The organism is Bacteroides sp. 41_26 (genome assembly GCF_949740115.1).
Lineage (GTDB): Bacteria > Bacteroidota > Bacteroidia > Bacteroidales > Bacteroidaceae > Bacteroides > Bacteroides nordii.
Genome location: NZ_CATJGZ010000051.1, coordinates 1 through 57671 on the forward strand (window position 1 = coordinate 1; position 57671 = coordinate 57671).

The following is a 57671-nucleotide window of genomic DNA, read 5'->3' on the forward strand; positions in this document are numbered from 1 at the left end:
AAACAAATCTTCGGTCGGGGAACGCCCAGCGGCAAGGGGCGGGACCACCCGTCCCGACGAGCGTTGGTTTTCAGTGTTTACAAACATAGTAACTATTTTTAATCTTGTTTTTATAATCCTAACCTGATAGTAAATGTGAATTGCCTGGGAACAGGAGTAGATACACCACCGGAACGGAAAAATTCAGGATCTTGCCCGTTTAGCTTTGAATCGGCATATAGCAGGAAGAGATTGGTTGCCTGTATTTTGAACTGTAATTTATTCAACCGGAAAAAGCTCAAAACCTTGACCGGGAGATCATAGGACAAAGAAATTTCCTTTAACCGGATAAAACCGCCATCAGCAATGCGTACATCCGAATAGTTGTAAGCATTATAGGCCATATTTAAATAAGCATACTGCTGGTTCATGCGGTAACTTACAATAGTAGGTACATGGGTGGTATTTTCATCACCGGCTTTCATCCAACGATTCTTAAACTCTTTGGGCATAGCATCAAGATCAGAATAGGCACTGCTGAAAACCGGATCCAAACGGATTACATTTCCAAAAGAATAGGTAAGAAATACATTCAGTTTAAAGTTTTTATAAGTAAGGATATTACCAAAACTTCCGGTAATAGTGGGATCAGTGGGACCTTCATATTTTAAGAAGCCTAACTTCTCATACTCTTGAAAATTCAGAGTGGAAATTGTTCTTTGACCATCCTGATTGATAAAAGTAGGAAGACCGTTTTCTGTCAATCCGGCAAAAGGTATGGAGAAAAGTGCCCTTACGGGATAACCTTCCCGTCCGAATCCATTTCCTGAGATCAGATCAAGTACGTTCGCATGTGATTTCAGATTCGTTATCTCATTCTTTGTCTTGGAGAAAATAAAATCGGTATTCCAACTGAAACCTTTCTTCTTTATATTCTGAGTAGAGAGAGTCAGTTCTATACCAGACGATCTCATGGAAGCTATATTTGCATATTTAGCAATTGTCCCACCAGCTCCCTGAGTATTGATTACTCCAATCAAGTCAAAATTGTTACGCCGGTAATAATCCGCTGCAAGATTGATACGATTATTAAGGAAGCCTAAATCGACGCCCACGTTGAATTCGTGCTTCTTTTCGTAGGTTAGTTCACTGTTCTCAAGTTCCGTAATGCGCATCCCCGACTCTGTGACACTGGCTGAAGGACGCCAAGGCGAGTAACTGTTAAGGATCGTTTGCGAATTAGTCACAAAAGCAGGGCCACGGTCGGCAGTCAAACTATAAGATGCTTTGAGTGTTGCATGCGACAGAACCGGATGTGAGAAATTAGAATAGAATTTTTCTTCGTGTACGTTCCACGCACCGGCAATATTCCATGTCGGCAACCAACGTGCCGAACGTGATTTACCTAAACGATTGGTACCTTCGTAACGTCCGGTTCCGGTTAATGTGTATTTACCTTTATAAGAGTAGGTACCCATAACGAAAAAAGCTACACTTCGAATATAAGTTGCCTCATTAGTATAATAATTGGTATTTTCCTCTTTACCCTGTTTGAAAACATTGTAATCATAGAAGGGAGTACCGCCTTTATCATATTGATAACCCCAGCCCCGGAACCAACTCCGGGTACGGTCAATAGAACTGTTTTCAAAGCCACCGAAAAGGTTCAGAATATGCGTGTTATTAATACTTGTATTGTAAGTAGCCGTTGCACGGATATCGATTCCTCTCATACTATAATCAGTACGAGTGTAGATGCCACCTTCCGGGAGAATAGTGATAGGCAAAGAATTTATCAGATCGGGATCAGTGTACAATAACGGGTTACTATCGCGAATAGTGGCATCCCCCATAGCACGATATGATTCTGCCTGATTGGAATGATCTTTGATATTATGCTCCTGTCCGGTAGTAGAATACTTTATAGCAGCCAATCCGCTTAATTCCAAACCTTTGACAGGTCTCCATTTGAGTTCTCCCTGAAATTTAAGATCTGCTACATTCAAATCGATATAGTTATTATCCAATTCATGGAGTATATTGAAATCGGCATAGTTACGGGTATAATACACCTCTTTTCCATTTTCATCTGTACATTGCAAGGTACGTGAAGTGTTCAGCGCATAGCTGTACGGGTTTATATCAAAGTCGCGTTTTACTTGTCCGTTTACCACATCCAGTTGTTGGCTTAACGTACCGGGGGCAACTTGCTTACGATACGAACCACTTCCTAAAATCAGAGCGCTCAATTTATCTGAAAGATTAAAAGAGGCATTCATATTGGCTGTATACCGGTTTACAGAACTGGCTTTCGTCCAACCGGGATCATTGTAAAGGCTTAATGAAGCATACATACGCGCTTTCTCCGAACCAGTCGAAATACTGACAGAATGTGTCTGGACAATATTCTGATTGAAAAGAACATTAAACCAATCTGTATTCCGCATTTCAGCTTTTTCCAGATATGCATAACGCGCTTCGAGCGTATTGTCCAGCAGATAAGAATCCGTATTGGGATTATACGTATTTATCATCTGATACATCTTACCGTAAACGCCGCTATTAGCAGCACGTGCTGTCTCTGAAAACAGTAACCAGCCTTTATCTTCCATCTCTTTGTATACATCCATTTGTTCCTGAGAATTCATGATATTGAACTCTGAATAGTGTGGAACCATGCGATATGTGAGTTCTCCGGTGTAATTAATACTACTAAGCCCTGCCTGTCCGCGTTTGGTTGTGATAACCACTACACCGGCCATTGCTCTGGCACCATATATGGAAGTTGCCGAGCCGTCTTTAAGAATTTGGAAACTCTCTATGTCGTCTGCACTCAGACCCGATATGGCCGAACTGATTAATGTCACTGCATCTCCCGATGAAAGGTCGTCAGTACTGACATCAACCGCATCCTCCATGATTACTCCGTCTACTACCCACAATGGTTTGGAATTACCATATATGGAAGTTGCACCACGCACCCGAATTTTGGGAGCCGTACCAAAAGTTCCTGAAACGTTCTGTACAGATACCCCTGCCGAGCGTCCTTCCAACGAACGGCTTATATCCGGCATACCATCTATGCGGGCTTTGGATGCATCCACCTTATCGGCAGCTCCGGTAAACAAACGTTTATCTACTTTTGACATACCGGTTACTACTACTCCTTCAAGCATTTGGGCATCCGATTCCATTGCAACTCTCAGATTGGGTTTTGCTTTCACTTCTTGGGGCTTTAACCCGACGTAGGTAATGTGAAGTTTGGCAGATAACGATATTCCTTTCAACTGGAATTTCCCGTCAATATCTGTGATAGTGCCTTGTTGAGTACCCTTTACCTGTACATTAGCTCCTATGACAGGCTCACCATCTTCTGCATAGACGACAATTCCACTCACATCAGTGTTTTGTGCCTGTATCCATTCTGTACATGCCAAAAACATACATAAACAAAACAGCAACAATGATTTTTTACTCATATAATAACTTTTTCTTTAGTGGAAATTTTAAAAAGGGATGTATTTGATGTAAACACATCCCTTTTTGTAGAAACATAACGTTAGTTATTTAACCAGGAATTTACTGGTCTTCGTAGCCAACCTGGAAGTGAGAGAGAGAATATATATACCTTTTTCATAGGAATCCAGTTCTATTTTACTTGTATTCCCTGTGTTGAGTATTAATTGCCCGTTTCCGTTATAAATACGTATAGTTTGGTAGTCTCCATTCAGATAAAGAGTACGGCCACTTATGTAATATCCGTTGTCCTCTGTCTCTACGTTTTGTACACCTACGTCCGGATCGTTTCCTGTCTTCTCAATCTTTGTAGAGTAGAGGTTGAAAGCTTGTGTACTAACGGGAGATTCAACCATATAACCGAAATAATAAAGCCCATCGGCCGGAACAGTTATACTACCGCTTGCTGTGGCTCTGTCACCGGAATTGTCATCACCGCTTGCTACTAATGTGGTGAAAGCATCCGGCATGTCTTTATCAGCCATATAAAGTCTTACATACTGTTCCGTGCTTTCAGGAGCAGTTGATTTAATGATAATGCTATAATCAAAAGTAGCTTTGACAATGTCACCTTTCTTCAGGCTTATTACCGGAGCAACATAAGCACCCGGGCATGGCTTATATATCAAACCAGTATGGGCATCATCTCTGGTGACCTGGGTTTTCATAAATGTTTCATTATTTACCTTTGCAACTGTCCATTGTTCAAAATGGCTCACTGAAGGATAGTAATGATACCATTCACTTTCCTTGTTGGCAAAATCTGCAATATACGGCTCTGTCTCTATGCTTAATCCGGTAGTAACAGGTTTTTTGATTGTAAAGTAATCCATAAAGAGAGAGCTGCTTAATGTAGCAGTGGATGTACATTTCACCCCGATATAGTAATGCCCATTGGCAGGAATAGTGATTTGCTTCACTACTTTTTGATATTCTCTTCCCTGGACTAATGCCTTTTCGGCTTTGTATATAGACATTGTCATTGCTTCTGTTGTAGGAGCTTCACCTAAAAATACTTCAAAATCTTGTCCGTTCTTTTCAGGAGTAGACGTTCCGCTAATGTTTAAGTAAGTACGATAGAAGAACCCGAAGTCATACGTTCCGGCAGGAATTTCGATACAACCGGAGAATACCCAGTCGCCATCACCGGATGCAGTACCGGCATGACGGATTCCTCCTGTTCCGGAATAGGCTGAATTGGCTGCTGTAAAGTTGTTGCCTGTTGCCCAACTGCCATTGAATATCCATTGAGAACGTTCCAGGTCTGTTTCCAAATCACCAACATAAGGGATTGTTGCTGCCTCATAATGGATTACACTGTTTGAAGAGAACATTTTGTTGTTAAAGGCATCACAATCAGATGTTTCCTTTACTTCTCCCAAGAAGAAGTAAGTACCCGGAGTCGAAATATCGGCTTTTTTCCGGAAAGTATATTCTATCGTAGCTCCCGGTTCTATGGTTCCTGTGTAGGTTTCGGAAACTGTCTGAACAGCTTTATCCGCCTCGCTTCCATCTTTATAGACAACATAACTTAAAGGAACATTCAATATTGCTTTGGTACCATGATTCATAAACGACAGCGTGATGTCAGTATTTGTCAGATAGAATCCGTCTTTCGCAGAAGAACCAACCGCGTTGATGGCCATATCGTTGTCTTGATCCAAGCGTACGTCATCCAGAATAATATCACGTCCGCTACCATCGTTATAAAATGCCAGATAATAATTACCAGCTTCCTCTATATCGAGCAACACATATCCTTGCTTATAGTATTTAACATTATCAATAGGAAGTGTAGCCAAAGGCGTTCCTTCCTTGAAGTCGCTATAAGAATCGGTCTTACCTAAGTATACTTTCAGATTGGAAACACCGCTGGCGTATAATGTAGCATAATAGAAAGAGAGGCGTACTTTACCCTTAGGTACCGTGATAGCCGGTGAAATCAACCAATCGTTATGAGTGATTCCACTGAAAGAGTTGATATATGCTGCATACTGTCCTTCTTTGGCAAAAGTAGCTCCTCCGCTGGTAACCTGTGTTACCTCCCAGTACACATTATCCTTTTCGGGATTGTAACAGATCCAGTTTTTCCAATTTTCTTCCGGTTCAAAACCCATTTTGTATGGGAACCCTGCTGCTTCATACACTTGTGCTGTGGCAGTTGTTTCGTCATTACCTTTGTCACCGTCTTCTGCCAGTGCACTCCATACTTTTAGTTCATTAGCTCCCGGTTGACTAAAGTCAGCTTTCGTTTCAAAGGTATAGTCTATTTTCTGGCCTACGGATAGTGCCGCAATCACGCCGTCTATTACCGCCCCATCATTCAACCGGTAATGAACAGGAATATTTTGCAAATCATCTTTACCGATGTTCATAAATGTAGCCGTTACGGTGACTGAATTGTTTTTCATCATGGCGTTAGCATAAGGAGAAACGACTTTCTGTATAGCCACATCATTGTATGGGTCACAGACCTCTATGTTACGCATTAGTAGTTGTGATGTACTAACGCTTGTGGTGAGTCCAAGAGAATATTTACCCAGTTCACTTACATCAATTGTAAATCCTCCTTTGACCCACTGATACGGCGAAGCCAGTAACAGGTCTGATGTACCAATCGATTTATATTTTTCGTAATCAAAATTACCAAGGGAAGCTGTCACTTTGAAACTTTCCCCACACTGGTATTCAAAATTGATACGTACCTTTCCTTGGGGTAGCGTAATACAATTACTTGCCAAGATAGCAGATTGCCCCATGTATGGAGAGTATAACCAGCAGTTTTGCACATTTTTCTCATCAGCTCCAAGCCATTTCCAATAAGCGTTCCGTCTACCTTCGGCTGCCGAACTGCGCAGACTTTCCTGTGCATTTTCTGTTGTCATCTTATATGGATACTCCATAGAAGTAGTAATAACAACAGTAGCAGATAGTGTATCATTAAATAGATTCGCATCGTTAGAAGCTTCTACCCACGTTTTAATAGTATAAACACTGTCTATATTTTGACGTGGCTCTGTGAATTTTACCTTTTCCGTGAATGAATATTGCTTTTCTTCACCACTACCCAATGCTTCATTTATATTTTGTATGACGACCGGATTCTTATCAACTTGATAGCATAGCTTATAAGCCGGTGAAGTTACTCCTGTATTTTTTACCGTCACTTTCAATGCTTGTTCCAGCGTACAGCCATTCTCGATTCCATCAATAGAAGAGAGAGCTACATCAGGAGATGGGGTTTGAGTCATCTTTATATTATCCAGATAAAGCTTGTTGGACAAGAAACTGCCTGTCGCATTTAAAGCATGTCCAAAATCCCAAAATGCAATATATACTTTCTGGCCTGCATACTTACTCATATCAATCGTATAATTTCCCCATGGCAAAACTCCCTTAGGAATAATGCTGAAAATGGTCTCTTTAAAACTGATCGAATCATTACCCGCGGTAGATAGCATTACCTTTAGTTCGTAGGGGTTAACGTCTTTAATATTATTATACGCACCGTTGGCTCCTAACATGAAACTCAAGTATTCATTGTTGCCTACTGTGATTTGCGGTGTAATTAGCCAATTACTTGTCCATGATGCAGAGAAACCTGCACCAGAACTTGTAGATTGAACAGCTTTTCCACCTTTATAACCGATCACAAAGGTATTAATGTCCTTATTATTCACCTGCTCCCATTTAGGGTAACTGAGCAGGGAATATTCAATACAACGCGTTTCCCAACCTTTCGGCGGAAATTGATCACCCTCAAAATCCTCGTTCAACGATTGTGCGTACGTCGTGGCAACAACAATCAAAAGGAGATACACAAATAGTAATAGTTTTTTCATTTGAATTGTATTTGGAGATTAATAATTGTTATTTGACACACAGGAGCGTCATCTAACTTTCACGATAACAAAAAAGAAGATTTTTGATTTATTATCATAATATAATTCCCTGCATTGACTACTTTACTATTTTAAATCAAAAATAATTTACTACTGCACACTCTATTATTTAGTTGATAAACAAGCTCTTACATTTCCTTTGCAAAACCTTCTTTTTTTGCTTTTTGTGAGAAAAAGCAACTCTAATCTTAAAAAAAACACGTCAACATTGGTTAATATATAGCATATTATTATCTTTGTAATGAATATAAAATCAATTAGCATAATGCATAAGATTCTTATAATCGCTTCATTCATACTATGTATCGTTGAAAAGGTTTTTTCACAATCACCTATTCCTGCTAAAGGAATTGAGAATATATTAAACCAATCGAGAAAGTATGTTTCACAACCTTATTTCACCGATACGATACTGGTAAAAAGAATCGATTCTTTGATGCATAGTACATACTCGGGAGAGGAGACTTTTAAAACGGTATTTCAGGTAGGATTGTCATTGTGCAATATGAACCACAAAGAAGAAGCTGTAAAGTATCTAAGCTATTGCTTATCGGTGATAAAAGACGTATTTCCTGAAATACCCCGTAATTCACTTCCTACTTACATCCATATTATGAATCAGGCAGGACTTTCTTATAATTATATGAGATTGACCGATCTGGCAATGAACTACTACACGAAAGCACTGGACATAGCCCAAAAAAATAACCTGAATGAAGAGGAGGCGATACTTTGTAATAACATTGCTTCTGTATTTCAGACTCAAAAGAAATATAACGAATCGGATTCTTTATTTAAAAGAGCTATTATTATCAACGAAGAACTTAAGGTTCCTCAAAGGCTGTTTGTTAATTACAATAACCTCTCTGTGAACTATGCCCATAAAAAAGATTATAATAAAGCACTTGAATATGCTTTCTTAGCTGTACATCAGCTGGACGCAGCCAAAGATTCTGATATGATCATACTGATGCAACGAAACATTGGCTCTATCTATTTGAAGCAGAAAGAGCCCCGGATGGCATTACAACTACTGAAGCAGGTAGAAGAATACCAGTTGAATCATCATCAGGAATACTATTTGACAGGAACTTATCTGATAATGACCAATGTATATAATTTACTGGAACAAAAAGAGATGATTGGTAACTATTTGAAGAAAGCACTTGCCCTGTCTGATAAGTATAATAATGTATATGACAAAAAGGTATTACTTGTCGAACTTTCTAATTATTATGAGGGTATAGGACAATATCGAACGGCTTTTGAGATGTTAAAACAATCAATGGCGTTAAAAGACTCTCTATATAACTCGGAAGAAGAAGAAAGAACGAGAAACTTATCGGGTGCTTATGATGAAGAACGCATGCTACAGGAGAAGCTGATCCGGATAGAGAACAAGCACGCGGTTGTGATGCAGAAGGTATATATAATGGTGATTTCCGGGGTAGTACTTTTGGTTGTTATAGCCGTATATACGATTTATTGGCTTAAGAAGCAGAAGAAAAAGACGAGAAGAGCATTGTGTGATTACGCCCGGCAGAAACGCGATCAGATGGAACGGCAAGAGGGAAAAATAATCTCTTTGCTGAATGACCAGGAACAACTGAAGCTGGAATTGGAACAAAATGAACGCAAACAGATGTCCTACTCATTACAAGACACTAAGAACAAGGAGTTTATCGCACAACTAACCGATCGCCTGAAACAACTGCTATTGGACATGAATCCTAAAGAAATACAAGTAAAAAAACAGATACGTGAGATTATTTCGCAACTGAACCAGATTGACAGTAACAATATATTGCAAGATTTCCGGGATTCATTTGAAAGTATTCATCATCATTTCTATGAGAACTTGAATGAAGAATATCCTACTATTACAATGAAAGAAATGCGCTTGTGTGCCTTGTTACGATTAGGATTGTCTACCAAGGAGATTGCTGATATTACTTTCAAAGAGGTACGGAGTGTGGAGTCTGCACGCAACCGCCTACGTAAAAAACTGCAAATCTCCCAAACGGAAGACTTGCAGAAGTTTTTGATGAGTTTTTAAGCTATACACTTATTGGAATCTGACTATTCTACGGTAGCACCACCTTCACCTTTTATCCAATTGGTGACTGTGGCACTGGAAGAAATTTCTTTCCGCATGAAAGTTAATGTAATATCATAAGATATGCCTGCCCGAAATTCATTACCGGTAGTTGAAGTTACTTTAGATACATTCAACTCTCCATGATTAGTGACAACTGTGAGGTTTAATTCTGCATCACCCGTAATAGGAGCAATCATTACAGCCCCTCCTGCCCTTACTGCTTTGTCTTTAGGGATGGGTACTCCATTCCCGGCAGTTACATTTAAAGCATAAAGATTCTGAGTTTCGCTTACTGTTAATGTTTTACTCGTCAAATCGAATCCTACAGGTAGCTGAATACCGTTCAATTGAATCATACGGACATCGTCCATATCATCTTCGGGTATGCTTTCGCCTTTTTGTATGTAAAAAGTAAGCTGCGTAAGTGCATGGCTGAATGCCAGCGAAGGAGCAGCACTACTTTTGGTACCGAAAATTTCGTTAGAAACCAGTACGTCTGTACTTCCGTCTGCCTCAATCTTACCAAAGGTATAAAGCTGTCCGGTTACTTTTCCAATGGGAGAGAATGCCTTCATAAAGGTTTTACCACCATCGGTAAGGTAATACTGTTCGTTTTTGAAAACAACAGCGGAACCTTTTGTGGGGGAAGCAATGATGGATTCCTTGGTATCGGTAGACCAGGAAGGAGAGGCATCGTTATAGGTGGTAGCATCTGAAGTAGTTTCCCAACCTAAAATAGTTGCATAAAAAGGTTCGTTCTCGCCGATTGCTGCACGTGACTGGGCTATCGTTCTTTGCACTTCTGCACTGAGACGAATTTCCTTCGGGCCAGAGGGAGACATAGCACTATCAGTCTCTGTATCTATGATTGTACAGCTTGCTAATAGTGCTATGATGGATATTAAGAAGGGGGTCTTAATCATTCGATAATTATCCAACAGTACCAGAACCAGAACCAGTAGCCCATTCAGTAACAGAAGCACTAGTAGAAATCTCATCTCTAAATGTAAGAGTTACAGTATATGCAACACCTTTACCATCAGCATGTTCCGCTACTGAAGATAGAGTTACCTCAACACTGGGATATGTTTTCTTATTTGTTACCACCTTAATATTAAATTTACCACTAATAGGTTTTACCATTACAGCAGTACTAGCTGTTTCTTCAGTAGTAGTAATAGCATCGGTGAAAATAATAGGTGCCTCCACCTCTTGTACTGACCCAAAAACAACTTCATTAGTACCTAATTTTATCGTTTCTGGAACACTCATACCCAATAAATGAATAGAGGTCAATTTTACATCATTTGCTAATCCAACTCCGGCCTTTACTTTAAAAATCAATTTCGTTAATGGATGGGCAAAGGTCAAAGCACCAGCAGGTGTCGTTTTATCACCATATACGGCAGCAGTAGTCATCAAAATATCGACTGAACCATCTTTTTTATCTAAAGCATAAGTAGAAGTTTGAGCTTCTTGAGTAGCAGTTGCTCCATCTACATAGAAAGCTTTCATATAAGTTTTATAGCCATCTTCTGTTTTATAGTACTTTCCTGGCACAGTTATAGAAGGTGTATTACCAGAAGTGTTTATATCACTGGACGTTGCATTCCATGAGGGTTCTGTTGCGAATTCAGTCATTTCAGTATTACTTTCCCAACCTAACACAGTGGCTTTAAACGTTTTGCCATCTTCTATAGCAGCCCGTGTTACCCCAGTTGTTGTTTCTACTCCTGCGCTCAATTGAATCGCTACCGGTTCCCCATTATCAACTGCATCTATACCCTCTACTTCTGTGTTTGAACAACTTGCCATCATTCCCAATGCCAATGCTGAAAAGATAAATGTCTTCATACTTCTTGTCTTTAAAAGTTTATATTATTGTTTTATTTGTTTCTTATATCACACTACTATTCCCTGTTTCTATCACCCAACTAACTACTGTAGCAGTCGTACCTATTTTCAATAAATTGAATGTCACCTCTACAGGTGCTTCGGCTTGTACCTCTTTTATAACCTGAGTGATATCTGTCGTTATTGTTTCTTTTGCTTCATCCTCATATGTAAAACTCATTTCCAAGATAGTCTTTCCCTCTACATCTGCTCTTGTAGTACTGATTTCATGCAGGAGAGGCAATAACATTTTTCCTTCAAAACAGACTCTGTCTTCCTTATATACCGATATCAAATCAAGATAACACTCGGAAGTAGAGTAAGCAGCAATTTCCATAGTGAACAATTTCAGCGAATTGATCATCCCGATAAGATGCGCCTCAGCCTGTTTCACTTTCTTACTTGTTGGCATCTCAAAACAAGCTTTCAATACCAAAGGGTGAGGTGAGAGTACTACTAACGGCCCGTTCGTCTCGGTGACATTGAATTCTGCCACAGAAGAAAACATCATTTCCGGATGCATTACATCACCGCTCACTCCCGGCTCTAATAACTCTATCGCTGCATCCTCCGCCACATCCATATTACTGAACTTCACATTGGTCTCTGCTTTGTTCATACTAAGCAACAGCAGCTTATATTTACCAGGCAACAAATCATTGATATAAACATCATCGCCAACTTCTCTTGAAAAAGGTTTCAAAGAACGACTTTCCGGATAAAACACCAACCATTCTCCTTCCGGCTTACTATATTTCCCCCAATTGACTTTAACATGAACCGTACCATCGGGTACACTCTCAACGTCATCCTCAATAGGACGAAAAGAACAAGATGAAAGCAACAGGATTATTCCTTCACACAGTACAAGACACAGCACTTTCCATGAAGAAGATTTTCTTACTTTTTCCATCTTCTATTTCTTTTGATACAACAAATATAGAAGATGAAAATAAACTAAAACAATACTTAGATAACTATTTTAGGGCACTGGAAGGGTTCGTGAAACGATTGGAAGTTTTTTGCAAGTTTGGGACTTTTCTATTCGCGAAACTTCTATCGTTTTACACTAATAAGCCACACTAAAGAGCATTTAACTTTTGTAGGTCCGATGTAAACAATACGGCGTGTGTCTTTCCAGGTTAGTTCTCCCTGGTCCGAAAGGTAGGTGTGAAAGTCAGTAGTCAGACAGCCTACCCCCAAGCTGAACTCCAACGAAAAATGGCGGCCTATGCGCCGGGTATATCCATAACTAAGACCGCCGGCAGCATAATACTTTCCCCGATAACCTGTTGTTTCGCCAAACTGAAAGTCATAATTACCGCCTTCGGCATATAATCCGAAGAAATGGCCGATCAAGGGATCACGCGTGCGGCGATTGCCCAACCAGCAACGTCCTTCAATGCCACCGGATACTAACTGATAGCAGAAATTACGCTCATTATTCAACCACCAGGGGCATTTGTATTCGGCATTCACTGACCAACGACGTCCCAAGGGTATCTCCAACTCAAGATTCGGAGCTAAAGCAATGTCATAAAGCAGATTGTTTTTTAATGCGAGAATCGTCTTTCGCCGTTTCGGAGTAATCAAAACCGATCCGGCGTCCTCCGGTTCTATAGATTCTGTCAGAAGAGCCGGAGACTGTTGTCCGACAGTCGATGCAAAGCCGGATACAGGTTCTACCCCGTTCAACGGAGCTACCAAATCGGCATAATTCCAGCTCACCTGTATCTCCGTCCGGTGTAAGCGAGGTAAAAGCGATTCCTGAATATACGTATAGGGTTTCTTGCCGTTAAGATATTGCAAAAGTTTTTCACACTTTGCCGGATCATAATGATGATAATCTATCACACGCAACACATCTTCCTGATCAGGAACTCCCGGATCGGACGCTATCAAAGTACGCCAATCCATCCAATCTGTCTCTTTACGACAGAGCACAAACTTAGCATGCAGGCGGGGATAACGTTCGTTTATATAATCTCTCACTGCCTCGGCACGCCGTGCAGCCAACCAGGCATTGAATTTCAGACTGCCTTCCGGCACTATCAATGAAGTTATTATCAAAGAATCGGGATGTGCCGTTTCCAAAGAATCGGCAAAAAGAGCATCAAGGGCAGCAATCGTTTCACTATTATCCAGATAATCCGGATCTATCTCATCCTGATTGAAAGGGAAATAAATATAACTACTTCTTACCGTATCCTTCTTTACAATAGGACGAGTGCCCTGAGCATAGTTTGCCCCGGGTATCATAAGAAGTAATCCTAAAATAGATATGATGCAGATACGACTTTTCATAACAACACATTAAACAGGTAGCAAATATAGAAAAGAGATTCCAGAATAAAGCAGAATCAATACTAAATCTGAGAAAGAATGTCTCATACAGTGAAATGATTGACAGATATTTGCAACTCCGGAGTACTTCCCACACGGGGAGATATGACAGGCGATGCTGATTATTGCAATGCAGGTTAGCACTAATTTTCACAGCAGGCAGAGGGATGGCAGCAACAATCGTCGTCCATTCTGCGAAAATCCGCATAAGCCCGTGTTTCATCTGATGATAACAGCATTTGTCATTACTGCCTCTGCCTTCCCCCGTATGGATAAAACCTTATCTCGTAGAGTAACGTATGGTTCTCCGGTATGCAACGTTGTTTTACATGTACATGTTTCACTGCTCGACATGTACATGTCGTACTGCTCCACATATGCATGTCGTACTGCTTTACATGTACATGTAAAACACAGTTGCATACTGACCAACGGCTTGTTGCTTCCTGACTCAAACAACGAGCCATACCGGGGAATAGTAACGAGGCTACTCCTAAGTACTTCCAGCGCGAAAAAGCATACCGGATCTTATATCAGAATCGTGCAGTTTTATATACCGGACGATCTCTGACACCCCCTTTTAAATAGGGTTGTGTACGATAACAGTGAAAAACCGTGAAAGAATTTAAAAGAGAACCAATATTGAAAGAAATATTTGGAGGAATAGAGTGGAAGCCTTACATTTGTACTGTGATTTTTTTCATAGTATTAGATTTAAGGTTAACAAAGGTTGGAGCAAGGCGTTGCTCCTTTTTTTATGCCTATCATTGAAGTAACTGATACATTCCGCCTGCCAGTACCCGTATCACCCCCTTCATTTCAAGTTCAAACAAAATAGCATTCATTTTATGTACAGCAATATCGGCTTCAACTACCAATGTATTGATCTGTAAAGCCCCCTGTGCTTGCAAAAGAGAGATAATCCGCTGTTCTTCTTCTGATAATTCCGGGAAGAGATTCCGCTGAACATTCTCCACTTTCCGAGACTGTGAAGAAGCATCCCAGCACATGGCTTTCACAAAATCTTCGGCAGACAAAAGAAGAGCTGCTTTATTGTCACGAATGAGTTGATTACAACCGATAGAAGAGGCATCCATCGTACGTCCGGGAAAAGCAAAACAGTCGCGATGATAACTTTCGGCAATATCGGCCGTGATCAGTGAACCGCCTTTAGCAGCAGACTCCACGACAATCGTAGCATCTGCCATACCTGCTACAATACGGTTACGGCTTATAAAGTTATGTTTATCGGGATTGGTCCCGGTGAGAAACTCGGTCAGTAAACCACCTTGCTGCAACATGTCAATAGCAGTTTTCCGATGGACGGAAGGATAAATACGATCAAGCCCATGCGCCAATACGCCAATGGTAGGAAGGCTGTTGGCAAGGGCCGCACGGTGTGCATGAATATCAATGCCATAAGCCAGACCACTTACAACAAGTACATCCGGACAGAGGATTTTCAAATCGCGAAGAAAAGAAGCACAAAGCTGCTTGCCATAATCAGTAGCGTTACGGGTACCTACCATATTAATAACGCGAAGCGCATTCAAATCGGCATTTCCTTTGAAAAAAAGAGCAATAGGGGCATCATCACATTCGCGAAGACGGGACGGATAATGTTCATCGGCCAAAGTAAGACATTGAATATGGTTCTTCTCTGCAAATTCATACTCTTCGCCGGCACGTACCAATACCTGTGAACAATCCAATGCTTCCACCACGCGGTTGTTTACTCCCGGCAAACGTTCAGGAAGTTCCTGCCGGAAACGAAAAACGTCAGCAGCACTTCCAATACCATCCACCAGCTTCTTTGCCCAAATATGCCCAATGCCCGGAACCTGTGTCAAGGCAATGCTACAAATACACTCTTCGCGGCTACTCATTGCAAGTAGGGCGCAAATACGCTGTCGAACAGTTCACTATCACTCAAACGCCCATTAACGACACATACAGTTTCAACGGTTGCCTTTACTACTACTTTGCTATCACTCTTCCGGAAGATATCCTGATAGAACACGTACTTGATACCTTCTTTTTTCATATAGAGTTTGGAGACAAATTCGTCTCCACTCTTCAATGGAGTTTTAAAGGCCATATTGATACGGGCAACAACCGGATCAACTCCCTGCTCATGCAATGCAGCAAAGCTGACACCCACAGAAGAAAGGAATTCATGACGCGTATGTTCCAGATAGTGTTGATAATTGGCATTGTTGACAATGCCTTGCAGGTCGCATTCATAATCGCGTACCTTCATCTCCAGCTCGTAAATATAATTCATGGTTGTAATGTTATAAAGTTATAGGGTAGTAAAGTTATAACTCTCCTTACAACCCGCCTTTAAACTTTTTCAGCTCATCCACAGAAACCAGTTTGTAGAGCTTATCACTCGGACGTATCTTATCGAGTTTCATGGAAAAACGTTCTCCCTTCTTTACGTTTTGTACCGGTTCAAGATCAACACGTGCCTCTTCGAGGGTAGCAAACAAAGCTCCGGTAGTCGGTCCGGTTACCAATAACTTATCGCCTACATTCAATTCGGCTGCTTCTACAAGAAACTCGGCAACACCGATATTACTAAAATAACGGATTCCTTTACCCACGTAGATCTTACGTTCTGTAGCTGCCGAACCATAGTTCTTAGTCCACTCTCCCAAACGCTGTCCCAAATAGTATCCGTCCCAGAAGCCACGATTGAATACACACTTCAGGCGTTCATCCCAGGCAGCCACTTTCTCGTCAGTGAAAGTATCGTCCAGATAAGCCTTGATAGCCTCTTTATAACACTCCACCACGGTACGCACATACTCAGGACCGCGGGCACGGCCTTCTATCTTGAACACCCGTACACCGGCATCCATCATCTTATTCATAAAATGAATCGTCTTCAGGTCTTTGGGTGACATTATATACTGATTGTCAACGTCCAGCTCCACATCCGTCTCTTTATCCCGCACTGTATAAGAACGGCGGCACACCTGCATACAGGCACCACGATTGGCAGAACTGTTCATCTCATGCAACGAAAGATAACACTTACCGGAGACAGCCATACACAAAGCACCGTGACAGAACATTTCAATACGAATCTGTTCGCCCGAAGGGCCACATATATTTTCTTCTACGATATGACGATAAATCTCCGCTACCTGCTCTAAGTTCAATTCGCGGGCAAGCACTACCACATCGGCAAACTGAGCATAGAATCTCAAAGCCTCTATGTTGGATATATTCAGTTGGGTAGAAAGATGCACCTCCTGCCCGATCCGGCGGGCGTAACTCATCACCGCCACATCGGCAGCAATCACAGCCGAAATACCGGCTTCTTTCGCCGCGTCAACGATAGTGCGCATCAGTTCCAGATCATTATCATATATGATTGTATTCACCGTCAGATAACTCTTCATCCCATGTTCATCACAGGTCCGGGCTATTTCGCGCAGATCGTCAATGGTAAACGTATTGGCCGAACGGGCACGCATATTCAAATTTGCAATGCCAAAATAAATAGAGTCGGCACCTCCCTGAATGGCTGCTGCAAGTGATTCACGGGAACCAACAGGAGCCATTATTTCAAAATCATTCAAACTAAAACTCATATACTTTATTAATAGAAAGCTTATTATCCCCCCGGTCTTCCGGGAGGTTTTTCTCATAATTCAATCAGTTAAATAAATCAAGAAGTACAAAGGTAGGCTTTTTTCCGTATTTTTGTAGCGATAACGAAAGTTACTTCAACCGTAAATCGTAAAATTAAGTAAACCGAAAATGAAAATAGGTCCTATAGATTTGGGCGAACGCCCTGTATTCCTTGCTCCGATGGAGGATGTGACAGATCCTGCCTTCCGTTTGATGTGTAAAAAGTTCGGAGCCGATATGGTGTATACGGAGTTTGTTTCGAGCGATGCACTGATACGCTCTGTCAACAAGACCACACAGAAACTTTCTATCTGCGACGAAGAGCGTCCTGTTGCCATACAGATATACGGAAAAGATACCGAAGCTATGGTAGGAGCAGCACGGATTGTAGAAGAGGCGCAGCCTGATATACTGGATATCAACTTCGGATGTCCCGTAAAAAAGGTGGCCGGTAAAGGTGCCGGAGCTGGGATGTTACAGAATATCCCAAAGATGCTGGAGATCACCCGTGCCGTAGTAGATGCCGTAAAGATACCTGTTACAGTAAAAACCCGCCTGGGTTGGGATGCCGACCACAAAATCATTGTAGATCTGGCAGAACAACTACAGGACTGCGGTATTGCCGCACTCGCCATCCATGGACGTACCCGGGCACAAATGTATACCGGAGAGGCAGACTGGACACTTATTGGTGAAGTGAAAAACAATCCCCGCATGCATATTCCGATCATCGGCAACGGAGACGTCACCTCGGCAGCAACCGCCAAAGCGTGTTTCGACCGTTACGGAGTAGACGCCATCATGATTGGCCGGGGCAGTATCGGACGCCCCTGGATCTTCCGCGAGGTGAAACACTATCTGGAAACAGGAACCGAACTTCCTCCCGAAACCTTTGAATGGTATCTGAATGTGCTTCGCGAAGAAGTGCTCAACAGCGTAGCCCGCCTGGACGAACGCCGGGGAATCATTCACATACGCCGCCATCTGGCTGCAACTCCTCTGTTCAAAGGTATTCCTAATTTCCGGGAAACCCGTATCGCCATGCTAAGAACAGAGTCGGTAGAAGAATTATTCCGAATATTCGACAAAATAAAACCGGATGGTGAATAAAAAAGAGATTGGCTTTAGTGGATTTATCATAAAAAAGTTATTACTTTTGCAGAAAATAGATTCTTTTATAAAGTAACAAACAATATGAGACAACTGCTACTCTTTTTTATTTTATCACTGTTCACCTCTCCGTTACTTCGTGCGCAATCTGTAGAAGAAATACAGAATAGCAAGGAATATATTTGGGGAACCGGCAATGCCTCTACGCTCAAAAAAGCCGATAACGAAGCGTTGGCGGCATTAATAAGCCAGATATCTACCAATGTATCCAGCCAGTTCAGCCAACTGACGGAAGGAGGTACAGACGGGGACAAAGTAACCGTAGACGAAACATTCAAATCGGTCATCAACACCTATTCACGTGCAACACTGAACAATACCCGACGTATCGTAATACAGAACGAACCGGAAGCTGCGGTAATGCGCTACATCAAAGTCAGCGAGATACAACGTATCTTCGAGGGGCGTAAAACAAAATTGCTCGACTTTACTCAAGAAGCGATAAAAGCTGAGAAAAAAGCACAGGTAGCTGATGCCTTACGCTATTATTACTGGGCACTGACCCTACTGCAAAGCTATCCTGACGGGAATTTTCTCACAATGAAAGACGAAGAAGGGAAAGATCAGCTATTATGTAATTGGATTCCCAAACAGATGAATGTTATCTTCTCTCATCTGGAGGTTTCCATAAACGACGTCCACATCGACGGTGATCTGAAAACAATCGATCTGAAAGTGCTCTACAAAGGTCAGCCTGCCCGCAACTACGATTATACCTATTTTGACGGGCGTGACTGGTCAAACATCTTCTCGGCAAAAGACGGACTGGGAATTATCGAAATGCCTGCTGTTGCCAATGCCAAAGGGATGCAGATAAAAACGGAGTATATGTTTGAAGGCGAGTCTAATATCGACAATGAACTGGCCGAAGTCATGCAGTCAGTCAATCCGATCCCTATGCGCAACTGCTATCTGAAACTAACAGGTGAGGAGCCTAAACCAGGAGAAACCCCGGCAGCAACATTGCTGACAACTTCCGGTGATAGCGCCAAACAAACAGAATCCGCCATGCATTATCTGGCTAACGAAGAAGTTACTGTCTATCAGAGCACTATGAAAGAGGTAGAAAACGCCATCCGCTCCAAAAATTACGCCAATATACAGTCTCTTTGTACACCGGAAGGATTCACCATGTTCAACCAACTGATTAAATACGGTAATGCCAAAATAGTGAAGGAACCGGAGCTAAAATATCTGGAATGCAATGGTGAGGTAACCTGTCGCAGCCTCCCCATGAGCTTCAGTTTCAATGGCAACCGCCGCACATTCGTTGAAGACATCGTATTTACCATGACCAAAGAAGGTAAGATAGACGCCATTGCCTTCGGACTGAACAAGCCGGCTGTTGACGATATTATGAATCAGACTTCCTGGGGAGACGATGTACGTAAAGTATTGATTAACTTCCTTGAAAGTTATAAAACAGCCTATGCATTAAAACGCTATGATTACATCAACAGTATATTCTCGGATGATGCTCTGATTATCACCGGTTCGGTGCTGAAACACAAAGTAGTAAACGAGGGGCAACCTATGAGCAAAGAGGCTGTGAAGTATACCCGTCAGACAAAGAGTGAATTCATGAAAAGACTGAAACACATCTTTGCCGGAAATGAATATATCAATCTTCGCTTTGCTGACAATCAGGTACGCAAGTCGGGAGTAGGAGGCGAAATCTATGGTATCCAGATCAAACAGGACTACTTCTCGTCCAGCTATGGCGATACAGGCTACCTCTTTTTAATGGTGGACCTCAATAACCCCAAAGAACCCATTATTCATGTACGTACCTGGCAGCCGGAGAAAGACCCGGATTTCGGCCTGATAGATTTAAGTCACTTCTGATTTTCACCACAGAGGACACAGAGGGCACAGAGTAATTGTCTAATTGATTTTAAAAGATTTAAAACTCTGTGCCCTCTGTGTCCTCTGTGGTGAAATACATTCAAAACCATACAGCAAGAAATCAATTTTACCGACAACCATCGCATCAGAAAAGTTTTGTCACGGAAAACCGTTACAAAACGACTACACATAAGTTAAAAATCAAACTTATCCGATCATTTTATTTGATAAAAAGGGATTCATTTACAAACATTAATTATATTTGTTCGAAAAATACATTAATCCTAAATTACAGAAACAAACATGTCAAATAGCACTACTAAACGTCTGTTGCTACTATTTATCGTTCTTCTATTTATTTGCCCTGCCATCCCTGTGCTTGCGCAACAAGGAAAAATCAACGTAGCATCTTTCCAACGTATGGAAAGCGACATCACTGCCCGTGTCACAGCTCCCAAACGAGACCAAAACGGTGAAGTCTGTGCACTTATCCGTATCGTGACCAATGTAAAAGACCTTATGTTTGAACCGGACGCCCTGGGAATCACGGCACGTGAAAACAAAACAGGAGAAATCTGGCTGTACGTCCCGCGAGGCGCCCGCCGTATCTCTATTTTACATGACCAACTCGGTATTATGCGAAACTACTTCTATCCGGACATCATCGAAAAAGCTACCGTATACGAAATGGTACTCAACACCGGTGATCAGCAGGATAAACCTGTAGTTGAAAACAACATGCAGCTCATCGTAGTACGCCCCGAACCAGCTACCTCCAATATTTATATTGACGATGAACAGGTGCCGGTTGAGAATGGTCTGTTCAACGCTACCATGCCCAAAGGCGATCATACCTATCGTGTAGAAGCTCCGATGTACCAACCCGAAGCAGGTGTTATTTCCTTAGGGAGCAGTCCGGTAACCAAAAGTGTAGTGCTGAAACCCAAGTTCGGCTATATGGAAATATTCTCCCTGCCCGAACAGGATGCCAAAGTTTACATTGACACAGTTCTCGTAGGTACAACCCCTTACCGCAGTGACCGCATGGCTATCAAAGAGTATAAAGTACGCATCGAAAAGGAAACTTATTTCCCCATAGACACTGTACTGACTGTAGCTGCGGGCGAAACGGTACGTCCCACTTTCCGGATGATATCTACTATCAAGCCAAAAATCCCAATGAATACACTTGTCTTGCTGCAGGCCGGATACAACCCGAACTCTACTACCTTTGGCGCTATGTTAGGATTTGGTAAAAACAAGAACGGCTTCTACATCGGTTTCCGTAGCGACTTTAGTTCGGCAGGGAGCGACTTGGAATGCAACGAAAATGGCACAATAGGTGACGGAAGTATACCTCCGTTCTATAAAGAAGGAGTCACCCACCAATCACGTATGTCAGTTACCGCCGGATATTTCCGTCGCCTCAACAAGACGATCTACCTTTATGCAGGAGCCGGATACGGCAGCCGTACTCTATCTTATGAACTGGATGAACGGGCTGAGGATGAAAGTGGAAAAAGCCTTGAGGGGATACAGGTAAAGGATACAAGTAAATCTCCCACCGGAGTAGCCTTCGAGTTAGGTGGTATTCTGCGCTTCAATAAGTTCCTGATCTCTGCGGGGTACCACACAGTAAATGCCAAATACCACGAAATAAGTGCCGGTATCGGTATGATATTCTAACCCCAAAACGTAAAATGAGATGAAGAAATTCCTATATATAATAATGTGTGGGGTGCTACTCTTGTCAGGCTGCGAAGAAGACAACGAGCCGTTGGCATATCCGCCTACGCTTGCCAGTGGTAGCGTGACGGAAATGACAAGGGTGCAAGCCGTTCTTTCAGGAGCAGCCATCCCCCATCCATCCAGCATCGTGAAATGTGATATCGGCTTTATGGTTGCCACCTCAGACAACATGGCCGATGCGGAATCTTTTGTTGGCACGGAAGAGTCTGACGGCAATAATCAATACCGGGCAACAGCTACAGGATTAAAACCAGGTACCCAGTATTACTTTTGTATCTATGCTAAAAGCGGCAATACACTGGTAAAAGGCCCGGTACAGTCATTCACTACAGAAGAAAGCATTGCTCCTATTGTAAGCGTACCAACCGTTATCAGTAAAGATGAAACTACCCTGACACTTAGTAGCCAGGTGACCGATGACGGTGACGATACTCCGACCATTCGTGGGTTTGCTTATAAAATATATATTGAAGGCGACCCCGACCCGACCAAGAGCGATAACGTAGTATTGGGTTCCCTCACAGCAACACGTGGAAAAGAGGATCCTTTCACTGGTACTGCTATCAATCTGCAATCCAATACAACCTATGCCATACGGGCATATGCCACCAATAAAACCGGAACCGGATATAGTCAGGTCATTACATTGAAAACGGATGAACTAATGACCCCTATTGTTACAATCACTCCACCCAATCCGGATAAACTGACTTCCTATACACTGGAGGTAACAGGAACCGTCACTGACGAACGGGGGTATCCGGTTCAAGAACGCGGCTTTTGCTGGAGTGCGGAGAATCGTCTGCCTGTAGTGATTGAAAACGGGCAAAATCAGGTAACAGCTGATGCAACCAGTACCTTTACCAAGGTAGTGACCGGATTGAATTCCAAAACGAAATACTACCTCCGCGCCTATGCTACCAATGAAAAAGGAACCGGTTACAGTTCTCCGATAGAATTTACCACTGTCGAAGAGCAGACTGCTTCACTGACGAAAATGATTGTATCGGATATTACTTCCGAATCGGCGGTACTCTCGGCTCTGGTAGCAACGGGAATAGGTGCAGAAATCAGAGAAAAAGGATTCTGCTATAGTAAGGAACATAACCCTACCAAGGCAGATAATCCGCAACCTTTCAACGGAGAAAGTAACCAAATGCAAACCAGACTTACCGCATTGGAAGAAGGCGTCACTTACTATGCCCGTGCTTATGCCACTACACGCGATGACACATTCTACAGTAATGAAGTAGAATTCACTACCAGTGCATTACTTGTGCCCGAGATTGGTAATCCTGTCTTCAAGAATGTCACGGAAACTTCGGCAACCATCACTGCCGTTATCATTTCTAATGGGGGAAGTGAAGTGCAGGAACGGGGAATCTACTATAGTCTGACCAATCAAAACCCGGAACAAGGAGGGGCAAATGTACAAACGGCTTTATCCGAGAGTGCAGATCTTGGTAAAATAACGGTTAATCTTACCGGACTGACCGGCGGGCAGAGATATTATGTGAAAGCCTTTGCGCGTAACAGTAAAGGAATCGGATATTGCAGCGCACCTGCCACTCTACTGACTGCAGCAAATACGGCACCCAAAGTGAGTAGTTTGACAGTAATGAACATTCAGGACGATAATGCCAAAGCCAAAGCATTCGTTTCCGATGCGGGAGGAAGCGGTTTAACCATTACCGAGCGAGGGTTTGTATGGAGTAATAATGGAATAACACCTACCCTGGAAAACAATACAGGTAAAGCCGTCGCATCAGGAAGTGCAGATAGTTTTGAAGCATTATTAAACGAACTGAATCCCAGCACCTCCTATATAGTACGTGCATATGCCAAAAACAATAAAGTGCAGGAAGCCGGATATAGTCAGCCCATCAACTTTATGACAGGACAAACCTATGCACCTACTTTGACAGAAGGAAAAAGAGAATTAGTCAAATTCGATCGGATCACCATTAGTGCTGTTATTGCCAATGACGGAGGAGCTACCGTTACCGATTATGGTATCTGCTGGGCACCTGCCGGTGAAACTCCGAACATTAAAGGGAATCATGTTAAAGGGATAATGACAGGAAATACCTTCACCGCAACAGTTACAGGACTTACACATAGTACCTCTTACAGCGTAGCTGCGTATGCCAAGAATAAAGACCGGAATGGAGTTAGTTATATTCCCTTTGGTGATATAACGACTGCTGCATTACCTCCCCAACCGGGCGATAACCCTACACCAGATGATCCAATTCTTGGTAAAAAACCATCAATGAACGGTGTGTATAATTCGGGAACATTCCCTACAAAATTAGTTATTACTTCCGGTATTAGTGACAAAGGGAGTGCAGCAGTTACAGCCCAAGGCTTTATTTGGAGTGCTACCGAACAAAATCCTGAAATAGGGAAAGCAGGATGTACCAATGTATCCATCACTCCAGGAGGAGAACTGAAAACTGTTCTCACCGGACTGACACCGGGCACTACTTACTATATACGCTCCTATGCCACCAACGATGTAGGTACAGGATATAGTAACACAGCCTGGCTGACTACCGAACCGGGAGACAAAGTAGAACCCGGAGAAGGAGATAATCCCACACCGGAACCAATTGATAACAAATAAAAATATCCAGATATGAAACGAATCAGTATCTATTTTATCATGCTTGTAGCTGCATTCAGCCTCAGCATAGACGTACAAGCCAAAACAATAACAGTAACAACAGCAGGAACGCTCTCATCGTATCTGTCTTCTGAAGAGACACAAACCGTTACAGAACTTATTATCAGCGGCCCACTGAACGGTACAGACATTGCATTAATACGCACTACCGCAGGAAATCTGGAAAGACTCGATCTGACCAATGCAACCATTGTAGAAGGAGGTACTCCATATACCTCATATAATGGACAGGATTATATGACTCAGAATAATATAGTTGGCAGCTATATGTTTCGGGGAATGGTCAATCTGATAGATTTGAAATTTCCTAAGAACGTTGTAGGGTTAGGAAGTTATACTAAAAACGGATCTTATTCTACATGGAGCGGATATAGCGTATCCAACTGTCCGTCATTGGAAACCGTTACACTTCCAAGTACATTACTATGGATCGGAGAATACTCATTCGATGCATGCAGTCGTTTAAAAGAAATCATTATTCCAGAAGGAGTCAAAATAATGGGGCAATATACTTTCAATGGCTGTCAATCATTAAAAAAAGCCTCCTTACCAAGTACACTAACAGATAGTTTCACCTATGATGGATGTACTTTCACCAGTCAATATAATAGTGGTAGCAACTTTGCTGACTGTACTAATCTGGAGGAAGTCATCTTGCCGGAAGGTCTTACCTTATTGTATTCATACATGTTTTCCGGTGCAACTTCTATTAAGCATATTACATTGCCCTCCACACTAAAAGTAATAAACAGCGCTTTCAATGGATGTAGTGGTCTTTTAGAATTAGAACTTCCAAGTGGATTAACTCAATTAGGAAGCATGTACGGTTGTAGTTCATTGAAATCATTAGTTATCCCCGAAAGTGTAACTGAAGTAGGTTCTTTTGGGAGGTGTACACAATTGGAATCAATTACACTCCCCTCTGGATTAACAGGATGGTTGCCCAACTTCAATGACTGTAGTAATCTAAAAAGTATTACTATACCGGATAATGTAATTGTAATTGATAGACGAAATTTCGAGGGTTGTAACTCATTAAAAACAATCAATATCTCTGCCTCATCAAAACTTGAAGAAATTAAAGAGGAAGCTTTTCAAAGGTCCTCTATTGCTGAAATTTATTTACCGGAATCAGTTAAAAAGTTAGGACGTTATGCTTTCGCATACTGTACACAACTGGTAAACGTAACTCTCCCTAAAAATAACACTGCTTTCCAAATGGAAAATTTTGTATTTACAGGTTGTTCTGCTCTGGAAAACATCAATCTGCCTACTTCTTTAACATCCATCCCTCAAGACGCCTTTAGTAATTGCATATCATTAAAAGAAGTCGTTCTTCCGGGAGCACTTACAGAACTTGGACATCAAGCTTTTAAGGGATGTACCCAACTCACAAAAATAACAATTCCCGGAACCATTACTTCATTTAACAGTTCCGTATTCGCCAATTCTGGGCTCACGGAGGTAACGATAAACAACGGTATACGAGAAATTGGGGAAAATGCTTTTGAAAATACCCCCCTCACCAGTATTACATTTCCTAAAACCATCACACGCATCAGTGGACTTGGAAACAGTAATATCACTAACATTCATTTTGCAGAAGGTGCAGAACCTACAGAAATAGCAGAGAATGCATTTAGTAAATGTAAAATTACAACTTTCAATATCCCTGCAAGCGTTACCAAAATAGGGACTGGAGCATTCCAGTATAGCAACATCCAAAAAATTACGATACCTGAAGCTGTAACCACTATAGGAGATCGTTGCTTTAGCAACTGTAAAGATCTTCTCAAAATAACTCTCCCTGATAATATGATCCAATTACCCTTTTATATCTTTGGAGAATGTACCAAATTAGAAACGATTCAATTGCCGAGCAAATTGGAAACAATCGGCAATCAATCATTTTCAAATAGTTCAATTAGTACGATTCAGCTACCGGAAAGTTTGAAAACGATAGAATATTCCGCCTTTGATGGATGTATCCAATTGAAAAGCATTATTCTTCCTCCTCACCTTGAAGAAATAGGGCAAAATGCCTTTAACCGTACCTCTATCAATAATATTGAAATACCGGCTTCCGTAAAAAATATTGGTCAAAGCGCTTTTTGGTGCCGTAATCAAGGAGGCAACGGAACGTATGGAGATCACCTAAATACCGTAGTGTGGAACCCTGATTGGGAAGTTCCTAACAATGTATTCTCTCTAGCTACCTATCTTTACCTCCCAGAGAATGGAAGCGTAGCATCCGATGCAGAATACAATTTCACCTACATTTTCCGGGGAGGTGTCACTGACCAAATGGAGATCAAAACAAATGGGAATCAGTTCAGTATTCCCAAAGAATTAAAAGCTAAAAAAGTGTATTACTACAAAAACTTCAATACAGAGAGTGGATATAACTCACCAGCTGGCTGGAAAACCATCGTATTACCGTTTGATGTTGATCAATTTACGTATACGCGGTACTCTACCGAACCCGACGCTACCGGAACCCCACTGGCACCTTTCGGCAATACCCTTTTAGAAACAGATGACACAGCCCTGCCATTCTGGTTATACGAACTTACTCCAACCGGATATGTCTCAGCCACTTCAATACAGGCCAATAAACCTTACCTCATTTGTATGCCTAACAACCGGGCTTATCCGGAAGCCAATAATATTACCGGTAATGTTCGTTTCTCTGCAGAAAATGGCGCAGGTGTTCTACTTGCTCCTACCGAAGGTGCCCTACAATCGTCAGAGGGTGCCAACTACAGTCTTGTACCAACTTATGCTACAGTTGAAAAAAGCGAACAGGTATATTCTTTAAATGAAACAAGTTCATACTTTGATGGTAACAAAGACTATCCTGCCGGTAGTGTATTTATCCGTAATTATGCCGACGTAGCCCCCTTCCAGGCCTATGTACAGACCAAAGCCGCTCCTGCATCTGCTCCACGGCTATACAGCATTGGTGGCGATGGAGGCAGTATCACCGGTATCGGAAGCATGATCCTGACTCCTGACCAGGCCACCAGAGCATACAGTGAGAACGGTATTCTCTATATCGAAAGTAATGCTGTCCGCACCATTCCTATTTATGATGCCAGCGGACGTACCATACGAGTGATCGAAGCTCAGGAAGGCCGCAACGAAGTAAACGGACTGGCAGAGGGCATCTACTTCCTTGAAGGACAAAAAGTAATGGTAAAAAAATAACGAAGTATCAACATGATTCAAAAACATCAGATACAAATAATCAGGTACCTGCTCCTTACCCTCATCCTGCTTTTACCGGCAGGATGTGATAAGGACGAGGAACCGATGATATATGCGCCTACACTGGTGACAAACAATGCTACCGGACTGACGCGATATGATGCGGTACTGACAGGTTCGGCCATTGAAAACCCAAAGAGCGTGGGAAAATGCAAGATAGGATTTCTCTATGCCGAATCGAGTTCGATGAACAATGCAAAGGAGGTAGAAGCCCAGGCCGGAGACAAAAACCAGTACACTGTAACACTGGAAGGCCTATCTATCGGAAAAACTTATTACTATTGCATTTATGCCAGTACCGGATACAGCAAAGTGAAAGGAAATGTGATAAGCTTTAGTACACTCGCCAGTGAAGCACCTACTCTCAATGTACCTGTAGCCGAAAGCAAAAGTGAAACGGGAGCTATCCTGACCAGTGGTGTAACCGATGATGGTGGTAGCGACCTGACAGACTTTGGAGTAGTTTACAAAGTAAAAACAGAAGAGGACAATGCGGATCCCACTGAATATGATATCGTAAAGAACGCGTCATCAGGCTTTACATCCGAAGCCTTCACTGTAGAACTAACCAATCTAAAGGCAAATACCACTTATCTGATACGGTCTTATGCTAAAAACAAAACGGGTAAAACCGGATACAGTGCCGAAAGTATCGAAATTACTACAGATGCATTGAAAGTACCAACAGTTACCTGCAATCCGGTTGGTGATATTTCAGCCTATACAGCACTGGCTACTGCCCGCGCTGTAACACCGGATGCAGCCTATCCGATACTGAAACGTGGCTTCTGCTGGAGTGCCGAGAATCAGGTTCCTACCATAGACAATCTGAAAGAAGAAGTTGCTTTAGGAGCAGCCGACTTTTCTAAACTACTGGAAGGTTTGAATACCGGTACGAAATATTATCTCCGGGCTTATGCAGAAAATGATAAAGGCATAGGATACAGTCCGGTGGTAGAGTTTACCACACAAAATCTGCAGGTAGTGGGTTTTGAAACAGTACCACAGATCAGTAATATCACTGTATCATCAGCTGAAGTAACCGCCGTTATTACCGTGCCCGAAGGTACGGAGATTCTGGAAAAAGGGATTTGTTATGACATCTTCTCTACCAAGCCGGGTGTAGATATGGAAGGTGGGCCTAAAAAAGATACGAGTAGCGGAAATAACATCCACATAGCCATAAACGGATTACAAGAAGGTACCAATTATTATGTAACTGCCTATGCCCGAACAGTCGACGGCTATTTTTACAGTAATCCAACATCATTCCATACCGTACAAACCCATGTTCCTGCACTCGCTGTACCGGTTATAAATAATATTGGTGAAACAGTAGCCACCGTAAAAGTAGAAGTTACTACCGACGGAGGCAGAGATATAGAGGAAATCGGCTTTTGTTGGAGCAGCGAAGTATCTGCACCTAACATAAACGATAACGATCACATCACTGAAGTTGGCAAACTAACCACCTACACCAAGCAGATCTCTAATCTGAATAAAGGTATCAAGTACTACGTACGAGCTTATGCCAAAAACGTAAACGGAGTGGCATATAGTCCCGTGACAGAGTTTACCACTCAACTAAACAGTGCACCGGAAGTGGAAGACCTGACAATGAGTATTATTAATGATGATAATGTTACTGTGGAGGCTACCATCACCAATACCGGAGGATTGAGTATCCTTAAAAAAGGTTTTGTATGGTCGGATTCCAGTAATGCTACTCCAACTCTGGAAAACTGTCTTGATAAGAAAGAATTGGGTACCGGTTCTGATGCTGGCGGGCGTTTTGAGGCTCAAATAGTAAATCTTACTATGGCTACTCCTTATTATATTTGCGCATATGCAGAGAATGAAAAAGGGATCACTTACAGTATTCCCGTCCGTTTCGTTACAATTGCGACCTATACCCCTGCCGTAGGATATCCTTCGGCAGAGAATATCACCGCAAATACAGCTGATATGTCAGCTAACATTTCAAATGACGGAGGAGCCAGTGTCACTGAAGTAGGTTTCTGCTGGAGTGAAAACAGTTCGGAACCGGTAATAGATGAAGCGAAAAAGAACTATGCAAAAGCACAGGTGGCTACTAACTTCTCTACTAAGATTTCCGGATTAAAAGCAGCAACCTATTATTATGTAAGAGCTTATGCAAAAAACAAGAATGGTATCTCATACAGTAGCGGTTACAGTAGCTTTACAACGCTGACTACTACTCCCGGTCCGGATGATAATCCATTACCCGAACCCCAATCTGCCCAAAAAGCACGAACGGTAAGAAAGTAAAACTCCTTTTTATATTCTCTCTAACATAAGGTGAGGCTCCCCCGGTATTTCTTTATAAATGTCGGGGGAGTTGTATTATAATGGTCTAATACCCATCCTATCACTCCCGTCCACATTGTAAAGATACCCTCAAAACAACCGGAAATCATAAGATAGTATAAGAGATTCAGAACAAATAGACTTTGAAATAGACTGAATACACACTATTTTTGCAAGCAGTTGCTGAAAACAGCTTTGCCTATTAATAACTAACAGAATCTAAAAATGAAAAAAAAAGAAAAGCCACTATTTATCCATTACAAATCCTGCCGGATAACTCTACTTGTTTTTGTATGGTTACTCCCACTTGTCAGCGCATATGCTACCCCTTATAATATTGCAACTCGCGCACAGGTAAAAGCCTCTTCTTTCATGCCCGGATTCGAACCGGAAAAGATTATCGACGGAGCAATCCGCCTATACGATCAGGGAGAATGGCGTTCTCAGAGCAAAGAGACGTTTTGGGGATATATTGATTACCCATGGATAGAATTAAAATGGGACGAGGCACAGCCGATAGAAAGAATTATCTTGTACGACCGCCCCAATCCCCAGAGTCAGATGGCAGGAGTTACTATCCACTTCAGCGATCATTCTAAAATCTACGTAAATTCAATTCCCAACGACGGTGCTCCAAAGGTGATTGATTTCCCTACGAAACTCAGCTCTTTTATTCGTATCGAAAGCACGGACGCAATGGGCACCAATGTAGGTCTCTCCGAAGTGGAAGTCTACCCATCCATCGAGGGATATCATGATTTTGTAGAAAAGGTAGACCCTTATATCGAGACTGCACGAGGAAGATATTTCTTCTTTGTTACAGGAAGCCTGCCCTTTGGCATGATTAGCGCAGCTCCTATGACACGAAACAAAAACCAGTACGGCGGCGGATACAATTATAATTCTAAAGAAATATTAGGGTTCCCGCAACTGCACGATTGGATGAATGGCGGCATTGTACTGATGCCTACCACAGGTGAAGTGCCCACCAAGCAGGGAGAAGAGGGATGGAAATCATCCTTCTCGCATGAAGGAGAAACAGTACGCCCGGGTTATCACAAACTATTTTTAGACAGATATAACCTATGGGTAGAGCAAACCGCCACAGACAGGGTAAGTTTTTATCGCTTTACCTATTGCAACGATGCTCCTCTTGCAGATATACTGCTCAATCTGGGAGGATATGTAGGTACAATAACCATGACCGAAGCAAATATCCAAAAGGTCAGCGATCAGGAAATAGAAGGCTCCGTCAACACCATGGGAAGACTATGGGGAGGTCCCGACAATGTAAAAGTGTATTACGTTATGCAATTTAGCAAACCAATGAAAGCCATAGATGGTTGGGATAACCAAACAGAATACCGGAACATAGAATCTCTGACAAGTCATGAAAAACCGACACGGCGCAATGCCACCGGCATGACGTATTGGGATGCACCTTCTTCGGGTATCAAAGCACGCTTTACAGCTAAAACAGGTGAACAAATCTGTGTAAAGGTGGCTATTTCCTATACCAGTATAGCCAATGCACGGCTCAATATGGAAATGGATTGTAATCATTGGGACTTTGATGCAGTGCATCAGCAATCACAAAAAGAATGGAATGATTATCTGGGAAAAATAGCAGTGAAAGGTGGTACAAGAGACCAACAAATCAAATTTTATACGGATCTTTGGCATGTGCTGCTGGGACGTCATAAAATAGACGATTACTCCGGTGACTATCCGGATTATACACAGGGAGAACGACAAGGCAAACATACAGTAAATGCCGTGTTCAAAAAAAGGACCTTACCGAAAGACGCAAATGGAAAAGTAAAATTCCATATGTATAATTCAGATGCATTTTGGCTCTCACAATGGAATTTGAATGTACTCTGGGGATTGGCATGGCCAGAAGTTTTAGATGACTTTTCCGCCTGTCTGGTGCAATATGCCGAAAATGGCGGACTGTTGCCCCGGGGACCCAACCTTGGTGGATATTCGTACATCATGTCATCTTGCCCGGCTACCAACTTACTGACCGCTGCTTATCAAAAAGACATGCTAACCAAAACAACTCCGACAGCTGCTTATAAAGCAATGGTAAACAATCATAAAGGCGGAGGAATGTTAGGCTCTAAAGAGCAAATTGACATCTATGAACAGAACGGTTATTTTCCGGATAATGCCGGATGGACGATAGAGGCTGCCTTTCAGGATTGGGCACTATCTCAAATGGCTGGAAAACTTCGGAAAAAGAAGGATGCGGCATTCTACCTGAAACGGTCCCAAGGCTGGGAAAACCTTTTCTGCGATAAAGTCAACCTGTTGATGCCCAAAAATAATAAAGGAGAATGGTTACATCAAGATCCTTTAAGCGGAGAGGGATGGATAGAAGCCAATGCCTGGCAGGCTACTTGGGGAATATCTCACGGATTAAGCAGACTGGCAGAATTAATGGGAGGAAAAGATGCTCTGTGTACCAAACTGAATGAGGCTTTCGAGCAATCTAAAGAAGATGATTTCGTATATGGGTATCGCGATGGATATGTGAGTTACGCCAATCAACCAGGGTGTTCGAATGCCCATGTATTCAACAGAACAGGCCGACCGGACCTGGCACAATACTGGGTAAGGCGTGTCAACGAACAAGCATACGGAGCAACTACCCCTGATAAAGGTTACGGTGGACACGACGAAGATCAGGGACAAATGGGAGGAGTAAGCGCCCTCATGTCAATAGGAATGTTCAGTGTAGACGGAACTTGTTCCATCCAACCCGTTTATGATATTACGTCTCCCGTATTTGATGAAATCACCATCCGGTTGGATAAAAAGTATTACCCCAATGGAGATAAGTTTATCATTAAATGCCATAACAACAGCAAAGAGAATTGCTACATTGAGAGAATAGCCCTCAATGGTAAAGAACTGCCAGAATACCTGCTTCCGCACAAAGAATACGCAAAAGGAGGAATCTTAGAACTCTGGCTAAGCAATTCCGCACCTGTAAAATAATGACATAACATTCTGTTCAAAGGGTCAGAAAAAATCTGCCTGTCGAGAGTGTGTAAAAAGTAATAAAATGCCCCGCGAAAGTTCTTTGTCCAACTTTCGCGGGGTACTTTGTTTATTCACTGATCTCTTTTTTTCGGTAAGTAGTAGGCGACACTCCCATAACTTTGGTAAAGACCCGGGAGAAATAAGCCTGTTCCTCAAATCCAAGCCGTAAAGCTATCTCATTCAATTTCATATCGGTAAGCTCAATATATTGACAAGCCTTCTGAATTTTCAGTCGAATAAAATAATTGATAGGAGAAGTACCGGTCTCTTTCAAAAACAGTGCCGAAAAATGAGACTCCGAATATTTAAAATATCCGGCCAAGTCCTGTAATGTCAAATTACGATCTATGTTTTCCTGCAGATAGTAAATCACCCGCATAGAAAATGAAAGCGGCTTATGTCTGGGAACACCGATATCCCGAAATTGCTCTTGAAAAATGAACGTAGATAAGAAAGAGTACAGGTACATCGCTGAATAAGCAAAATATTCTTTGATATATCCCATGGAAAAGCTATTATAGATTTCTTCAAACAGTTCAATACGAACTTGCTGACGCGAGTGTTCATCCGAAAGAATAATCCCCGGAGATATATGAACAGTAAAAATCGAATGCACTAATTTACCGCTAAAATGAAGCCAATAGATAGTCCACGGCTCATCTATATCAGCCTCAAACGAATAAGGGACATGGGGAGGGATAAATATATACTGCTTCTGCCGTATCTGATACGTCTTTCCATTAATATGATACTTACCTTTTCCGTCGACACAATATATCAGCATTGCATAATCTGTACCCGATTCTTTTTGCACATAATGATATTTCACCTTCGGGAAAAAACCGATTTTACGTACATAGAGATTCTCTATCAGAGGATCTTTACTATATTCTCTTAACAAATTTTCGGGCAGGGATACAAATCGCTCTCCCTTAAACCCTTCCTTTATTCTTACCATAGTACAAAATCATAAGATTGTATAAGAAGATCAGAACAAATATACCTCAAAAAAAGCAATAAGTAAAGTATATTTGCAGAAAAACAATTCGGCAAAATGAGAAAAAGTAATTATGACAAGACCCCTTCAACTCGTATAGAAGGAAAGATATGGATAGGATGGAGTGAAATCCTGAATAAATTAAAGAAAACAGGAGTAACTGGTGATTTCCGAAAGGTTTTTGTAGTAGAGTGTTATCAGGGAGTAAATAAACAAGAACTTCTTTCTTATTTTAAAGAACTATCTCCGACACTATTGATTGATACGGAAAGCTTGTTTAAGTCACCGGAAGATATTGAGCGTATGACAGCACCCTATATGACGGAAGACAGCTTATTCGGGTATACTTCACACTTTTCTTACAAAAACTTCCTGGATACGGAAAAGGTGGCAGCCTGCCGTGAACAAATAACACAGACGAACGGACTCATTGTTTTATGCGGACATGGAGCAGCAGAAGTTTATCCTCATCCGGACCTACTTATGTACGTTGATATGGCACGTTGGGAAATACAGCAACGCTTCCGGAGAAAAGAAGTGAACGGATTAGGAGTTAGAGACAAAGAGGTTGCCCCCTCCCTTCACTACAAACGAGGTTATTTTATAGATTGGATAGTATGTGATAACCTTAAAAAGAGGCTATTAAATAAAGTTGATTATTGGCTGGATACCCATATCAGTGATCTCCCTAAAATGATCGAAGGAGAGACCTGGAAAGCCGGTCTTAAAAAAACAGCTTCTTCTCCTTTTCGTGTAGTCCCGTTTTTCGACCCGGCTCCATGGGGTGGCCAATGGATGAAAGAAGTCTGCGATTTAGACAAGACACAAGCCAATTTCGGTTGGTGTTTTGACTGTGTTCCCGAAGAAAACAGCTTATATTTAAATATTTCCGGAACACTCTTTGAAATGCCATCCAATAATCTCATTTTCTATCAACCTCGTGAAGTTTTGGGAGAACCGGTAGAAGCCCGTTTCGGAGAAAACTTTCCGATTCGTTTTGATTTTCTGGATACGATGGGAGGAGGCAATCTCAGCCTGCAGGTACATCCTACAACCCAATATATCCGGGATACATTCGGCATGGCCTATACACAGGATGAAAGCTATTATCTGCTAGATGCACAAAAGGGTGCAACTGTCTTTTTAGGAATAAAGACAGGCATAGATCCCGAAGAAATGATTGCAGCCCTGCACGAATCGCAAAAGACAGGGAAGAAGTTCGATACAGAAAAGTATGTAAACCAATGGCCGGCAAAAAAACATGATCATTTCCTGATTCCGGCCGGAACAATCCATTGTTCCGGAGCGGGTGCAATGGTGCTCGAGATTAGTGCAACGCCAAGTATCTTTACATTTAAGCTTTGGGATTGGGGGCGTCTGGGGTTAGACGGCCGTCCTCGTCCCATAAACATCCGACATGGTGCTAATGTGATTCAATGGGAACGACAAACTGATTATACACGCCGGTATTTGGTTAATCACGTGGAAAAAATTGCAGAAGGAGAAGGTTGGTATGAAGAACGTACCGGATTACACGAAAATGAATTTATAGAGACACGCCGCCACTGGTTCACCGGTAAGGTTTTGCACCATACCGGGAATAGCGTTAATGTTTTAAATGTAATTGAAGGAGACGAATTAATAGTGGAAAGCCCCGACGGAGCATTCGAACCGTTTACTGTTCATTATGCAGAGACATTTATTATCCCGGCTTCAATCAACCAATATACCATATCTCCAGGTGCAGCATCAAAAGAGAAGCGATGTGGTACAATCAAAGCTTATGTTCGATTTAAACAATAATAAATTATGAATTATAAAGAAGAACAACGCATCGTAATGACTTTGGATGCGGGTGGAACCAATTTTGTATTTTCGGCAATAGCCGGAGGAAAAGAGATTGTAGAACCTTTTGTTTTACCTTCTGTTCCAACTCATATCGACCATTGTCTGAAAAATATAGTGACCGGGTTCCACCATATACTAAAATTATTACCGGAAACTCCGGTAGCAATAAGTTTTGCATTTCCGGGGCCGGCCGATTATGAGGCGGGAATTATTGGTGACTTACCCAACTTTCCGGCTTTTCGAGGCGGAGTTGCTTTAGGCCCCTATTTACAAGATCAATTCGGATTACCTGTTTTTATTAACAACGATGGTAATCTGTTCGCATACGGAGAAGCAATGACCGGCATTTTGCCGGAAATAAACAACCGGTTAAAAAAAGCCGGTAGTACCAAACGTTACCAAAATATCATTGGTATAACGTTAGGTACAGGTTTTGGAGCCGGAGTAGTAACAAATGGTCAACTCTTGTTGGGAGACAATGCTGCCGGTGGTGATTTATGGTGTCTACGTAACAAAAATCATCCGCAATTTATTGTAGAAGAAAGTGTCAGCATCCGGGCTATAAAACGTATGTACGCAGAACGTTCCGGTTGCAAAGAAGATTTAACCCCTAAAGATATCTATGAGATTGCGGAAGGTAACCTTCAAGGAGAACAGGAGGCAGCCAGGGCCTCCTTTGCCGAACTGGGTGAAGTGGCTGCAGAAGCATTATCTTGCGCCTTAACATTAGTAGACGGATTAGTAGTTATAGGCGGCGGATTAGCAGGAGCTTCTAAATACATACTACCTGCAATGATAAAAGAGCTAAACGGTACTATACGTATGATGGACGGAAGTATCTTCAACCGCTTACAAATGAAAGTATTCAATCTGGAAGATGAGACAGAATTTGCATCATTTGCCGGTTATCAGCCCAAACAGATAAAGGTTCCCGATACCACTCGCTTTATATCTTACGATTTATATAAACGGACAGGAATAGCCGTTACCCATCAAGGCACCAGCCGTTCCATTTCATTAGGTGCCTATACTTATGCCCTTAATCAATTAGACAACCAATAATCGCACCATGAATACACAATTTAAAGCCAAAACATTCTATCCGATTCTATTCGGTTTCTTCGTAATGGGATTCGTAGATATCGTAGGTATTGCAACAAACTATGTGAAAAAAGATTTTGAACTCTCCGACACATACGCAAACCTGCTCCCAATGATGGTATTTGCCTGGTTTGCAATCTTTTCCATTCCTACCGGCATTCTAATGGGAAAAATAGGGAAAAAACTGACTGTCATAATGGCTTTAGCTACTACAACAGTAGCAATGATAGTCCCCTTTATTTCCTATACTTTCGCAAGTATGTTACTCGCTTTTACAATATTAGGTATCAGCAATACTATACTGCAAGTATCATTAAACCCGATGATTGCCAATGTTGTTTCTACTGATAAAATAGCCAGTACGTTAACTCTCGGCCAATTCGTCAAAGCAATATCTTCATTTTTAGGACCTATTGTCGCAGGAGGTACTGCCATATTATGGGGAGACTGGAAAATAACATTTGGTCTATATGCGGTAATTTCATTGTTTTCCACTATTTGGATGTATCGCAGCATCCCCGATAACCAGCAAGAAGAGGATACACGTTCTAATTTATTGTCTACTCTGTTGCTACTTAAAGATAGGAAGATCTTTCTGATTTTCTTAGGAATATTATTCATTGTCGGAATCGACGTCGGTTTAAATACAACCATTCCCAATTTCTTAACGACACAAGCCAATATGCCGTTAAGTGTAAGCGGCTTGGGAAATAGCCTGTATTTCATATCTCGTATGGCGGGTACATTTTTAGGTACTTTATTATTAGCGCGTATAAAACCTCATATTTATTTGCAAAGCTGTATATTGATTGCCATTATAGCATTTATCTCTTTATTATTGGTTCGTGTACCTTGGGAAATGTTTGCATTAATCTGCATCGTAGGCTTAGGTTGCTCCTGCATTTTTTCGATTCTGTTCTCCTACGCTTTGCAACATAAACCGGACCAGAGTAACGAAGTTTCGGCATTAATGATAATAGGAGTATCGGGTGGCGCCTTAATTACTCCTCTTATCGGAATAACATCCGATTATTGGGGAGTAACTGCCGGATTGGCTTTATTATGTCCCTGTTTACTCTATTTAGGAATACTATCTACTATAATAAATAAGCCCTCCCGCTAAAAGTGCTTCCCGCACGGGGAGGTACGCCAGGCGATGGTTCATTGAAACGCAGATGAACGCAGATTTTCGCAAAAGAAAACAAATGTATGATAAAGAGCTACAGTCTTTTAATCTGCGTCCTGCGTTTCATCAAAGATTTAAAACTCTGTGAAACTCCGTGCAACTCTGTGGTGAGTTTAATTCTTTTCGGGCCAATAATACGAACTCATTTAAACATTGGTACCGCAAACCACTTCTTAAACATCTTCGTTACAAATACATACATCACAAATGCAGAGAAAAATCCTACAATGGCATCAATAAGATAATGAGCTTGAATGTAAACAGTGGCACAACAGAGTAAGATATAGAATGGCATCAAAACAGCAAACAGCCATTTGCTCCCACGCCATGCCATAATCATAAGAATCGTAGAAATACCTACATGCGAACTGGGAAAGGCTGCCGTAGGACGTTCTCCAACTTGCTGTGAGCCCTCCACAAGATTATAAAAAAAGCCATGTTCATATCCCGGACCGGGCAGCAATTCCTGATGATGATTGAAATAATCACCGACAGCATAGAATGTACCATGTTCTGCATTCTCTAATCCGATGGCCGGGAAATAATATTGCGGACCGGCAACCGGGATAAATATATAGATCAGATAATAAATAAAAAAGGAAGTAACCAGTACAAAGGAGAGTTTCTCAAACAACTCAAATCTATAGATGAAATAGTACAAAGTCACCACCAGAATCATCGGATAATAGGCAAAATAGCCCATATTAAAAGCCTCACTTATCCATTGATGCGGCAGCAAATAGCAAAAATGCAATGCAGGCTGGCAACCAAACATCCACTGTTCGGCAGAAGCAAAGATATGATCCAGGTTGGGGAAAAAACGGTTGAACTCATACGTATCCGGATACCAATAAGAAAGCAGACTCATTTGAATGGCAATCCGCACAAAAGCAGAAAACTTACAAGGTGCCAACCTGTAGAGATACATTAATAAGAATGTCATTCCGGCAATCATAGCCCTGTCCAGCAACATGTGCCAGGGATGATCCATCCGCTGAAAAAGGAACAGAATCAATATAGAAGTCAACAAGTTGTATATCAGTGTTACCTTCTCAACAGCGAACAGTCCCTTGCGGGTCTCTACACGTTTAAATAAATCTAGAGCCATCCTTCATTCTTATACCAGGCAATGGCCTCTTTCACTCCTTTTTCCAAGTCATATTCAGGAACATATCCCAGTTCTTTCATGGCCGGAGTAATATCACATTGCCAGTTTCTTTGTTTCATTATCTTATATTTATCTGAATTCAGCGTACTACTCTTTCCTGAGCGGGTAGCTATGAATTCAGCGAGCAAAGATACGACTTTAAGGAGAATTAACGGGCATTTCAATCGAATAACGAATGGATTTCCCAATTCTTTTTGTATCAGATCCGAAAAAGTACGACTTTTATAGACCTTCCCATCAGCCAGAAAATAGGCTCTCCGGGATACCTGCTTCTCAATTCCAAGGAAAACAGCCTGAACAATATCTTTTACATATACAAATGTAAGATCCTGACGTTTGAAACCAACAGAAAAGTCCATATGATTGAGTATCGACTTAGCCATAAGAAAATAGTCCATCTCACGAGGGCCATATACCCCTGTAGGACGATAAAACACATAAGGAAACCCAGGAATACTTTGTATATACAACTCCGCTTTAAGTTTACTCAGTCCATAAGCAGTGTTCGGAGCCGGCAGATCATTTTCGTGTATCGGATTGTAATCCTCTTCGTGTATCGGACCAAAAACACTCAGCGTACTGATATAAATAAACTGTTTGGGCACCATATTAAGTTGTATCAATGTATCAACAAAATATTTGGTTTGCAAATAATTGACACGGTCGAACTCCTTTTTATCTACACATTTAGTCAATCCGGCACAATGAACAATATAGTCAAACTTATTATATGTACCTTTATGACCGGATAACTGCGCTTTCAACTCATTGGGATGGGCAAAATCAAGTTCCAGAAAATGAATTTTCCGGTCAGATAAATACTTCCTGCTACTGGTAGAACGAATTCCTGCCCACACAGCAAATTTGCGTTTCAAAGCCTCCTCGACGATGAAACTGCCAATAAACCCACTCGCTCCTGTAACTAAAATACTTGCCATAATTAATAATTATTCAATGTACCAATAAATAATGTGCTAATGTGTTAATATGCCAATGTGCTGCGCTATAAAAACATGCCGAAAACCAATTGGTATATTAGTACATTCTTTTAATTGGCACATTGGCATATTAACATATTAACACATTAGCACATTATTTAATCGGTTCTACATGTATACCCACATGCGTTCCTTCTCCAAACATTTCCTTCAATTTTCGCTCAATTCCCGTAGCAGTACGATGAGCTTCTTCCAATGAGATTTTTCCATCCATACGTACATGCAACTCAATGGCGTACTGATTCCCTATTCTACGGGTTCTTAAATGATGTGGCTGACTTACTCCGGGAAATGAAAGCGCAGCCTGCTCTATTTCACGTTCTACCTCATCAGGCAATGACTTTTCCAAAAGCTCATCTACACAAGGTATCAACAACTGAATAGCTACTTTCATTATAAAAATACTGACTACTACAGCAGCTATCGGGTCAAGTACTCTCCATTTGTCACCAAGTAAAATGGCCCCGCCAATACCAACAGCCGTTCCGATAGAAGAAAGGGCATCACTCCGATGATGCCATGCATTAGCTATCACCGCCTGTGAATTCAGTTTTCGTCCTTTTATAACGGTATATTGATACAATATTTCCTTTAGTACAATCGAAACCAACGCCGCTATCAATGCCAGCATTCCCGGCTCCCCAAGCTGTTCTCCATGAAAAAAATCATAGATAGAGGAAGCACCGTTCCAAAGGATACCAAAGCCGACACACAAAAGTAATATCCCGATAATAGCTGTAGCCAGCGTTTCATATTTTCCATGTCCGTAGTCATGATCTTTATCTTCTGGCTTGTTAGAGATACGCACAAAGATAATCACAATAATATCAGTAACAAAATCGGATAAAGAATGAACCGCATCAGCCAGCATAGCAGCACTATGTCCTGCTATTCCGGCGAAGAACTTAAAGACAAGAAGTAAGAAGTTTACCACACTTCCCACAACAGTCACTTTATAAATTTCTTTTTCCCGGGAAGGAGTTTTGGATTCCATTTTGTTATAATATAAATCAACTATTGGGCAAATGTACATGAAATTCTTGAATTATTGATATTTAATCATTTACTTTGTAGTTAATAACAATAGAAATAAGTTACGTCTCATGAGTAACAGGCCTCACCTGCATTCGCTTCAAAATCCGTAACTTATTAGCTCGTAACTTATAATAATAAAAACATCATGGCGAAAAAGAAAGAAAAAAAAGCCGGTAAACGAATGAAGAAAAAAGAACTGGCAACCACATTAATGGATTTCTTCCACACCAGACAGGAAGAAGTTATCAGCCTTAAATATCTTTTCGCGGAACTACACCTCACCACACATCCCCTGAAAATGCTGTGCATGGATATTCTCGCGGATATGCTGACTGACGACTACATAACGGAAGTTGATAAGAATAAATACAAACTCAACAACCACGGCATCGAGATGACAGGAACCTTCCAGCGTAAAAGCAACGGAAAGAACTCATTCATCCCCGAAGGTGGAGGCGACCCGATATTCGTGGCCGAACGTAACTCTGCCCATGCAATGAACAATGACAAAGTAAAAATAGCATTCTTTGCCAAACGCAAGAACCATGACGCTGAAGGGGAAGTTATTGAAATACTGGAACGTGCCAACGACACATTTGTGGGTACGCTACAAGTAGAAAAATCTTATGCTTTCCTGGTAACAGAAAACCGGACGCTGGCAAATGATATCTTCATCCCAAGAGATAAACTGAAAGGTGGAAAAACCGGAGACAAGGCTGTTGTGAAAGTAATCGAATGGCCGGACAAAGCTAAAAATCCAATCGGACAGGTACTTGATATTCTGGGTAAAGCCGGAGACAATACCACTGAGATGCACGCTATTCTGGCAGAATTTGGTTTACCCTATGTCTATCCTCAGGCAGTAGAAAAGGCTGCTGATAAGATTCCGGCTGAAATCTCTGAAGAAGAGATAGCCAAACGGGAAGATTTCCGTAAGGTCACTACTTTCACCATCGACCCAAAGGATGCCAAAGACTTTGACGATGCACTCTCTATCCGTAAACTAAAAGACAATTTATGGGAAGTAGGAGTACATATAGCAGACGTAACGCACTATGTAAAAGAAGGAAGTATCATTGATAAAGAAGCCGAGAAACGTGCTACCTCTGTCTATCTGGTAGATCGTACTATCCCGATGCTGCCCGAGCGTCTGTGTAATTTCCTTTGTTCACTACGCCCTCACGAAGAAAAGCTCGCTTTCTCTGTTATTTTTGACATCACCGAGAAAGGAGAGGTAAAGAACTCACGTATCGTACATACAATCATCTATTCCGACCGCCGCTTCACTTACGAAGAAGCACAGCAAATTATCGAAACCCGGGAGGGAGATTTCAAAGAGGAGGTTTTGATGATGGATACAATTGCCAAAGCGTTACGCGAAAGACGTTTTGCTGCCGGAGCTATTAACTTTGACCGTTACGAAGTGAAATTCGAGATAGACGAGAAAGGAAAACCGGTCAGTGTTTATTTCAAAGAATCCAAAGATGCCAACAAACTCGTAGAAGAGTTTATGCTACTTGCCAACAGAACCGTAGCCGAGAAGATAGGACGCGTACCCAAAGGAAAGAAAGCCAAAGTATTGCCTTATCGTATCCATGATCTACCCGATCCGGAGAAGCTGGATAATCTTTCACAATTCATTGCCCGTTTCGGATATAAGTTGCGTACCAGTGGCACAAAGACAGACATATCAAAGTCCATCAACCACCTGTTGGACGATATTCAGGGAAAGAAAGAAGAAAATCTGATTGAAACAGTTTCTATCCGTGCCATGCAAAAAGCGCGTTATTCAACACACAACATCGGACATTATGGATTGGCGTTCGATTACTATACGCACTTCACATCCCCCATTCGTCGTTTCCCGGATATGATGGTACATCGCCTCGTGACCAAATATCTGGACGGAGGAAGAAGTGTTTCGGAAAGCAAATATGAAGATCTCTGCGATCATAGTTCTAACATGGAGCAGATTGCAGCAAATGCCGAACGTGCTTCTGTCAAGTACAAGCAAGTAGAATTTATGAGCGAACGGTTGGGACAAACATATGATGGAGTAATTTCCGGTGTCACAGAATGGGGACTTTATGTGGAGCTTAACGAAAATAAGTGTGAAGGTATGATACCTATGCGTGATTTGGACGATGACTACTATGAGTTCGACGAAAAGAACTACTGTCTGCGCGGACGACGTAAGAATAAGACATTCAGCTTGGGTGATGCAATCACCATTAAAGTAGCCCGTGCCAATCTGGAGAAAAAACAACTTGACTTTGCATTAATGTAATAAAGGAGGCGGTAAAGTGATAACTTTACCACCTTATAGCCCTATCACATTATAACTTTATACGTATGAAAACAGTCATCATAGAAGACCAACAGCGGGTAGAAGAAATTATCTCCCGCTGTGATATCTGCTTTGTCGGTATCACCGATCAGGAGGGAAATCCATATGTAATACCCATGAACTTTGGTTATCAGGAAGGGGTGATTTATCTGCATTCCGGACCAACAGGAAGCAGCATTGATATGCTGGAACGTAACAATAACGTATGCATCACTTTCAGCACAGACCATGAGCTGGTATTTCAGCATCCCAAAGTAGCCTGCAGTTACCGGATGAAAGCCAAAAGTGTGATCTGCCGTGGAAAAGTAGGCTTCATTGAAGATATGGACAGCAAACGCGAAGCACTGAATATCATCATGAAACATTATAGCAGCCGAGAATTTGTTTATTCAGACCCGGCTGTAAGAAATGTAAAAATATGGGAGATCCCTATCAGTAGTGTAACGGCAAAAGAATATGCGGCACCGCATAAGAGATAAGTTACATTCGTTTTTTCCATATCCGATCATTAATTATATCTAATATACACACACTATGGAAAACAATCAGAATCTATTAACCTTTGGCGAACTTTATCAAACTTACAAAGAACGCTTTTTAAGATTAGCAATTTCTTATGTGAAAGAGGAAAGTATCGCAGAAGATTTTGTAACTGATTCTTTTGTCTCATATTGGGAGAACCGGCACAAACTTCCAGAAGGAGCTAATATACCCGCTTATATTCTTGTTTCTCTTAAAAATGAATGCTTAACTTACCTGAACCGACTTCGCAAGGAGCAAGAAATTGTTGATCATCTAAGAAGTCAACAAGAATGGGAACTGGATTTCCAGATTAGCTCGCTGGAGGCCTGTAATCCACAAGAAATTTTCTCTGAAGAAGTACAGCAACTTGTGAATAAAGCGATCGAGTCTTTGCCGACAAAGACAAAAGAAGTTTTTCTGTTAAGCCGGATGGAATACCTGACAAACCGTGAGATCTCAGAACGTCTGGGAGTATCAATTAAAGCCGTCGAATTTCACATCACCAAAGCATTAAAAGTAATGCGTATTGCTCTAAAAGACTATTTACCTGCTTTTTTCTATCTTTTTCTAAATTAATTCAATTTTTTGTTAGGGTATCTTTACCCTTATTAGTTATATAGACGTAAAGGATAAAATTTATGGATAAAGAATCACTATATCGTTTTTTTAACGGCACTGCTTCCGAAGCGGAAAGAATTCAGATACGGAATTGGGCAGATGCTTCCCCGGAGAATATGAAAGAATTACTTAGGGAGAGAAAACTTTATACAGCTATCGTTTTAGTCGGAAAAAAGGAATCCTTCATAAATCAGAAAACAAGATACAAGAAAATAAAAATCACCCAGTTTTATCGTTATGCAGCCGTTTTTATCGGAGCCATACTGTTATCGTGGTTTATAGCAAACCTGAAAGACGAAACGCTACCTATACAACAAATCACCGTACCACTGGGACAATATATGAGTATGACATTAGCAGATGGCAGTAATGTGTACCTCAATTCAGGTACCACACTAAAGTATCCTACCAAATTTACCGATGATTATCGTACGGTAGAAATAGATGGAGAAGCATTCTTTCAGATAACTCATAAAAAAAATGATGCACCATTTATTGTCCGTACATTTAAAGGAACAGTAGAAGTCTTAGGTACAAAGTTTAATGTGGAAGCTTATAAGAACAGAAATAAATTCATAACTTCTCTATTGGAAGGAACTGTAAAAGTAAGTGCAAACAACCAGCAAATAATACTGAAACCAAACGAAAGAGCCACATTGTCGGACGGCAAACTTATAAGAAGCAAAATAGAAGATGATAGTTATTATAGCTGGACCAGTGGAATTATTAATTTCAACAATATCACTTTTGAAGCTCTGATGAAAGAGTTCGAGAAGGTATATGGAATTGAGATTGTGATTAATAATAGTGCTATCAAGAACAACTTATGTCTGGGTAAATTCCGTAGAATTGACGGACTGGAATATGCATTAAAAGTATTGCAAGTGGATATACCGTTCACTTATCAAAGAGATTTTGAGAAACATATCATTTATATTAACTAAAAAAGAAAATCAGCGTATGAGAAAGGCATAGTAATTATTAAAAGGAAAGGGAATATCGAGCCGTCGCCAAACATATCGATATCCCCTTGGAAAAATTAACACAGTATTTTGTATTAATCTTAAAACATAGCAAATATATGAAAAAGAAATTGATGTTAGAGGATAATTACGCTTCTAATTCAACAATATTATTTAGATTTATGAAAATCACACTCTTCCTGCTCATTGTGGGAATATTAAATGTTTACGCAATCAATACGCATTCTCAAAATGCACGTGTAAGCATACGTTATTCCAACGAACCTTTACAGATCATTCTAAATGATATAGAGTCACAAACTGACTATCTATTCATTGTCATTAATTCTAAAGTCGATACGAAGAAAAAGTATTCTATAAATGCCAAATCCGAACCTGTATTTACTGTATTGGACAATATGTTCAAAGGGGAAAATATCCGGTATAAAATGCGTGGAAACCATATTGTACTTTCCCAGGAAACACAAAAAACAGAACAGGAAACCAAACGGGTACTGACCGGTTATGTCAGAGATAACAATGGGGAGCCATTGATAGGTGCCAGTATCCTCGTAAAAGGAGCTTCACAAGGGACAGTAACCGATGTCAATGGTTATTTTCGTCTCCAGGGCGACTATACCGACAAAACCATACTCTCAATCACCTATATCGGCATGCAGGGCCAGGAAATCACAATCGGAAATAAAAATAAATTTGATATTACGCTGTATGATGACTCCGAACAACTGGATGAAGTGGTAGTAGTGGGTTACGGTACACAAAAAAAGATAAACCTGAGTGGCGCAGTAGAAGCTCTTGCCGGCGAAACATTGAAAAACCGTACAGCCAACAATGTAGGAACTATGCTTCAAGGACTTGTACCTAACCTGAACATCAGTACCAACGGTGGTCAGATCAGTCAAACACCAGGTTTCAATATTCGTGGTGCAACTTCCATTAACGGAGGGGGGGCACCTCTAATTCTCGTGGATGGAGTTCCGATGGAAGAAGCCGAATTTTCACGTATGAACAGCAACGACATAGAAAATATATCTATCTTGAAAGATGCCTCTTCAGCAGCCATCTACGGAGCTCGTGCTGCATTTGGAGTGATTCTGGTAACAACTAAGAAAGGAAAAAGTGAAAAGATCAATTTTACATTCAACAATACAATGAGCATCCGGACTCTGGGGCGCATACCTGAGATAGTAAAAGACCCTTATATACAGGCCTCATATAAAAAAATCATGGGAGCCCCCTGGTATGACCTTTACTCAGAAGAGGAACTGGAATATGCTAAACAACGCTCACTCGATCCGTCACTTCCGGCTGCTATGATCAATCCGAGAGACCCGAACCGCTACACTTATCTGGGGGCAACAGACTGGTTCCATGAAATCTATAACAACACAGGTACTGCACATTCACATAGTATCAGTATGTCCGGAGCAACGAAAAAGACTTCATACTATCTGGGCGGCGAATATTTCAGTGAAAAAGGTATGGTCAAGTATAATACGGATATGTACAACCGATATAATCTGAGAAGTAATGTCAGCTATCAGGTTACCGATTGGTTGAATATCTCAAATAATACTTCCATGACGTATTATACGTATACAGCACCCGCATCTCTGGATAACGGCTGGCTTTATAAACGAATTCATAATGCTAATGCCTTGGAAATTCCCAAAAATCCCGATGGGAGCTGGACAGAAGCCGGAGCCAAATATATTGCCGGAACCGAGCAAGGTGGCAATAGCGATTATACTGAATTATTGGCACAAACTCAAATCTCTTTCGATCTGCAACTTATCAAAAACATATGGTCGGTAAAAGGAGACTTTGCTGTCAAATTCTGGAATAAACATAAAAACTATTGGGAATCCGATCAGTCATTTGAATACAAGGATGGCCCTGACAGTACCCCTAAAGAATTAGGATGGCAAGACTTTGCAAAAAGTGAACATGATAACTCAAGATACTCATTATTCAATATCTATACCAATTTCAATAAGAAATTTGGCAAGCACGAAGTAGGTACTACCATTGGTTTCGAACAACAAGTGGAATCTGCCCAATACTTTATAGGCGAAAGAAACGGAATGCTCAGCGATTCTGCTCCAAGCATCCAAATAGCCACCGGTGAAAAGAGTTTATACGACGGACGTCATACCTGGGCCACCCGAAGCGGATTCTACCGGGTAAATTACATGTTCGATGATAAATATATTTTTGAGGCCAACGGACGTTATGACGGGACCTCCCGTTTTACCAAGAAGCATCGATTCGGCTTCTTTCCGTCTTTCTCCGGTGCATGGGTGATATCAAATGAGAAATTTTATCAACCCGTCAAAGAGGTCATGAACATAGCCAAATTTCGTGCTTCGTACGGATGGCTCGGTAATCAAAATGTGGGTTATTACGAGTATATTTCCAACATGTCATTCTATGAGTGTACTTACTTGTTGGAAGGTAAAAAAACTACAGGTGTAGGTTCTCCCAGTCCGATTTCAGATGACCTTACCTGGGAGAAAGTAAATACAATGAATCTGGGTCTTGACCTTGCATTCTTTAAAAACCGTTTAACAATTTCCGGAGATATTTATCGCCGAAACACCAAAGACATGTTGACAAAAGGCAAAACATTACCAGGCGTCTTCGGAGTTGATCCTCCGCGTCAGAACGCTGCCGACCTGAAAACAGAAGGCTGGGAGTTCTCTATCGGATGGCAGGATAATTTCAGTCTGGCTTCGAAGCCTTTCCGCTATTCGGTAAAATTCAATTTATCTGACTCACGCGCCGAAATCACAAAATTCGACAATAAAAAGAAACAATTAGATGACTACTATGTCGGACAACGCCTTGGTGAGATCTGGGGATTAACCACAGAAGGATTCTTCTTAAGTGAAGAAGATATTAAAAATCACGCTGATCAATGGGCGGTAACGTCCTATCCAGGCGATCGTCCTTTAGCACCCGGTGATTTGAAATTCAAAGACTTAAACGAGGATGGCTATGTTAACAAAGGCGATTGGACAAAAGATAATCCCGGAGACTTTTCCGTAATCGGTAACTCAACACCCAGATACTGCTACGGTGCTGACATTAATGCAGCCTGGAACGGATTTGATTTACGCATATTATTGCAAGGAGTAGGCAAACAAGACTGGTATCCCAATGTATTCACCTTCTTCGGAATTTACCGTGCTCCCTGGTCGGATGTATATGTCAATAACCTTGACCACTGGACACCGGAAAACCCGAACGGATATTTCCCACGCCTGAAATCGTATACGGCAGAAGGAGCCGGAGATCTTAGTACTCCGCAAACCAAATACCTGCAGAATGCAGCTTATATGCGAATTAAGAATATTACATTTGGATATACACTTCCTCAAAGCCTCACCCGCAAATTAAAAATTGATCAGGTACGATTCTATTTCAGCGGAGAAAATATTGCCGAATTCACCAAACTGACAAAGAATGTTGACCCGGAAGCTCTTGGAAACGGAGGAGAAAACCTTGTACATCCTATGCAACGGGTATTCTCATTTGGTTTAAACCTGAATTTCTAAAAATCGAATAAGTATGAAAAAGAAAATATTATATATAGCTTTAGCATTGATAAGTCTGAGTAGTTGCAATGATTCTTTTCTGGACAGATTGCCTGAAACGTCACTAGTTACAGAAAATTTCTTCAGATCCCCTTCAGATCTGGCATTATTCGTCAATAAGCTCTACCTAAGTGAATCTCCTAAATACTGGGACCCGGGAACAGATAATGTAGTTGCATCCGAGAAAGATGAAATATTAGACCTTATTCGAGGTAACATCACACCAGAAACAGTCGGAGGATGGTATTGGGGACAAATACGTGAACTAAATTATTTCCTTGATAATGCCGACAAAGCCCAAGGGAGCCAGGAACTGATTAACCACTATATCGGTATCGTACGCATGCTACGCGGATTGGAGTATTATGAGAGAATAGTAAAGCGCTATAGCGATGGCCCCTGGTATGAGCATGTACTAAAGGATACCGATACAGAGTTGTTGATGAAAACACAGGATCCCCGGACATTCATAGTAGACAAAATAATGGAAGATTTGGAATTCGGTGTTCAAAACATACTGCCAGATATAAAAGACAGAACAGTCTATAACAAATGGTATGCATATGGTCTACTTGCCCGAATTGCCTTACACGAAGGTACATTCAGAAAATATCATGATGAACTGGAACTACAGAGTTCTGCCGATCAATTCCTCGAAAAAGCAGTAAATGCCTGTGAAAAGATTATGGCAAATACCACCGATTTCGGGATTTATACCGATGGAGGCATTGATGCATATGGCAATATGTTCATCAGCAATAATCTGAGCAAATGCAAAGAGATACTTTTATTTAAAGATTTCAGTTATGACCTCAATATTAAGCATGATGTAGCCATGAATGTATTTTCCTACAACACCGATTTGAGCCGTTCTCTAATGGAAAGTTATCTGATCAAGAAAGATGGAAAAGCAGTACCATTCTCATCGATAGACAACTATAAAACCAAAACATTCATGGAGACATTTGAAGACAGAGATCCTCGTTACCGCCAGACATTTATGTATCCGGGATATATCCGTCCGGGTGATGCAAAACCATTTATACCAAACCTGAATCTGGGGGGATATACGCAAATCAAATTTGTACCGCAAGACCCTCAGCAAAACCAATGGGGATGTTCTTACAACGACCTGCCATTAATGAGACTAGGCGAAATACTACTTATCTATGCAGAAGCAAAGGCCGAATTAGGCACACTGACACAAGCAGACTTAGATAAAAGTATCAATCAGCTTCGTGACCGTGTAGGTATGCCACATATGGTATTGTCCGAGTTAACCATTGACCCGACTCTGGAACAACAGTATCCGAATGTAAACGGCAACCTCAAGAACGCCATCCTCGAAATCAGGAGAGAAAGGCGCGTAGAGCTGGCTTGCGAAGGTTTCCGTAAAGATGACATACTCCGTTGGAAAGTCGGGAAATTGCTCGAAATGCCACAGGGAGTATACATTGCCGAATTGAATACCGTATTTGATGTAACAGGGGATGGAGTAACCGATGTAGGTGTCTTCCTGAATAAAGAATCTGTAAAACCAATCTATAAAAAGAAAGTTCTTTATTACCTGGAAGAACAGGGGGAGAAAACCAGTATTTCACTTTCGGAAGGAGATCATGGTTATATCATATTGACCAATGATATTACGAACCCGAAGAAATTCATTGAACCCAAATATTACTATTATCCGATTCCAAAGACCCAATTTACATATAACCCCAATTTACGCCAAACTATTTTCTGGGATAAATAACTAATAATCAGGTAAACATTCTCTTTTTGCATGCCATTAAATAGCATGCAAAGGGGGAGTATTACCCCTAAAAGCCGCTTAAAATGAAATATCTTTTAATTGTTTTATCCGTAATTATTACCTTAAAACTAAGTGCCAAAGAAGTCATCATTGACTTCAATGATCCGGCAAATTTCTACGAAGGATATCTATTTTCCAACGGGATAGAAGGCAAAGCATTGGACATTAGTACAGCTGCCTATTATCGTGCACCTCTACCTATAAATCAGATAGATTCTATCGACATGTCAGGTTCATTCTCTATTGGGATATGGGTGAAATCAGCCGATACATACAATGGATTGAAACCACTGGTCACCAACAAAAAATCCCTTGAAATGAAAGATCCGGGATTTATGATTGCTACTCAAGAAAATGGCTCATGGGCAGCATATTTCACCGATGGCAAAAACTGGCAATGGGATTATAAACCGACCGTAAAACGTCAACCGATCAACGATGCGAAATGGCATTTCCTGGCTATTACCCACTTTGCAGAAAAACAGGAAATGAAAATGTACTATGACGGTAAAAATGTAGCTACTTATTGCACGAACGGTAATGTAAATCTGGCCACTTCCAATCCGTTACTTTTAGGCAATAAAGCAGACGAACAATGGCACAGTTTTAATGGAATGCTGGATAATTTTTCATTCGCAGACCGTATAAAAAGTGATGCAGAGATAGCAGAGGAATATTTCAGGTATACAGGTATCCGGCAAGAAGAGATATTACCGGAATTTACTCCGAATATTAATCTTATGGGATTCAATATCTTTCACGGAGGTCATGAACTTGGCGAACAGGTAGGAGTAAACCGGGTCGTAGATGTTATCAAAGCATCCGGAGCAGACATCATAGGCATGATCGAGACATATGGTGCAGGACCGGAAATTGCCGATGCACTGGGGTATCACTTTTATCTGAGAAGCTCTAATCTATCCATTATGAGCAAATATCCCATCGAACAAACCTGGGACATGTTTCAGCCATTCAACACATGTGCAGCTACAATACGAATCAGTAAAACACAAACCATCAATTACGTTAATCTATGGCTGGATTATCGCCCTATTACCGATGATCAAGTAAAGGCCCGGATTCCTGCCTCTGAGGTCGAAGCAGAAGAATTACCTACACGATATAAAGAACTGACAACAATTTTGAAAGACATGCAACCTTTCTTTGACCAGAAAGATGTTCCCTTATTCGTTTCAGGTGACTTCAACAGTGGGTCTCATCTTGACTGGACAGAAAAAGCCAAACATCTCTTTGAGGGATATGCTGTGAAATGGCCGACCAGCATTCTTATGCTTGAAAAAGGATTTAAAGATTCTTATAGAGAGTTATATCCCGATCCGGTAAAATACCCTTGCTTAACCTGGTCACCCATGTCAAAACTGGATATTCAGTATCGGATAGACTTCATTTACTATATGGGTAAGAACGTGAAGGTCACTGAATCAAAGATGATCGATCAACACCCGGTACGCTTTCCGTCAGATCATGCAGCTATGATTTCAACATTCAAATTTAAAAAGTAATTCCATGAAGAGATTATATAAAATATACCTGATTATCTTTATGTCATTACTGACAGGTGTACCTGCATTAGCTAATGAAGTAACTGCCATACTGCCTTATCCCAATCATATCTGTTGGAAAAAGGGTACATTCGACATCGGAAAACAGTTATACATCTATTCGAATGACCTGTTTAGTAGTGAAATAAAGAGAATTATACCGGTTCTGAAAAAGGAATCAGACCTGCTTTGTAAATTCACTAATAAGGAAAAAGCCAATCTGAAAATAGATATAAAAGAAGACCTGCCCCGAGAAGGATATTCAATTCTGATAAATGCTCAGGGCATCCACATTGAGGCAGCAACTACTACAGGAGTATTTTATGCTATTCAGACATTGAGGCAACTCATTAAAAAAGACGGGAAAAACCTGCAGTGTCCTTATGTTGAAATAACCGATTCACCAGCCTTTGGCTGGAGAGGTTTTCTACTGGATGAAGCCCGTAACTTTCAGGGAAAGAATGAAGTAAAAAAACTGCTTGACGAAATGGCCTTGCTCAAAATGAATGTATTTCATTGGCATCTAACAGATGATCAGGGTTGGAGAATTGAAATAAAGGAATATCCTCTTCTCACAGAAATCGGAGGGCGAAGAGATTCCACTCAACTGAACTGGTATGAAAGTACAGTCTATGATGGTAAGCCTGTGAGCGGATATTACTCTCAGAAAGACATTCGTGAAATCATAGCCTATGCAGCAGACAGGCATATAAAAATCATACCCGAGATAGAATTTCCGGGTCATGCCTCCGCTGCTATTGCAGCATATCCCTGGTTGAGTTGCAGTAAAAAGCAAATCTCCGTTCCCTGTGGCTACGGAGTATTAACAACCGCTTTCAATGTTGTCAATCCACAGGTGCAGGAGTTTATTCACAATGTTTTAGATGAAGTTATCGAACTGTTCCCCTCGGATATTATCCATATCGGAGGAGACGAGGTGAAATACGATGAATGGCTGGATTCTGAAGAAGTATTGCTATTCATGAAAAAAGAACAGATTACTTCACCGGCAGAATTACAAGTGTGGTTCACCAATCATCTCTCTGCTTATCTGGGTAGCAAAGGCAAAAAACTGATGGGCTGGAATGACATAACAGGTGATAAACTTCATGCTTTCCAAACCGGAAATGAAGTAAAAAGCCAATTGAATCCGGAGAATACAATTGTCCAATTCTGGACAGGCAATCAGAGCTTACTGGAAAAAGCTCTAGAGCGCGGTTTAAAGGTAGTAAACAACTCTTGTGAATATACGTATCTGAACTACAACTATGACAAGATTGTGCCCGGATTAGAGTATGCGCATACCCCTATTCCTTTAGAAAAAGCATACCGTTTCAATCCCGTTCCCGAATCCGTATCAGCATGGAAAGAACAAATTCTGGGATTATCATGTGCCATGTGGGGAGAATGGACAAATCGCCCGGATATCATGTACAAAATGGTTTATCCGCAAATAGCAACGTATGCAGAAACAGGATGGACTCAAAAAGAAAATAAAAATTTCGATAGGTTCCTGAAATCTCTGAAACCATTCCGGGAAAGATGGAAATCTGCCGGATACATTAAATAAATATCCCTATTGTTTTACTAAAAAATTAATCATTATGAAAAAGTTTACGGTATTATTAATTTGTGTGCTGGCATCATTCGCACAGCTATGGTCTCAAAACTATGCAAAAGTTTGGTTAGACAAGTTTCATTTCACTAGAGGAGAAGATATTGTTACTCACTACACCGGTGGATTCGGATTCCCAAAGGATAATATGAACATTGCACCCTTAGGACAAACTATTACCGGTATTCCCGGTCATTACTCCACGACATGGTGCTATTTTGATAATCCGGGAGCCAAGGAGGGTACAGCTACTATCCCCGGAGGTAATATGGGTAATGCTGCTGACGGTTACTATTGGATTGTATATCTGATAGACGATGGCTACGAGCAGGGTTCGGAATATATTCCATGTTACTATGGTGATACCCCTCCTCAAAACGAATCTCCGGTACTTGCTCTGGAAGAACGTACGGCCGAGTATACCACTATTACCTTTACGGATAGCGAACTCTGGAGAATGCTGATAAAAGAAATCAACGTTGACGGAACCGCTTTAAGCACGGATGACTATAGTCTGGAAGCAGGTGCTCTTTACATTCTAAAAGACTTAACTACTGCCAAGTCCATCAAAATAACAGCCTGGGATCATCCGGATGCAAGCATTCAACTTGACCCAAGTTCCATCCAAAATGAAAGCATAGCACAGAATGTATGTTTCAGCAACAACTGCTTACAGGTAATCAATGACGATGCTCTAATCCAATCGGTTTCTATCATTTCTCTGGCCGGAGTTACAATAGAATCCTATCAGGTCATTGCAGGCAATAATCAATATGACCTGAATCACTTGAATGCAGGTATCTATTTTGCTAAAGTTTGTAGTAAAAACATCAATAAGGTAATAAAGATTGTAATCGGACGATAGTGTCCCCAACGAGGTTGTACTAAGCCTTTTAGTACAACCTCATTTAAAAACGAATATGAAAAAGAACCTCATTCTACTACTATTTATCTGTTTTTGTCTGAAAGGTTTTACACAACCTTTTCAGCCCGAATTTTCCGTTGCCGGATTCTTTCCTGTCAAAGGCTCGGGCAGGGAGGTCTATTCCATGAATCCCTCATGGAGATTTCATAAAGGGGATGTGCCCGGAGCCGAAAAGATCATTTTTGATGATTCCAATTGGGAGCAAGTCTCCATTCCGCACAGCATCGACCTTTTACCAACCGAGGCCAGCGGATGTATAAACTATCAGGGTATCTGCTGGTATAGAAAACATTTCACTCCCGACTCAAGACTCAGCAATAAAAAACTCTTTCTTTATTTTGAGGCTATAATGGGTAAAACACAAGTCTGGATCAACAATGAATTATGCACCACTCATTACGGAGGATATCTCCCCATTATTATAGATATGACAGACAAAGTAAAATCCGGTCAAAACAATGTAATATCTATCTGTACCGATAATTCAAACAATCCGCTTTATCCACCGGGAAAACCGCAAGAGTTTCTCGACTTTACCTATTGTGGCGGTATCTATCGTGACTGCTGGCTTATAGCACATAATAAAGTATTTATCACTGACGATAATTATGCATCCGAAGTAGCCGGTGGCGGGACATTCGTTTCGTACGACAACGTATCTGCAAAATCGGCCGACATTCATATTAAACTGCAATTAAAAAACGAAATGCCCAAGAACTTTAAAGGTAAAACCTACATCACATTGAGAGACCCTGCAGGAAAAATAACAGGACAAACCACATATTCGTTTTCTATCCCTTCGGGAAAAGCCGTCAGCCATTCAGAACATGTTATCATTAAAAAGCCCCAGCTATGGTATCCTTCTTCTCCTTCCTTATACCAAATGCAAATCGAGATAAAAGATCATACCGGAAAAGTAATAGACGGCTATAGAAAAAAGATAGGAATTCGAAGCATCGAATTTAAAGGAAAAGATGGTTTATGGATCAATGGAAAACCTTATCCTCACCCCATAATGGGGGTAAACCGTCACCAGGATTTTGCTGTAATCGGCAATGCTATGACCAACAATCTGCATTGGCGCGATGCAAAGAAACTAAAAAGTCTGGGGCTCGATATCATCCGCAATGCGCACTATCCGCAGGACCCGGCTTTTATGGATGCCTGCGATGCCTTAGGACTTTTTGTCATTGAGAACACACCGGGCTGGCAATACTGGAACGAAGACCCGATATTCCGGAACCGGGTATTCGATGATATCAGAAATATTATACGCAGAGACCGGAACCGCCCTTCCGTATTCCTTTGGGAACCCGTACTCAATGAGACATGGTATCCCGAATCATTTATTGACAGTGTTAAGCAAATCGTGGCAGAAGAATATCCGTATCCCTACTCCCATGTGGTGGGGGACGCTGAAGCACGCGGTTCATCCAAATTCTCAATACTCTATACACATCCTTCCAACGGAGATACAGGTATAGCGATCAAAGAACTGAGCCCGAATGTAACTTACTTCACCCGGGAGTGGGGAGACAACGTGGACGACTGGAACTCGCACAACTCCACAAGCAGGGCCAACCGCGCCTGGGGAGAATACCCTATGTTAACACAAGCTAACCATTATGCATCTCCTCCTTATGCTTGCACAAGTTATGACGGACTCTGGAAAACATCCAGACAGCATATCGGCGGTTGCCTCTGGCATTCATTTGATCATCAGAGAGGTTATCATCCCGATCCTTTTTATGGTGGTCTGACAGATGTATTCAGGCAACCCAAATACGCTTATTATATGTTCATGGCCCAACGGCCTGTCGATTCACTCGCCATACAGGTAGAAAGCGGACCTATGATATATATAGCCCATGAAATGACTCCATTCTCTCCG

At 41.4% G+C, this 57671-nt stretch carries 35 protein-coding genes (1 of these 35 running past the window's edge); 22 read left to right on the forward strand and 13 right to left on the reverse strand.

The window, feature by feature from the left end; genetic code table 11:
- Nucleotides 1-110 precede the first annotated feature (110 nt).
- Together QX565_RS03075 and QX565_RS03080 are read right to left on the reverse strand one after the other, a co-directional pair.
- Nucleotides 111-3458 (reverse strand): SusC/RagA family TonB-linked outer membrane protein, encoded by a 3348-nt coding sequence (locus QX565_RS03075; RefSeq protein ID WP_289291213.1) that lies wholly within the window; start codon nt 3456-3458, stop codon nt 111-113.
- Between the two features lie 84 nt (nt 3459-3542).
- A complete protein-coding gene (locus QX565_RS03080) occupies nt 3543-7337 on the reverse strand; it encodes a T9SS-dependent choice-of-anchor J family protein (RefSeq protein ID WP_289291214.1) in 3795 nt (1264 codons plus the stop codon).
- A 325-nt stretch (nt 7338-7662) separates the two neighbouring features.
- On the opposite strand from QX565_RS03080, the gene QX565_RS03085 reads away from it, so the two are divergent.
- Entirely contained in the window at nt 7663-9453 is a 1791-nt protein-coding gene (locus QX565_RS03085) for a tetratricopeptide repeat protein (protein ID WP_289291217.1), read from the forward strand.
- 23 nt (nt 9454-9476) lie between these two features.
- Here the strand turns inward: QX565_RS03085 and QX565_RS03090 are convergent, their stop codons facing one another.
- From QX565_RS03090 to QX565_RS03105, 4 genes are all read right to left on the reverse strand, one after another.
- Complete coding sequence (locus tag QX565_RS03090) at nt 9477-10493, reverse strand: fimbrillin family protein (protein ID WP_289291218.1); 1017 nt, start codon at nt 10491-10493, stop codon at nt 9477-9479.
- Nucleotides 10426-11349, reverse strand: a complete 924-nt coding sequence (locus QX565_RS03095; protein ID WP_289291219.1) for a fimbrillin family protein — start codon at nt 11347-11349, stop codon at nt 10426-10428. The genes QX565_RS03090 and QX565_RS03095 overlap by 68 nt, the downstream gene beginning before the upstream one ends.
- Before the next feature lie 43 nt (nt 11350-11392).
- Nucleotides 11393-12301: a DUF5119 domain-containing protein gene (locus tag QX565_RS03100; protein WP_221649708.1), complete on the reverse strand. Its 909-nt coding sequence runs from the start codon at nt 12299-12301 to the stop codon at nt 11393-11395.
- A 143-nt stretch (nt 12302-12444) separates the two neighbouring features.
- Nucleotides 12445-13692, reverse strand: coding sequence for a DUF3575 domain-containing protein (locus QX565_RS03105; protein ID WP_196039199.1), 1248 nt, complete (start codon nt 13690-13692; stop codon nt 12445-12447).
- Nucleotides 13693-13846: 154 nt separating this feature from the next.
- Here QX565_RS03105 and QX565_RS03110 point away from each other — a divergent pair, with 154 nt between their 5' ends.
- On the forward strand, nt 13847-14302 hold the full coding sequence (locus QX565_RS03110; protein WP_289291221.1) for a hypothetical protein: 456 nt from the start codon (nt 13847-13849) through the stop codon (nt 14300-14302).
- A gap of 193 nt (nt 14303-14495) precedes the next feature.
- Here QX565_RS03110 and dprA read toward each other — a convergent pair whose 3' ends face one another.
- Genes dprA through QX565_RS03125 form a run of 3 tightly spaced genes read right to left on the reverse strand, consistent with a single transcriptional unit; the run spans nt 14496 to nt 17333 of the window.
- Nucleotides 14496-15617, reverse strand: coding sequence for a DNA-processing protein DprA (dprA, locus tag QX565_RS03115; RefSeq protein WP_289291222.1), 1122 nt, complete (start codon nt 15615-15617; stop codon nt 14496-14498).
- Nucleotides 15614-16015, reverse strand: a complete 402-nt coding sequence (locus QX565_RS03120) for an acyl-CoA thioesterase (RefSeq protein ID WP_221649705.1) — start codon at nt 16013-16015, stop codon at nt 15614-15616. The genes dprA and QX565_RS03120 overlap by 4 nt, the downstream gene beginning before the upstream one ends.
- Nucleotides 16016-16061: 46 nt before the next feature.
- Nucleotides 16062-17333, reverse strand: coding sequence for a peptidase U32 family protein (locus QX565_RS03125; protein ID WP_221649704.1), 1272 nt, complete (start codon nt 17331-17333; stop codon nt 16062-16064).
- A 169-nt stretch (nt 17334-17502) separates the two neighbouring features.
- Here QX565_RS03125 and dusB point away from each other — a divergent pair, with 169 nt between their 5' ends.
- The 7 genes from dusB (at nt 17503) to QX565_RS03160 (ending at nt 33421) form a co-directional block, all read left to right on the forward strand.
- On the forward strand, nt 17503-18483 hold the full coding sequence (dusB, locus tag QX565_RS03130; protein ID WP_289291224.1) for a tRNA dihydrouridine synthase DusB: 981 nt from the start codon (nt 17503-17505) through the stop codon (nt 18481-18483).
- Nucleotides 18484-18567: 84 nt separating this feature from the next.
- Entirely contained in the window at nt 18568-20388 is a 1821-nt protein-coding gene (locus tag QX565_RS03135; protein WP_289291225.1) for an LPP20 family lipoprotein, read from the forward strand.
- 303 nt (nt 20389-20691) lie between these two features.
- On the forward strand, nt 20692-22074 hold the full coding sequence (locus QX565_RS03140; RefSeq protein WP_221649701.1) for a PEGA domain-containing protein: 1383 nt from the start codon (nt 20692-20694) through the stop codon (nt 22072-22074).
- A gap of 19 nt (nt 22075-22093) precedes the next feature.
- Nucleotides 22094-24763, forward strand: a complete 2670-nt coding sequence (locus QX565_RS03145) for a hypothetical protein (RefSeq protein WP_289291227.1) — start codon at nt 22094-22096, stop codon at nt 24761-24763.
- A gap of 12 nt (nt 24764-24775) precedes the next feature.
- On the forward strand, nt 24776-28030 hold the full coding sequence (locus QX565_RS03150; RefSeq protein WP_289291229.1) for a leucine-rich repeat domain-containing protein: 3255 nt from the start codon (nt 24776-24778) through the stop codon (nt 28028-28030).
- Nucleotides 28031-28042: 12 nt separating this feature from the next.
- Nucleotides 28043-30379 (forward strand): fibronectin type III domain-containing protein, encoded by a 2337-nt coding sequence (locus QX565_RS03155; protein ID WP_221649698.1) that lies wholly within the window; start codon nt 28043-28045, stop codon nt 30377-30379.
- A gap of 264 nt (nt 30380-30643) precedes the next feature.
- The gene (locus tag QX565_RS03160; protein ID WP_289291230.1) at nt 30644-33421 is read left to right on the forward strand and encodes a GH92 family glycosyl hydrolase; all 2778 of its coding nucleotides are present in this window, start codon (nt 30644-30646) and stop codon (nt 33419-33421) included.
- Nucleotides 33422-33533: 112 nt separating this feature from the next.
- Here QX565_RS03160 and QX565_RS03165 read toward each other — a convergent pair whose 3' ends face one another.
- Nucleotides 33534-34424 carry an AraC family transcriptional regulator gene (locus QX565_RS03165; RefSeq protein ID WP_289291231.1) on the reverse strand — a complete coding sequence of 297 codons (891 nt, stop codon included), beginning with the start codon at nt 34422-34424 and terminating at the stop codon, nt 33534-33536.
- Between the two features lie 96 nt (nt 34425-34520).
- Here QX565_RS03165 and QX565_RS03170 point away from each other — a divergent pair, with 96 nt between their 5' ends.
- From QX565_RS03170 to QX565_RS03180, 3 genes are read left to right on the forward strand one after another with little or no spacing between them, the layout of a single operon-like run.
- Entirely contained in the window at nt 34521-36266 is a 1746-nt protein-coding gene (locus QX565_RS03170; protein WP_289291232.1) for a class I mannose-6-phosphate isomerase, read from the forward strand.
- A gap of 6 nt (nt 36267-36272) precedes the next feature.
- Complete coding sequence (locus QX565_RS03175) at nt 36273-37373, forward strand: ROK family protein (protein ID WP_221649695.1); 1101 nt, start codon at nt 36273-36275, stop codon at nt 37371-37373.
- A gap of 7 nt (nt 37374-37380) precedes the next feature.
- Nucleotides 37381-38535, forward strand: coding sequence for an MFS transporter (locus QX565_RS03180; protein ID WP_221649694.1), 1155 nt, complete (start codon nt 37381-37383; stop codon nt 38533-38535).
- A 205-nt stretch (nt 38536-38740) separates the two neighbouring features.
- Here QX565_RS03180 and QX565_RS03185 read toward each other — a convergent pair whose 3' ends face one another.
- From QX565_RS03185 to QX565_RS03195, 3 genes are all read right to left on the reverse strand, one after another.
- Entirely contained in the window at nt 38741-39706 is a 966-nt protein-coding gene (locus QX565_RS03185; RefSeq protein WP_289291234.1) for a phosphatase PAP2 family protein, read from the reverse strand.
- Entirely contained in the window at nt 39697-40704 is a 1008-nt protein-coding gene (locus QX565_RS03190; protein WP_002558410.1) for an NAD-dependent epimerase/dehydratase family protein, read from the reverse strand. The genes QX565_RS03185 and QX565_RS03190 overlap by 10 nt, the downstream gene beginning before the upstream one ends.
- 154 nt (nt 40705-40858) lie before the next feature.
- The gene (locus QX565_RS03195) at nt 40859-41758 is read right to left on the reverse strand and encodes a cation diffusion facilitator family transporter (RefSeq protein WP_122201447.1); all 900 of its coding nucleotides are present in this window, start codon (nt 41756-41758) and stop codon (nt 40859-40861) included.
- 186 nt (nt 41759-41944) lie between these two features.
- Between QX565_RS03195 and rnr the strand changes: the two genes are divergently transcribed.
- The 10 genes from rnr to QX565_RS03245 all read left to right on the forward strand — a co-directional run.
- Complete coding sequence (gene rnr, locus QX565_RS03200) at nt 41945-44086, forward strand: ribonuclease R (RefSeq protein ID WP_025866848.1); 2142 nt, start codon at nt 41945-41947, stop codon at nt 44084-44086.
- A gap of 65 nt (nt 44087-44151) precedes the next feature.
- Nucleotides 44152-44625 carry a pyridoxamine 5'-phosphate oxidase family protein gene (locus tag QX565_RS03205; protein WP_025866847.1) on the forward strand — a complete coding sequence of 158 codons (474 nt, stop codon included), beginning with the start codon at nt 44152-44154 and terminating at the stop codon, nt 44623-44625.
- A 55-nt stretch (nt 44626-44680) separates the two neighbouring features.
- Entirely contained in the window at nt 44681-45244 is a 564-nt protein-coding gene (locus QX565_RS03210; RefSeq protein WP_025866846.1) for an RNA polymerase sigma-70 factor, read from the forward strand.
- A gap of 62 nt (nt 45245-45306) precedes the next feature.
- Nucleotides 45307-46230: a FecR family protein gene (locus QX565_RS03215; RefSeq protein WP_025866845.1), complete on the forward strand. Its 924-nt coding sequence runs from the start codon at nt 45307-45309 to the stop codon at nt 46228-46230.
- 137 nt (nt 46231-46367) lie between these two features.
- Nucleotides 46368-49826, forward strand: a complete 3459-nt coding sequence (locus QX565_RS03220; RefSeq protein ID WP_223381608.1) for a TonB-dependent receptor — start codon at nt 46368-46370, stop codon at nt 49824-49826.
- Between the two features lie 13 nt (nt 49827-49839).
- Nucleotides 49840-51618, forward strand: coding sequence for a RagB/SusD family nutrient uptake outer membrane protein (locus QX565_RS03225; protein WP_195348924.1), 1779 nt, complete (start codon nt 49840-49842; stop codon nt 51616-51618).
- A gap of 83 nt (nt 51619-51701) precedes the next feature.
- The gene (locus QX565_RS03230) at nt 51702-53201 is read left to right on the forward strand and encodes a LamG-like jellyroll fold domain-containing protein (RefSeq protein WP_025866843.1); all 1500 of its coding nucleotides are present in this window, start codon (nt 51702-51704) and stop codon (nt 53199-53201) included.
- Nucleotides 53202-53205: 4 nt separating this feature from the next.
- Nucleotides 53206-54810 (forward strand): beta-N-acetylhexosaminidase, encoded by a 1605-nt coding sequence (locus QX565_RS03235; protein ID WP_289291242.1) that lies wholly within the window; start codon nt 53206-53208, stop codon nt 54808-54810.
- Between the two features lie 34 nt (nt 54811-54844).
- Nucleotides 54845-55720 (forward strand): hemoblobin-interacting domain-containing protein, encoded by an 876-nt coding sequence (locus QX565_RS03240; RefSeq protein WP_025866841.1) that lies wholly within the window; start codon nt 54845-54847, stop codon nt 55718-55720.
- Between the two features lie 55 nt (nt 55721-55775).
- On the forward strand, nt 55776-57671 hold the 5' portion of the coding sequence (locus tag QX565_RS03245; protein WP_195348923.1) for a glycoside hydrolase family 2 TIM barrel-domain containing protein. 753 nt of this gene lie beyond the right edge of the window; the window shows 1896 of its 2649 coding nt (coding positions 1-1896); it begins with the start codon at nt 55776-55778; its stop codon lies beyond the right edge, outside the window.

Coding starts and splice junctions, on each gene's coding strand:
- QX565_RS03220 (WP_223381608.1), top strand. CDS start 46,368: ATGAAAAAGAAATTGATGTTAGAGGATAATTACGCTTCTAATTCAACA.
- QX565_RS03145 (WP_289291227.1), top strand. CDS start 22,094: ATGAAGAAATTCCTATATATAATAATGTGTGGGGTGCTACTCTTGTCA.
- QX565_RS03125 (WP_221649704.1), bottom strand. CDS start 17,333: ATGAGTTTTAGTTTGAATGATTTTGAAATAATGGCTCCTGTTGGTTCC.
- QX565_RS03120 (WP_221649705.1), bottom strand. CDS start 16,015: ATGAATTATATTTACGAGCTGGAGATGAAGGTACGCGATTATGAATGC.
- QX565_RS03190 (WP_002558410.1), bottom strand. CDS start 40,704: ATGGCAAGTATTTTAGTTACAGGAGCGAGTGGGTTTATTGGCAGTTTC.
- rnr (WP_025866848.1), top strand. CDS start 41,945: ATGGCGAAAAAGAAAGAAAAAAAAGCCGGTAAACGAATGAAGAAAAAA.
- QX565_RS03075 (WP_289291213.1), bottom strand. CDS start 3,458: ATGAGTAAAAAATCATTGTTGCTGTTTTGTTTATGTATGTTTTTGGCA.
- QX565_RS03150 (WP_289291229.1), top strand. CDS start 24,776: ATGAAACGAATCAGTATCTATTTTATCATGCTTGTAGCTGCATTCAGC.
- dprA (WP_289291222.1), bottom strand. CDS start 15,617: ATGAGTAGCCGCGAAGAGTGTATTTGTAGCATTGCCTTGACACAGGTT.
- QX565_RS03165 (WP_289291231.1), bottom strand. CDS start 34,424: ATGGTAAGAATAAAGGAAGGGTTTAAGGGAGAGCGATTTGTATCCCTG.
- QX565_RS03110 (WP_289291221.1), top strand. CDS start 13,847: ATGCTGATTATTGCAATGCAGGTTAGCACTAATTTTCACAGCAGGCAG.
- QX565_RS03170 (WP_289291232.1), top strand. CDS start 34,521: ATGAGAAAAAGTAATTATGACAAGACCCCTTCAACTCGTATAGAAGGA.
- QX565_RS03085 (WP_289291217.1), top strand. CDS start 7,663: ATGCATAAGATTCTTATAATCGCTTCATTCATACTATGTATCGTTGAA.
- QX565_RS03100 (WP_221649708.1), bottom strand. CDS start 12,301: ATGGAAAAAGTAAGAAAATCTTCTTCATGGAAAGTGCTGTGTCTTGTA.
- QX565_RS03210 (WP_025866846.1), top strand. CDS start 44,681: ATGGAAAACAATCAGAATCTATTAACCTTTGGCGAACTTTATCAAACT.
- QX565_RS03160 (WP_289291230.1), top strand. CDS start 30,644: ATGAAAAAAAAAGAAAAGCCACTATTTATCCATTACAAATCCTGCCGG.
- QX565_RS03225 (WP_195348924.1), top strand. CDS start 49,840: ATGAAAAAGAAAATATTATATATAGCTTTAGCATTGATAAGTCTGAGT.
- QX565_RS03090 (WP_289291218.1), bottom strand. CDS start 10,493: ATGAGATTTCTACTAGTGCTTCTGTTACTGAATGGGCTACTGGTTCTG.
- QX565_RS03235 (WP_289291242.1), top strand. CDS start 53,206: ATGAAGAGATTATATAAAATATACCTGATTATCTTTATGTCATTACTG.
- QX565_RS03175 (WP_221649695.1), top strand. CDS start 36,273: ATGAATTATAAAGAAGAACAACGCATCGTAATGACTTTGGATGCGGGT.
- QX565_RS03095 (WP_289291219.1), bottom strand. CDS start 11,349: ATGAAGACATTTATCTTTTCAGCATTGGCATTGGGAATGATGGCAAGT.
- QX565_RS03230 (WP_025866843.1), top strand. CDS start 51,702: ATGAAATATCTTTTAATTGTTTTATCCGTAATTATTACCTTAAAACTA.
- dusB (WP_289291224.1), top strand. CDS start 17,503: ATGAAAATAGGTCCTATAGATTTGGGCGAACGCCCTGTATTCCTTGCT.
- QX565_RS03240 (WP_025866841.1), top strand. CDS start 54,845: ATGAAAAAGTTTACGGTATTATTAATTTGTGTGCTGGCATCATTCGCA.
- QX565_RS03105 (WP_196039199.1), bottom strand. CDS start 13,692: ATGAAAAGTCGTATCTGCATCATATCTATTTTAGGATTACTTCTTATG.
- QX565_RS03135 (WP_289291225.1), top strand. CDS start 18,568: ATGAGACAACTGCTACTCTTTTTTATTTTATCACTGTTCACCTCTCCG.
- QX565_RS03140 (WP_221649701.1), top strand. CDS start 20,692: ATGTCAAATAGCACTACTAAACGTCTGTTGCTACTATTTATCGTTCTT.
- QX565_RS03080 (WP_289291214.1), bottom strand. CDS start 7,337: ATGAAAAAACTATTACTATTTGTGTATCTCCTTTTGATTGTTGTTGCC.
- QX565_RS03195 (WP_122201447.1), bottom strand. CDS start 41,758: ATGGAATCCAAAACTCCTTCCCGGGAAAAAGAAATTTATAAAGTGACT.
- QX565_RS03205 (WP_025866847.1), top strand. CDS start 44,152: ATGAAAACAGTCATCATAGAAGACCAACAGCGGGTAGAAGAAATTATC.
- QX565_RS03180 (WP_221649694.1), top strand. CDS start 37,381: ATGAATACACAATTTAAAGCCAAAACATTCTATCCGATTCTATTCGGT.
- QX565_RS03185 (WP_289291234.1), bottom strand. CDS start 39,706: ATGGCTCTAGATTTATTTAAACGTGTAGAGACCCGCAAGGGACTGTTC.
- QX565_RS03155 (WP_221649698.1), top strand. CDS start 28,043: ATGATTCAAAAACATCAGATACAAATAATCAGGTACCTGCTCCTTACC.
- QX565_RS03215 (WP_025866845.1), top strand. CDS start 45,307: ATGGATAAAGAATCACTATATCGTTTTTTTAACGGCACTGCTTCCGAA.